Genomic DNA, 57,671 nt, shown 5'->3' with positions numbered 1-57,671 from the left:
TTGTTCGGCCGTGCACTCCGGTTCCGACTAGACCGGGCCGTTAGTGATTCCTTACGGGCGGTAACGGGAAAACAAGTGCGCATCCGTGCAATGCAGCCGCAGGATTTATTCCGCCTTCAAAGGCTGATGGAGCAGCGGGAAGCCGGTTATGTTACCACGGCTTCGGAGCTTAACAAGCTGCTGGGAGCAAGCGCCTATTCCAACGTGATCCGCCTCGAGCAGCAGGTGCTTGTCGCCGAAGAAGACGGCGTGTTGACTGCATTTGCTATCATCGCCGTACCCGGTGCTGCGATGACTCCTTCGAGAGAATCTACCCTTGTAGAATGGGGAGGAAGCCCTGAAGCGGCTGCGCTGGTCATAGCCGAGGCGATCTCTTCCTTCAACCTCTCAGAGCTAACCGTTCCACTGCCTTGGCAGGATAAAGAGCTGGCAGCGTTAATCCAATCTGCCGGCAACAAGCCTGAATATATTCAGAATGAAGGGACCGTGTATTTGGTTAGCGGCCCGGAACTGCTCCGCCAGTTGGCTCCCGTGCTGCCTGAGGGGTTGATTCAGGCAGATGGCGAGCATGGTCCTTACCGTCTTGCCTTGAACAATGAAGTATTAGAACTGGATGATGAGGGTTTGCTCTCGATCCTGTTTGATCCGGAATCCTCTTATCGTGCTAACGGCAGCGTAACCTTTGAACCCATTCCTCTCCCGTACACAACCGGTCTTCAATATATTTGACGCAGTTACTGAAGGTGCATTTGATCCTTCCCTTAGCCGGGAGGTCATCTGCACCCTTTTTTATTTGCTTGGTTATCGATTTGAATCTATTACCCGACAGTACAGCGCTGCTATCATACCAACGATGGTCGTTCGCCTATTTTTCACTGGATATGTGCCCTCCATCTCCGCTTCCACATAGGATGAAATAACCTATCTGATAGAAAGAGGTGCATGACTTGAGCCATCATCCAAAAAGAGGCCTGCAATCCCAAACCAGTTTGGGTATTCCCGGGCTCTTCCCCGGATACCCGTTCTATCCTTATCCATACTATCCACCTTATTATCCGGTCTATCCTTTCCCTCCGTTTTATCCGGGATATCCCGGTCACGGATTTCCTGGACACGGGCATGGACATGGACATGGCCCATGGCATCCGGGCGGACCGGGACATGGTCCGGGTCCATGGCATCCAGGCGGGCCTGGTGGTCCCGGACACGGGCACGGTCCTGGCGGTCCCGGTTACGGACCGAGGGGAGCGCAGAGACATCGCGGCAAGCGCTAAACGCTCACTAACGCGCAATAACAAACCGCCCGGTTCATCCCGGGCGGTTTGTTATTGTTAATCCATATCTATAAATGCCCTTTACCGTCTCTTCGAGATCTCATCCCGATCCGGACTTATGGCACCGCCATTTCCATCACCATAACCTTGATACAGATTAGGATCCGGAACCGCATCCTCGGTGGCAGCCGCTGCTTCAGAGCGTGAATCTACCGGCGCACCGGAACCGCTATAGGTGCCTCCCTCACGGTAATGATGTTCATTAAGGGCGCTATTGCTGCGGAATATATCATACACCTGGCCACCGTTCGTTTCATCTGCATCCACCATGACTAGAATATGGCCTTCATCCACATAGCCCCCATATTCCTCGGCTTGCTCTTCCGGAATTCCGAGGCCAATCAAACCACCTACCAATCCGCCCGCGCCGGCGCCAACGGCTGCTCCCGTAAGGGTTGCCGCGATCGGACCAGCCGCGATGATCGGACCAATGCCTGGAATGGCCAATGCACCTAAGCCGGCCAGCAATCCGGTTACGCCGCCTAACACACCGCCTGTAGCCGCACCGGATGCCAAGCCCTCAGGCGCCTTGGTGCCGGTCTCCTCCTGAATATGAGAAGATTCTCCGCGATCTTTGGCAATGACAGAGATTTCATCGGCTCTGAAACCTTGCTGCTTTAGTTCCTCAATGGCCCGGGTTGCTTCCTGCTCCGTCCGAAAAGCTCCTACAATTTTCTGAGTCATATGAATTCCTCCTAATGGTCATTTTCGGTTATCGCTGTACATTCCTAACTTAAACGCCAGCCGCCATAATCAAACAAAAAAACTGATGTACGTCTTAAATAAGCCTCCCTGCAGCATCAAAAACCCCATAATTATCCAGTTAATATAACTGGTAATATTTAACTTTACGAATATTCATGTTAATATAGCAAGTAAGCACTGGTACCTTAAAAATAGAATAGGTTGGTGATTCCATGAACTGGTTCAAGCCATTCGAGGACGATCTTGCTGCCGCATTCGCAGACTGCGAAGCAAGATTATCCGTGCTCCCTGCTCCCTTGAGTGAAATCGGTCTTACCTACTTGAGAAAGTTTGACGTTTTCGAGCAGGACAGTTCCAAAAATTACATTTCTTATCTGCTTCCCTTCTGGATGAAAGAACTGACCGAACTCCCCGCCGATGTATACCGTCACCTCTCAGCGGCCAACATTATCGGCATGTTATACTACTTCATTCAAGACGACATAATGGACTCGCCCCGTGACAGTCAGTCTTCCACCGACTCGAAACATCATCTCGCGCTTGCTAACCTGCTGTATTACGAATTTCTCACATCCTATCAACCCTATTTTCCAGCAAACTCCGACTTCTGGTCTTATTTCAAAAACTACACGTTTGAATGGTCGGAAGGCGTTATCCATGAAACCCAGGATGATTACTTCAAGCACAACCCTGCCATGGTGGCAAAAAAGGCAGCTCCCGTAAAGCTGGGAAGCACTGCAGCATTGCTTTTATCTGATCAAGCAGGCCTCATTCCACAAACGAATGATGTGATGAACCATGTTTTGCTTACCTTGCAGATGATGGACGATTGGACCGACTGGAAGCAGGATCTTGCGGATGGCAGCTACAATTGCCTGCTGTCTCTCATTAAATCGGAATTGGGGCGACCTCGCGACACAAATCTGACGCTGACCGAGGTTCAAGAAGCCATCTATATCAACAACGCGTTGAAGTCCTATGCAGATATTGCGACAGCGACCCATGCCCATCTCTTATCGGTAGATATAGATGCCCCCCATCTCATTTCCTTTCATCAAACGATGGTAGACGAGCTTCAAGCCGAAGCGAATCATATCGAAAACAGTAAAGAAACCCTTTCTTTTGGCGGATTAAACTATTACTTGTCTATACTAAGCAAAAAATAATAGATTTTATATTTATTCCATGGTATTCTTTAGGAGTAAAAAATAACCAATTTATTTGAAAGGGTGATTCTTATGACGACAGAAGCCATCTTTCAAACACAATTGATTCAAAAAGCTTGGGAGGATCCTAGCTTTAAGGCAAAATTGCTTAGCGATCCGAAATCCGCCATCAAGGAAGTTCTTGGGGTACGGATTCCCGACCACATCGAGATTCGAACGCTTGAAGAGAACCCTAACGAGCTGTATCTGGTCATTCCTCCGAATCCATCAGGCGTGATCAAGTCAGAAGCCAAAGCAAAAGCCATCTGGTAAAGACTACATAACAGCTTGGACATTTCATAAATAGATGTTATCGGCACAAAAGAGTGGGGACAATCGCCGTCAAAGCGCTGCCGCAGCTCAGCGAATTATTCGCCAGCTGCGGGAAGCGTAATGACAGCATCCGTCCCCACTCCTTTTTTACTCGTAAAATAAATGTCTCCATTCATGGCCTCGATAATTCGGAAGGTCACCATCAGGCCAAGCCCCGTGCCCTTGGTTTTGTTGGAGAAATAAGGCTCCCCCAGCCGTGCCAACACATCCGGCTCCATCCCTTCGCCATTATCTACAACGTGAATAAATACCTGGTCCTGCTGGCGATAGCATCGGATATGAACCAATCCCTCTTCGCCCAGCGCCTCGATGCTATTCTTAACAATGTTGATAAAAGCCTGCTTAAATTTCGAGGAATTCCCCCGAATCGTAATATCCTCTGAAATATCGACGGTAATCTTGCCTCCTTGGAGATGGGCAAGCGGACCAAGTATGCCTTCGATATGCTTGAATTCCTCTGCAACCCGAAGCACGGTGTCTTTGCCGAATTCCGGTTTGGCAAAGGTCAAGAAGTCCGTAATAATGCCGGAAGCACGGTCCAATTCCACCAGAGCCAAATCCAAATATTCGCGTTCCGCGGCTTGGGCTTTTCCCGTGAGAAGCTGCAGGAATCCCCGCGTAACTTGCAGCGGGTTACGTACCTCATGCGCAACCGATGCTGCAAGCTCACTGATAATCTCCATTTTCTCCGATCGCTGCAGTTCATTGTTGAACATCTCAAGCTCCTTGGAGTATTGAAGAATCCGTTCGTGATTTTTGGCAAAATGCCGTCCGAGAATGACAATCAAGGCAATAATGAAGCTGACAATCCCCCATTTCCAGAGGAAGAGATTGTAGCTGCCACGGGTGAGGAAGAATTGCAGCAGCTCGCTTAAGCCCACAACTGCGAAGACCGCAAAGCCTGCATTAAAAATAACAGCGTCCTTATTACCCTTCACGGCATAATACATGGAGCTTCCGACCAGCAATACAAATTGAACGATCATCACAACACCCATTACATGAACGGAGAAGAAATAATAGAGATCGAACCATTGATTTGAATCCCATTGATTAACAATCAGAAACAACCCGCAAAACAGCGAGTAAAATATCTGGAACTTGCGGAGTTTGCGCAGCAAGCCCTTCCAGCCGGGCCCAAAGATGGTTTCAAAAAAGAGACTGAACGAAGGAAGTAAGATAAATAATGAGATGTCATATAAGTGAGTGTAAATATTGCCATATTGATTAAAAATCGTATAAAGAAACGGGGAGTAAGTAAACACCAGTATGCCTACAGATAAAATAATGCAAGAAAGGGAAAATACTGCGACCAAATATTTTTTATTCAGAAAAATAGAGCAGATCAACATCACCAATGCGATAAATATAAAGGCGCTCCCCAGAATGATGTCCATTAAATTCGACTTGATAAACCGATTAAACATGTCCTGATAATCGCCGACCAGGATTTTTCCTTCAATCGTCACATGATCTCTAGCGGTCTCCAGCCAGATGTGAAGGTCCTTGCCGAGCATGTTCTGATTCAGAGGAAGCAAGATGTAATTCAGCTCATAATTGTACGTTCGGGATGATTCGTAAATCTTCTCATGGTTCGCATAAACCGCAACCTGCTGTCCGTGGAGCTTATCAATCAAAATGCCAGGGGATGCGGATGCGATCTCGGGAATCTTCATATGAATCCACGCGGACGCCTTGGTATGCGGCTTAAAAGGCTTCGAATCCCCGGCCGAAGTTTCCATCCAGTCATTGATATGGACGGGCACGCTCTCCGGTATCCCCCGGGACTCCGACCAGAGGATTCTCCACTCCTTAATCGCTGCGTGAACTGCCGTTTCTTCGGTGGCAAAGACAAGCCTGGGGAGCCCCTGGCTTAAAGTAAAAACGATGATCAGGAACACAGCGATTCTCCATCCAGACTTCATTGACGCACCTCAAACATTATAATGAGTGAAACTCTTACTGTGTTATTCGATGCAACAAAACCTTCCACCTTCTAATATTCGGAAAAATGATAAAATTTTCTATTGTAGATATAACAAAGAGAGATGCCGTTATGACATCTCCCTTCCATTTACACTTCACCTTCCTGCGCAGCAGGTACGGCCGGAAAGCGGATAATGGCCTCTGTCCCGCTGCCCTTTTCACTAACAAAATGAATGGTGCCATGCATGGCTTCGATGATTCGAAAGGTAACCATCAAGCCGAGCCCCGTCCCTTTGGACTTATTGGAGAAATAAGCCTCGCCAAGTCTCTCAAGATCCGCAGCATCCATTCCGATGCCGTCATCTTTGATGTGAATGACCACTTCTTCTCCCTTGGCATAGGCCCAGATGCGAATAACCCCTTCTCCATCCAGTGCTTCTATACTGTTCTTAACGATATTTATCATCGCTTGTTTGAGTTTGGAAGAATTACCCGTCATGAATAATTCCTTCGCGTTATCCAGCTCGATCGAGCCCCCGCTGAGATTGGCAAGCGGCAGCAGGATGCCTTTTACATGCTTCAACTCTTCATACACATTCAGCTTGGCCTCGTTCTCCAATTGAGGCTTAGCAAACGTGAGGAAATCCGTGATGATTCCCGAGGCCCGGTCCAGCTCCTTCAGCGCGAGGCCGAAATACTCCTTCTCCGCCTGTTTGGTGTTCTGTGCCAGGAGCTGCATGAAGCCGCGTGTCACTTGCAGTGGATTACGAACCTCGTGTGCTACGGAGGCGGCCAGCTCGCTGATGATCTCCATCTTCTCCGATCGCTGAAGCTCATTATTAAACATCTCCAGTTTCCTGGAATATTGCAGCACTTGCTCATGGCTGCGGACGAATTTACGGCCCAGCATGACAATCAAGGAGACAATCAGTCCGATAATGCCCCATTTCCATAACACGAAATGATATTGCCCGCCATGGTAATAAAAAGCCAGCAGATCTCCGAGCGTTGCTAACGCCATCATCCCGAAGCCTACAGAAAAGATATAAGCGTCCTTGTTCCGCTTGGAAGCATACAGAATCGTAGTACCGACCAGCAGCAGCATCTGCAGGATAATCAGAATGCCCAGGATCTTCACCGAAACCAGATAGTAGATCTCGTAAAATGAATGACGGCTGACCACGTGGGCAGCTAGAAATATCAGGCATATGACGGAATAGGTTATTTGAAACCTTCGGCAGTAGCGAATGACTCGATAGGGCCCGGGGCCATATATTTTCTCAAAATAATAATACAGCGCCGGCAGCACGGCGAAGAGTGAAATATCAAACACCGAGACCCACACGCTGCCTAGGTCTCCATAGAAAGTGTATAGGAACGGTGAATACGTAATAAGCATAGCCCCGCTTGCCAGAATAACCACGCTAAGCGACAGCCAGCTGGATACTGTATGCTTTGGAAGGAACAAGCAGCAAAAGAACATGACCACCGCAATAAACAGAAACGAGCTGCCCAATATGAAATCTACCAGGTCATTCTTGATGAAGCTTCCACGCAAATGCTCATATTCGCCAAGTATAATATCGCCTTCGATGCCTAACGTCATATCCCTGACGCCGTTCGTCCATATATAAACGATCTTGCCGGCATCGTCCGGCTGGACCGGAAGCAGAAGAGAATGATTCGTGTACATATAGTCTCGCTTGGCTTCATACACCTGTTCATTCTCCAAGAAAGCCACAACATCCTGTCCCTTGATACGGTCAATCATGATGGCCGAATGTTTCCAAGGGAGAGCCGGTATAGTAAAACGATTCCATGCTGAATACACCCCATCTGACTCGGGGGGTCCCTTCTCGTCTGGTATTCCCGCCAACCAACTTCTTCCCTGCAGATTGACCGGCGAAACAACTTCCTGTTGTTCGTTATCCCACATAAACTGCCAATCGGATATCACGATCTGAGAACTCTTTGCGTCCGATTTTTCCGGTGATATGGTCGATATAATCAGCAGCAGCGGTACCATCAGCAGAAGCAGGAATATGGATTTGGGCATATCCTTCATCTAGTCAGCACCTCTAACCGTCTATAGTCAAATAAAATTCCGCATCTTCTCCGTCTTGCCGATTCGACAAACTTCGTGTTCATTTACAATCAATATAACATGAAACGTCTGTTCCGTTTGTAAATTTTTTATTACATACAGGCAAATGAAAAGGGATCGCCCTTAGCCCGAAGGTTAAAAGCAATCCCTTACACCTCTAGTGTGTGGAGCTTGAAGCAAGGCCAACTTTATCAACCATCCGCTGACTTTCGTCGTTCAATCCCACGAGGCTGATCTCTTTACCCGCTTCCTTGTACTTATTCAATACCTTGGAAATGGCATTCGTGGCTGACTGATCCCATACATGGGATTTGGAAAAATCAATCACGACCTGCTCAGGGTCCTCAAACACATCAAACAGGTTTACAAAATACATCATCGTTCCGAAAAATAACTGTCCCCGGATTTCGTATATCTTCGTACCGTTTGGCTGCATATGGGGTACGGCATGAATTTTTGCCATTTTCCAGCCGAAATTCAGCGCGCTTAAAATAATTCCGATCATGACCCCGATGGCCAGATTATGCGTGGCCACCACGATGATTACCGTTGCCAGCATGACAATGGCATCACCTAGTGGTACACGATGAAGTGTGCGAAGCGATCCCCATTCAAATGTACCGATGGAAACCATAAACATGACCCCGACAAGCGCTGCCATCGGAATTTGTTTCACGACATCACCGAGCACAAGGATGAGAAACAGCAGGAACACACCGGACACCAGCGTTGATAACCGGGTGCGACCGCCTGATTTGACATTAATCACTGTCTGTCCGATCATGGCGCAACCGGCCATGCCGCCGAAGAATCCAGTGATCACGTTGGAAATACCCTGGCCGCGGATTTCGCGGTTCTTGTCGCTGCCGGTTTCCGTCATCTCATCCACGAGTGACGCCGTCAGCAGCGATTCCGTCATCCCGACGACAGCAAGAGCCAGAGATATAGGCAATATCGTCATGATCATATCCAAACTGATGGTTACATTCGGAATGTGGAAGAACGGAAGAGCCTGCGTAATGTTGCCCATATCGCCCACCGTTTGCACAGGAGTTTTGAACCATACCGCGATGATGGTCATCACGATGATGGCGACAAGCGCCGAAGGAACCGCTTTGGTAACCAGCGGCAGCAAGTAGATGATAAGCAGCGTTCCGATGACCATCAAGTACATGGGCCACGACTCGCCCTTGAAATTCGGTAGCTGGGCCAGAAATATGATGATGGCCAGGGAGTTCACGAATCCGGTGATGACCGGCTGGGGAACAAACGTAATAAACCGCCCGAATTTGAGCGCCCCCATCACCAATTGCAAAATACCTGTAAGAATGGTTGCCGCATACAAATACTCGATCCCGTGCATCGCCACGAGCGGTCCCATTAATGACGCCATGGCCCCTGTTGCTGCGGAGATCATGCCGGGACGGCCGCCAAAGAATGAAATACTGACTGCTATCACAAAAGAGGCATAGAGTCCAACCATAGGATCGACGCCAGCCATGATGGAGAATGCGATCGCTTCCGGTATGAGAGCGAACGCTACCGTCAATCCTGACAAAATATCCCTGCGCGAATTGCCAAAGAAGCCTTGTTTAATCCATTGAAACAAAGTCCTGATCACTTCCTGTTCTATTGTAGTCGTTTGACAATCCACTCTCAGGATTGTCCTGGTCCGATAGTCACTTTTTCGATTATAACGGGATCATTTCAAAATTTCATTATTCAATTTAAAGAACCTATCCCGCGAAATCATTCATTTTCTCCCTTTTTTCTTGAATTTCGTCCATTTTTCCTAAAATGAAAATTTTCATAATACAGCAAGTGACAGGGAAAGATAATTCATGTTTGGTTTATCATAACCTGCAGAGATCCACGATTCATTCTTGATTCAGCGGGTAAAGTCGAGGTATAGATACCTATTGTATTTGAACTCATGGAAGGAGATGGACCCTATGCGAGACGAAAATAATCGCAATACGCTGGCAGATTTGACATATTTGGAATTTGAGGCCAAACGAAGAGTCGAGGATACGGACATGATCCCACAAGATGATCTGAGAGACGTTAGCACCTACACGGAGCAAAGCTTAAGCAGCGAAGACGCGGACCACATGGCCTACGATCAGAATGAAGCTGCGCCTGCGGATGCGAAACCTGAAGAACGTCTGAACCCGGATCACAGCGCCATCGATGCGTGGGAAGCTACCGGAGCGGATCCCGATCAGCGAACCATTGCGGACGAGAGAAGCTTTTCCTCCTCGGGGCTGGCCGAAGCAGATCGGATCGAACGGGATCGACCGGTCGATGAAACTTACATTCGAGATGTCGCAGATCATGTAACGGATCGGGAATGGCAAGCCGTCGAAGGTGAGCCCCCTTCTCGCCCCGGAGACGAAATTATCGGCCAATACTCCGGCGCTACAGAGCGGCGGCTTGCAGCTGACGCTTCATTAACCGGCAGCGGAACTGCGTTTTTAAATCAGGACATTTTTACGAATTACCCGTCCGGAGAAGATGAGTACCAGCCGCTGGAGGATGTGCCGGATGCGGATTCAATATCGGCTAACAGCCCGGTGGACCCAGCCGCTCCGCCAACGGAACAGATGCACGGTACCGATCTATTAAACGGCAGCCATGGTGAGGACGACTAAACCTGCAAAACCCGCCTCTCCTAATAGGAAGGCGGGTTTTATATTTGTATGGGTTCGATCCTCTATTTTCCGAATATGATATCCAGCCAGCCGAGAAATGACATCCACAGCAGGACGCCGATCAAGGTACCCCATATGAGTGCTGTTAATATGTTTCCCTTTCTTTCCATGCCTATGCCTCCCATACAACATCTTTTATAGTAAAACAGTATGGGTCGAGCTATCCGTTCTTATACTAGCCAACCATTTCAAAGACTAGATTTAATAGGAGGAATTGCCGATGAAGAAGCATCCTGACAAGACACCACGTTTAGTGACCGAACGCGACATTGATGAGGATTTTGGCCTGTTTGTCGAGGATTCATATCCGGACAGTATCCCGTTACCCGACAGCATCAAACACGAGAAGCCGGATGGCAGTGAAACTAGCAACCGCGGAAACTCTTCATCTTCCTGATCCTTCACACCGGAAATGTAACCTCTGCGTTCACCCATGTCATACCTTCCAACATACACTACACCATACGACCCTGGAAGGATGATGCTGATATGAAAGGATTGCCGATCCATCCCTGCGGACATAAAATCACGCTGCAGCAGCGGCTGGCCTCTTTAACCGGTCATCTGGTAGAAGTCAATGCACCGAACACCGGTTTAGAACCCGGACGTCTGCAGCGGGTATTCCCGAAAAATTTCATCAAGGTGCAAGGCGAGCTCTTTGTGCCGTCCAGTCTCAACTCGGTTCGGGTATTTGATGTCAAGCCGCCGGGCAAAACGGTGCTGGTAGGCGTGCGGACCACCTTCTCTACCCGTGGTGCTTTTAACCGGATCCGTCTGGTCAGAATCGGAGCCGACTTTATTGAATTGCTCGCCAAGGATAAGAACCGTTCCCGGATTCTGCTCCCTTTAAACAAAGTGGAGGGCATATTCCCGGTGAAGTAGGGACAGTAAAACGATTTCCTTTTTCTCAAGCTTCCAGACCTGCGATAAGTCCGGAGGCTTATTTTTTGATTATGGGGAAGCAATGCAGAACCGACTCTGGCTTCTTGACATTACGTCGGTAACGTTTTCCTATAGATTATGTATACTCACCTTTTCGATTTTCAGTACTTGTCCAACCTGTGATAGAATATGATACAGATTAAATACTTAAGGCTTGATAAGGAATAACAGGAGGAATCAATGATGTTGAAACGCAGAACACCCTGGATGCCCGCCTTATTCGTCATCCTTGCGCTGCTGCTCGTGATGACGGCATGCGGTCAGAATGACAAAGGAGCCGAAAGCGGCACAGGCGGCGGAACGGGCTCAACGACCGGGGCAACAGCACCCGAGGCGGAACCGCCGAAGGAAACCGAGGTTAAGCAGAACGTGCCGGACCCGAATGCCAGCCACCCTATCGTTACCATTGAGATGGAGAACGGCAAAACGATAAAGCTTGAGCTTTATCCGGAGGTGGCGCCGAACACGGTGAACAATTTCATCTCCCTGGTGGAGCAAGGATTCTACGATGGGACAGGCTTTCACCGCGTCATCCCCGGCTTCATGATTCAGGGAGGCGACCCTGACGGTAACGGAACGGGGGGACCCGGCTATGCTATTCCCGGCGAATTTACGTCCAACGGCTTTCAGAATGACCTGAAGCATACGACAGGCGTATTATCGATGGCCCGGGCACCGGATCCAAACTCCGCCGGATCGCAATTCTTCATTATGGTTGCGGATGCACCTTCGCTGGATGCTCAGTACGCATCCTTCGGAAAGGTGATCGAAGGAATGGAAACCGCAGAGGAGATCGTGGGCTTGGAGCGGGATCAAATGGACAAACCGCTTGAGGTTCCCGTCATGAAGAAAGTGACGGTTGATACGCTCGGCAAGGATTATCCGGAGCCCGAGAAGCAAGAATAGCATCTTCTCGGATAAGACTGCCGCGCAAGTTTATGCATGGGCACACACCGAACCACTTGTGAATTCAAGCATACCGGCGGTTTAAACGACCCAACAAAACAAGACCCGTACGCTGAATCGAGCGTGCGGGTCTCTTTTTAAGTTACAGCCTGTTTTTGTCTCTTCTAGGAATGGGCCGGCTTCTCGATGACGTACAAGCAAGTGCTGTCAGGCAGCTTCACCGGCTTCCCATCTTCATCCATGAATTCGATTCGATCAGCCAATGCCTCGGCATAACCTTCCTGCAGATAATGCTGCTGCACGCGGATGATCGCCTCAGGACCTAGCGTCCTGCGGATACATTCCGCATACTGCGCAGGGGTAAAGTAACCAAACTGCTCTTGCACTTCATGAACGTAAGCTTCAGCGCCCCATGTATAGGTGTACAGGAACTCCATTGCATCGTTCACGGGCATGCGCACTTCCGCCTCGGCCAACTGCTCGTATGATATGACCCGGCCTTTGAAATCCGAGGCATATCGGATCAGCCATTCCATACCGTCCGCCTCAAGGAAGCGGATTCTTCTCCAGGTATCCGGGGGCTCGGTCATAATCCCGTCACGGATGATGATACGCCCCCCTGGTGCAAGGACATCATAGGCACTGAGCAAGGCAGCCTCCACGGTCGCCGTATTGAAGCGTGAACCGTCCGTCTCAATGTACGAATACAACTCATGTAAGATCGAAGAGAAAATGACCGTATCCACACTCCCCGGCTCCACGTAATCCCTGAGATTTAGCGCATCCCCCTTCATCACTTCCCATGCTTTGTGCTCCAAACGTTTACGTTTCTCCAGCGCTTCAATCACGTTCAAGGAGATGTCGATCCCGACGGGACGCACGTGCGGCAGCCGTTCCTCGATCAGGTCAAGCAGCACGCCGCCTCCGGGCCCGATATCCAGCACCGCCGTTCCCGTAATATAATCCAGAATCACTTTTTTGTAATCTCCCGTGCTGTTCATATCGCTCAAATAACTCTCTTCGTTATGAAATCTGTCGTAGGCGTCGCGGCGCAGGCCGAACAGGTCGAACAGGAGCAGGACCGCTTTCTCATAAAGCGGCGACTTCTCCGCTTCGATGCAAAATTCAATTAATTTCTCCGCCGCTTGCGAGAATTCGAAGGTAAAAAACACCGTATCCGGCAGCTCCGGCTTCCGTTCAATCCGGTGGCTCAGATGCGGGTTGGCCATCACCGACCCATGAAGGCAAGACGCCCAATCCGTTTGGCGCAAATATTGCTCAATCATTCTCTTCTTATATACGTTCAGCTTCTTGACGCCTTTGTAATCGTAATACATATCGTTCATCAGCGGCTCAAAGCTTAAGTGGTTCACCGAATCCGGTAGCAGCCGATCCCCCTGTCCCTCCGCAAGCGGCTGATCCGGGTCCCGCTTCTCGGGATGGAGAGCAAGCAGAAGAACCTTCACGAATTCTTCCAACGAGAAATCCTGCAGGGCGGCTTCCACGTACCAGAGGGTCATATCCTGAAATCCATGCAGAACAGCTGACAGATCACACTGCTCGCGAATCCCATGAAGCTGCTTATCGAAGTCTTCTCCGCGGGCAATCGAAACGGATCGAAGGCGGCGCAGCCGTTCCTCGTAAGTCCACCGATCCGGTACGGTCCCTTCGGCAAGATTACGAATAAGCTGAGTTATTTCTTCCTGGACGGAATGCCAGAGCTCCTCCGATACGCCGCCAATGATGCAGTGATTCAAGGGGATTAGCAGCCGGATCAACTCATCCGCGGTCAGCCGTCCTTCCTCCGTAAGCTTATGCAGCGGCAGATTCTCCTCAAAAGCGACTTCCCCGCGAATGTGTTGTCCGAGCAGTCCATGGGTAAGTATGAGTGTGTGGACCATCTCCTCATGCGGAGACATCGTTGTGTTGCCGTCCCGGATATGTCTCTCGTATAGCTGGGCAGACCCGATATTATGAAGGAACAAGTTAATGCCCGACTGCTGCCAGCGAAGGCGATCCCGCATCGTTCCGCCCTTGACCGTTTCCGCCCACACCAGTACTTCTTCCAGCAGTTCTTTGATCCAATAGGAAACTGTCAGCGAATCCAGTATTTTCAATGTACGTTCTACATAATCGAGCACGGGGTTGGCATGGGCCAATTGGCCAATGGACGTAATTCGTTCCAGATTCACGATTCGTTCTTCGGCTGATACCAGTTTCATTAACCATGGATGCCTCTTGGCAGCCGCCTCATCCCCCTGCCGAAAAGCGGTTATGATATCCAGCGCGTGCAGCATAGATTGTTCCTCCACTTCCTGAAATAATAATGAACCGTTACGTTTTTTCGCTGCTACGATTATAACAAATTCCTGTCGATGGAACGCAAGCATTTGGTAGTAGCCGATGCTACAGGGTATACTGGTCAACGAAACCATATTTTTTATTGATGTGAAGGAGTGAGTGTATATGAGCCTGAAAAATAAAACGGCCCTCATCACGGGTGCAGGTAAAGGGATTGGACGTGCTCTGGCGATTGCTCTTGCCAAGGAAGGCGTGCACGTTGGGCTTGTCGCCCGTACGGCAGCCGACCTGGAGCCGCTGAGCGCCCTGGTTGCAGAACAATATGGTGTCAGAGCCGTGGCTGCAGTTGCCGACGTTTCCGTGCAGAGCGAGGCAGAGGCTGCTTTTGCAGCGGTAAACATGGAGCTCGGCTCGGTAGACATTCTGATTAACAATGCGGGCATTGCCCAGTTCGGCAATCTGCTGGAAATGGAACCTGAGGCCTGGAAACGTATCGTTGACGTAAATCTGATGGGGACTTACTACATGACGCGCGCAGCGCTGCCCGGCATGATCGAGCATAACAAGGGCGATATCATCAACATCTCTTCTACGGCCGGAGAGCGCGGATTCGCCACAGGCTCTGCCTATAACGCTTCTAAATTTGCCGTTATGGGCTTGACCGAAGCTGTGCTCCAGGAGGTCCGCAAACACAACATTCGGGTGACCGCACTGACCCCAAGCACCGTAAACACGGATCTTGCCGTCAATGCCGGCCTGAAGATCGGGGACGAGGACCGGATGATGCAGCCGGAAGACGTAGCTGAGCTTGTGCTCGCTGCACTGAAGCTGCCGCAGCGCGTTTTTGTCAAATCCGCCGGGATTTGGACAACCAACCCGCAATAATGGCGCGTCGACAGACGCACCTATAGCTATAGCCACTCAAGGGTGTTCCCTGGTCATCCGGACAAGGGAGCACCCTTTTTGCGTACGCCTGGATATAAGGCGACCGAAACGAGGCCAGCAACAATTGTTCTTTTTTCCATACGGAATCAAGTGTCAACAATCCGTTGTCATGATATAATGACATGGCGTCATACGACAGCCAGATATTTACCTTAAGCTACACTCATGGAAAGAAGATGACAACAGCATGATCGCTGACATATTACTCGAGGTGGTACTTCCCATCTTTGTCCTGATAGGCTTTGGCATTATTATGCAATATGCCTTTAAACTCGATTTGTACACACTCGCCAAAATCAACTTTTACTACATTACGCCTGCAGCGGTATTTATGAGTATGTACGAATCCAAAATGTCACCGCAGCTCCTGGGTATGGTGGCTTTATTCTATGCGCTCTATATCGGCGTGCTTTACCTGATCAGCATGCTGGTTGCCAAGCAGCGCAAATTCAATCGGGGGATGAGAGCTGCTTTTACCAACAGCCTTCTTCTCGATAATTCGGGAAACTACGGCCTTCCGATCAATGACCTGGCCTTCAAGGGAGATCCGATGGCCGGCTCGGTACAAGCGCTCATCATGTCTTTTCAGAGCCTCCTTACGTTCACGTACGGAGTTATTTCCATTCAGGGGGCCAAGACGGAAGGCTTATACAAACAGGCCTTCATCGGATTTCTGAAAATGCCCGTTCCTTATGCCCTCGTCATCGGCATTGTGCTGCATGCCCTGGCGCTGCCGCTCCCGGTCTTTATCTCCCAGCCGCTGATGTATGCGGACCAATCCATGGTCGCGATCGCCCTGCTGACGCTTGGCGCGCAGATCATTAAATATCCGCTCCGCCTGCGTCGACTCGATGTTTACCTCAGCGTTCTGCTGCGTCTGCTGGTCGCGCCAGCCATCGGCATTCTGATCGTGCTGCTGCTCGGCTTAAAGGGCATCCCGGCTCAAGCGCTCATCATTGCTTCAGGCATGCCGGTTGGCGTAAATTCATCCATCTTGGCGGAAGAATATCAGAATGAGCCTGATTTTGCTGCACAAACTGTCCTTATATCGACCATACTAAACGTAATTACGGTTACCGGCTTAATTACATTAGCCAAATTTGTAGCTTAACGCTAACTCATCTCAGCTAGGAGGAATTTACATATGAATTTTGATCTCGCAATAGACCGAACCTGTACCGACTGCCAGAAGTGGGACAATGTTCCCACCATCTTCGGCGTGCCGGATGCGCTTCCGATGTGGGTGGCTGACATGGATTTTGCCGCGCCACCCGCCGTTGTAAAGGCGCTCCATCAACGGGTGGAGCATGGCGTATTCGGATATACGTTCCCTTCCGACTCTTACCGTGAAGCGATATGCGACTGGATGGAGAAACGCCACAGCTGGAGTATTCAGCAGGAGTGGATTCAATTCTGTCCGGGCGTCGTTCCGGCACTCAGCCTGATCGTGGATGCGTTCACCGAGCCGGGCGATCAAGTCGTCATCCAGACGCCGGTCTACCCGCCGTTCTATAGCGTCGTTCAGGACCATGGCCGTGAGCTGGTGCATAATCCGCTGCTTCGAAGTGAGGACGGCGATTACTCGATGGATTTCGAGGACTTGGAGGAGAGCTTTTCTACCGGCAAAGTCAAAATGCTTATTCTGTGCAGTCCGCACAACCCGGTGGGCCGGGTGTGGAGCAGAACAGAATTAGAGCGACTGGCTTCTCTCTGTCAGCAATACGATGTGCTTGTCGTATCCGATGAAATCCATGCGGATCTGGTGTTTGAAGCCGGCGCGCATACGCCATTCGCTGCTCTGTCCGAGGATGCCGCCGAGCGTTCCATCATCTGCACCGCGCCAAGCAAGACATTTAATATCGCCGGTCTGAACACGGCGAACATCATCATCTCGAACGCGCAGCTGCGCAGCAAGTTCCGCAAAATACTGAACCGTTACGCCATCGGCTCCATTACGCCGATGGGCGCCGCCGCCACCGAGGCCGCTTACCGTGAGGGCGGACCATGGCTGGATGAACTCCTGGTTTATATCCGCGGGAACATGGAGCTGGTTGCGAATTACGCACAAGAGCATCTTGCCGAGTTGAAGGTGGTTATACCGGAGGCTACTTACCTGCTGTGGATTGATTTCCGTGGAATGGGGATGTCCCACGAGGACTTAAATCGCTTCTTGGTTCAAGAGGCGAAGCTTGGATTAAACAGCGGGGCGGCCTTCGGCAAGGAAGGCGAAGGTTTCATGCGCATGAACCTGGCCTGCACGCGCGCCACCGTTCAGGAGGCGTTGTCTCGCCTGCATAAAGCTGTCGAGGAATGGCGGAAAGCCTAAGGAAATCAACTCCATTACAAAAGGAGCCGCGCTATATGCGCAGCTCCTTTTTATTGCTTGCAAACTACTCGGCTGATACATTTTGCCATCCGCATCAAATCTCTTATCGAGATACCACTTCCAGTCGTTCACCGCGGGCCGCCTCTAAAGTCACGTCCATCCGGCGATACATCCTGTTCCGTCCATCCGATCGAGCAGTCTTAACTCATGCTTCCGTTGTTGTCTGTACCAGAAGTCAGCCCCTCAATCGTTACGGCTCCATTCAGACTGTCGCCGGCCACCTGTCCCCGCTCCATCTGATAACCTGCGTCCAGCATCGAGCCGTCCAGCTGATGAAGCTGCTGGCTGACTTGGTCCATCTGCTGGAACAGCTGACGATGCTGATAAGCTTCGGCGTACTCGCTCTGCTGCGCAGTCTCATCCATTTGCTCGAACACCGTTTTGTTCTCGCCCAGCACCTGACGGTACTGCTCCGCTATAGCTGTTCGGATCTCTTGCACTGCGTTCATCATCCCATGCAAGACCATTCGGCAATTCACCAGCTCCTGCCGGACGGCGGAAGAAGTTTCAGGCGTAACCCCTGCCTGGGCGCTTTGAAGCTCGGCTTGGATCTGGCTTAGCTCACTTACGATCATCCCGACTTCGCTCATTCCCCCGCTTTGCGCTGCAGCGGTCAATTGGCCCGATAGCTGGTTGAGTCTCATCGACATATTTTGAATACTGCTCATTGCAATTCCCCCTTTTCCGGATAGCGCCCATTGATATTGAATAGGATGCCATCATCCATGGATTGCTATTCATGTTGATATCTGGACAGAGGGCCGCTCTGTTGGAATACGAGGCGGGATGCCGATATAATAGAGTAAGCCATCATATGAAAGTAGGTAGATTAAAGAGTCCGCATGATCAAACGCAAAAAAACGACGTTACTCCTAATTGCTGCCTTATTACTCGCCATATTTTATATGCAGCTGCAAACCTCCATACCGGGATTCATCAACGATCTCGATTTGGATTTTAACAGTAAAGAAACACCTGAAGTCACCCAGCTCCACCCTTATGTATTACAGCAAAAGAATGAGCTTGTCCGTCTCACGAAGAAAAAAGGAATCACGATTATCATAACGGACGGTTACCGCAGCCATGAAGAGCAGACCCGAATCTACAATCAGGGCCGCAGCACCGAGGGCGACATCGTGACAAATGCCAAGGCTGGAGAATCCCTTCACAACTATGGACTGGCGATTGATTTTGCGTTAAGACTAAAGGACGGGAGCGTTATCTGGGATATGGAATATGACGGGAACGGAAACGGTAAGGCCGATTGGATGGAAGTTGTGGAGATTGCCAAAGATTTAGGCTTCCAGTGGGGCGGCGATTGGGCCAACTTCCAGGATTATCCGCATTTACAGATCGATTTTGGACTAACGATCCGTGATTTGAAACGGGGAAAGCTCCCTCCCATGAACGCTTCCGAGATTTTAGAAGCAAAGTGAACGGATAAGCAGCGCATGTCCGCCAAACCTTACGCATCACCGTTTAGATTAATGCCGACCAGATATTCTGGTCGGCATTTTTGACGTTGTTCTCTACCAAAACTCTTGATGATTCGTGATATCCAACCAAATGCTTGACATTCGATTCACCATTTGGTTATATAGTCATATATATGAGTATATAACCTTAACAGGACATGAAAGCAAGGTGGTGATTCTTATTGAGCGGTACCGTACATCCGGATAATAAGCCCCTGTTCATCCAGATCAAGGAGAAGATCGAGGACCAGATCGTGAATGATCTACTGCTTGAAGGTGAACAGGTACCTTCCACGACGCAGCTCTCCCAATTTTACAAAATCAATCACATCACGGTATTAAAGGGCATCAACCTGCTGGTTGATTCCGGACTTATCTATAAAAAGCGAGGTGTCGGCATGTTTGTTGCAGAGGGGGCCAAGGAAATGCTGCTCCAGACCCGAAAGAGTGCATTTGCGGAACATTATGTGGTGCCTATGGTACAGGAAGCGGACAAACTCGGCTTATCCACGGATGAGCTTTTTCAAATCATAACCCAGTTAAAAGGAAGTGACGTCCATGAATCTTGATATTCAGTTTGACCGCCTATCGGTGGTATATGGTGACCTCGAAGCCGTCCGCAATGTTTCGCTGCATCTCCCGGCCGGCAAAATTTATGGTCTCTTAGGGCGGAACGGAGCAGGCAAAACCTCGCTTCTGTCTGTTCTTGCTTCATTTCGCGAACCCTCATCGGGATCGGTTATGGTCGGCGGTGAGCAGCCGTTCGAAAATGCAAAAGTCATGAAGGAGGTCTCCTTTATCTACGATATCGATTATAAAGACGAGACCGACAAGGTCATGGCAGCGATTGAATCGGTAGCCAGGCACCGGCCCCATTTCGATACCGGATATGCCCTTGAGCTTGCACGCAAATTCAATTTGCCATTAGATAAACAGCTGAAGCACCTTTCCAAAGGGATGCAATCCGCTTTTAACGTATGCATCGGGCTTGCCAGCCGCTCGCCGGTGACCATATTGGATGAGGTTTATCTCGGCATGGATGCGCCGTCACGCGAAATTTTTTACCGGGAGCTGCTGGAAGACCAGGAGCGCCACCCCCGTACATTCATTCTCTCCACCCATCTGGTTTCGGAGATGGATTATCTGTTCGAAGAAGTCATTATCATTCACAAAGGCCAGTTCGTGCTGCAAGACGATTATGAAAGCCTCACATCCCGAGGCGTTTCCATTACGGGGCCGGCCGCAAAGGTAGATGAATTCATCCAGGGTATGAAGGTGCTCAACGTGCAGCAGCTCGGTTCTACCAAAGCCGTCATGGTCTATGGAGAATTAAGCGAGGAAGCTCAGCTGGCCGCACACCGGGCGGGACTTGAGATCGGTCCGATCTCGCTCCAGGACTTGTTTATCCATCTGACGGGGGAGGAATATTCCGCATGAAAAAAACGTCATCTGCCGTAACCAGAGTATCGACGGACTTGTTTATTCATCAAGGCAGCTGGGCCTTGGGATTTCTATTTGTTGTGCTGCTGATCTATATTGGAGCCGACATCGGTACCAGCATGGGTGTCAATGTTCGCCCAGAAATCGCAGAGGAGGACTTCTTCTCTATCACTTACCGCTCAACCAAGGGATTTATGCTCGTCATCGGCATCATTTCGGCCTACGGCTTTCTGAGCTATTATGTAAGACACGGGATTACGCGCAGGGATTTCTTTCGAGGAGCCGCATTGGCGGCCGTCTATCTATCATTGGCCTTTCCCATCGTGGTGGGTCTTGTCCATTGGATCATCGGGATGGTTACCTCCCATGATGCCAGCAGCACCTTACTGCTGCAGAAGTTCGATAACAACTGGCTGCCGATACTTATCTCCTATGGCGTCCAAATCTTTATCTACTATCTGATGGGATGGATGATTGGATCCGGATTTTACCGGTTCGGCTGGATTGGCGGCTTGGGGTGGATCGCCTTAGCCCTCGTATTGATCGGCTTCATGGATGCATTGTGGCAATTCGAGCTGGCTTCCATATGGGAACAGTGGCTGCCGGTCACGAAAGACTTTTCCGTTACGCTGCCGGTCTCTCTTGCAGGCTCCGTGATCGTCATCCTGATTGCGCTTTTTCTGATTCGGCTGATCACCCGAAGAGTTACGATCAAAATGTAATATGTACGCCAAAATGGCTGATTCACGGGTAGCAGCATGTCTACTCCGGAATCAGCCATTTCACATTTACATCGCATTGAATTAAGCAGCGCTGCTCTTCTTTTTATTATAAATATCGAAGGCTACCGCCGCGAGAAGAACCAGACCCTTGATGCCTTGCTGCCAGTCGATGCCAAGACCCACCAGCGACATCCCGTTATTGAGCACGCCCATGACAAGACCGCCGATGATGGCGCCAAAGACCGTACCGATCCCGCCGGTGGCCGATGCGCCGCCGATGAAACTCGCCGCGATGGCATCCAGCTCAAAGTTCGTGCCGGCTCTTGGCGTCGCCGCGTTCAAGCGGGCGGCGAAGATCAACCCGGAGATCGCTGCCATTACGCCCATGTTAACGAATACCCAGAACGTGACCTTCTTGGTTTTCACGCCGGACAGCGCCGCCGCCTTCTCGTTCCCGCCGAGCGCATAAATATGACGACCCATCACGGTTTTGTTCATCACGAAGGAATAGATGATGATCAGCACCAACAGCAGAATCAGAATGTTCGGGAGGCCGGCATAACTGGCCAGCATGAACGTAAAGGCATTGATCACCGCTGCGATCAGGATAAGCTTCAAGAGGAACAAGCCGTTTGGCAGAACTTCGAAATTGTACTTTTTATGCGATTTTCGCTCGCGAAGCTCATTGATCAGGAAAATAACCGTAAAGACGATCCCCGCCAGAATGGCGATCAGATTGGTGCCGGTATTGCCGAAATCCGGAATAAAGCCGGAGCTCAGCTTCTGGAAGCCTCCCGGAAACGGCGCAATGGATTGGCCCTCCAGCACGATCATGGTTAGACCGCGGAACAAGAGCATGCCCGCCAGGGTTACGATAAAGGCCGGTATTTTCACATAAGCCACCCAGAATCCCTGCCAGGCTCCGATCAGACCGCCGACGATCAAGGATACGATGACGGCAATAACGGGATGCAGCTGCATATCGACCATCATGATCGCTGCAACCGCACCGACGAACGCGGCTACCGAACCGACCGACAAATCAATATGACCCGTAATAATGACAAGCACCATGCCGATGGCTAATACGAGGATGTAGCTGTTCTGAAGAATCAGGTTCGTAATGTTGATCGGCTCCAGCAGCAGTCCGCCCGTAATGATCTGGAAAAATATCATAATGACAACAAGGGCGATAATCATCCCGTATTGGCGGATGTTGTTTTTGAACATTTTTTTGAGTGTCTCCATCTTAAGCCCCTCCATTCTTGGTCATGTATCTCATCAAGGTTTCCTGCGAAGCCTGCTCTCTGCTAACTTCTCCGGTCAGCCGTCCTGCGCTCATGACATAAATCCGGTCGCAGATCCCTATAATCTCCGGCAGCTCCGAGGATATGACAAGCACGCCCTTGCCCTCATCCGCCAGCTGGTTAATGATCGCGTAAATCTCGTATTTGGCCCCGACGTCAATTCCCCGAGTCGGCTCATCCAGAATCAGAATGTCCGGCTCGGCATAAATCCATTTACTCAAGACAACCTTCTGCTGGTTCCCCCCGCTGAGGTTTCCCGTCTTCTGGAGAATGTTCGGTGTTTTGATTTTCAGCTTCTTCCGCATATCCTCCGCCACGAGGATTTCTTCCCGTTCATCAATGACCATGTTCTTTGCCAGCTTGGACAGTCCGGTCAGCGAGATGTTACGTTTGATATCGTCCATGAGGATCAGCCCGTATTCCTTGCGGTCCTCGGTCACGTAAGCAAAGCCGTTTTCAATCGCCTCGGTAATAGATTGATTCCGGATTTCCTTCCCGTCTTTGCGCAATGTTCCTGTAATATTCCTGCCGTATGCCTTACCGAAAACACTCATCGCAAGCTCGGTCCGGCCGGAACCCATCAGCCCGGCAATACCCACGATTTCCCCCCGGCGGATATTCATATTAACTTTATCAATTACTTTGCGGCTTGCTTGCTGCTCGTGATACACCGTCCAATCCTTAATCTCCAGGATGACTTCCCCGATCTTGGGTGTCCGCTCCGGATAACGGTTCGTCAAATCCCGGCCGACCATGCCGCGGATAATCCGGTCCTCGTTCACCTCGCCGCCTCTCATATCGAGCGTTTCGATCGTCTGACCATCGCGCAGAATCGTAATGGAATCCGATACCTTCGACACCTCGTTCAATTTATGGGAGATCAGGATGCAGGAGATTCCCTGCTTCTTGAATTCCAGCATCAGCTCCAGCAGGTTCTCGCTGTCGTCCTCGTTGAGCGCCGCCGTCGGTTCGTCCAGAATAAGCAGCTTCACCTTCTTCGATAAGGCCTTCGCGATTTCAACGAGCTGCTGCTTGCCGACGCCAATGCTGCCGACCTGCGTGTTCGGGTTTTCGCTGAGTCCCACCTTATCCAGCAGCTCTTTAGCACCGATCATCGTCTCGTTCCAGTTCATGATACCCTTCTCGGCACGCTCGTTCCCCAAGAAAACGTTCTCGGCAATCGACAGATACGGGATCAACGCAAGCTCCTGATGGATGATGACGATGCCCAGGTCTTCACTTTGCTTAATATTTTTAAATTGGCAGACGCTGCCTTTGAACAAAATATCTCCCTCATACGAGCCGTGTGGGTACACGCCGCTCAGCACTTTCATGAGCGTGGATTTGCCCGCTCCGTTCTCCCCGCACAGGGAGTGGATTTCGCCTTCGCGAACTTTCAGATTCACGTTATCCAGCGCCTTCACCCCGGGAAACGCTTTCGTGATATTCCGCATTTCAAGAATATACTCTGACATCTGGCCTCACCTTCCTATCGTTTCGTGTGCTATTAAGACTATTTCAATCCGATTTCTTCCTTGGAATAATAGCCCGTCTCCACAACCTCTTTCTCCACGTTGGAAGCATCAACGGAAACGGGAGGGAGCAGATAGGCTGGCACGACCTTGATGCCGTTATCGTACGATTCGGTATCGTTGACCTCGGCCTCTTCTCCCTTCAGCACGCTCTCCGCCATCTTGACCGCTTGTTCGGCGAGCTGGCGCGTGTCCTTGAACACCGTCTGCGTTTGCTCACCGGCCACGATCGATTTAATGGAAGCTAGCTCCGCATCCTGACCTGTGATGATCGGCAGCGGCTTGGCCGGCGTCCCGTAGCCTACGCCCTTAAGCGAAGAGATAATACCGATGCTGATCCCATCGTAGGGCGACAGCACCGCATCCAAATTTTCGCTCGAATAGTTGGCACTGATCAGGTTATCCATCCGCGACTGGGCCAAAGCCCCATCCCAGCGCAGGGTCGCAATCTGGGCCATCGTGGTCTGCTTGCTCCGAACCACAAGCTTGCCTGAATCCATGTAAGGCTTCAGCACGGACATCGCGCCGTCATAGAAGAAGTAAGCATTGTTATCGTCCGGCGATCCGCCGAACAGCTCGATATTGAACGGCCCCTTCCCTTCCTTCAGACCAAGCTTCTCTTCAATATAAGATGCTTGCTGAACGCCGACCTGGAAGTTGTCGAAGGTGGCATAATAACTTAAATGCTCGGTGTTTCGAATCAACCGGTCGTAAGCGATAACCTTAATTCCCTGATCATGAGCCTTCTTGATCACGTCTGTCAGCGTGTTGCCGTCGATGGAAGCAATGACGATGACGTCAACCCCCTTCGTAATCATGTTCTCGATTTGGGAAATCTGGTTTTCAATCACGTCCTCGGCGAATTGAAGATCGGTTTTATATCCTTTTTCCTGAAACAGCCGCTCCATATTCTTTCCGTCAGCCACCCAGCGTTCGGATGATTTCGTTGGCATCGCAAGGCCGACGTATCCCTTCTCAGCATCGCCGGTTTGGCTTTCGGCGAGGTTGCAGGCCGTCAGGGCCAAGAGCAGCACCGCGATCAGCAATCCTGGCAATCCTCTCTTCATCGGTAGTTCCCCTTTCCGAAAAATGGAATCGAGAGCGCTTACAACCGAAGGTTCGAAAAGCCTCTCTGTACTAAAAGGATACATCCCATCAGGTGGAGGGGTCTTTCCACGAAAACAACCTTTTTTATAATTTTCATACTTTTGTTGTTCGGAACTCGCGCGAGTGTGCATGGCTGCTTAATGCTCCGGCTCCGAACACACCATGCCACAAGCGATTGCCTGCATAAAAAAAGCCTCTGTTTAGTTGGTTATCCCAACAAAACAGAGGCTCTCGCCTTCACTTAAGCCATGATCCACACGGAAACCGTGTAATCTCCCCATATCATTAGAAAAGTCTGCGGGCACCAAACTCGCCAGCAGACGATAATTACGATCCATATACAGCCTGCCAGTATGGTATAGGTCCCGGATGCCAACCTCATGCCCCTCACTCCACGGCTTACTCTTCCTGAACCGTCGTCCCTTTGCGGTACCGGTTCGGCGATACCCCCATTACCTTTTTAAAAGCCGTGCTGAAATAATGCTGGCTGTCATACCCTACCCGCTCCGCAATGTCCAGGATGCTCAGCTCGGTGGAGTTGAGCAGCTGGATCGCTTTCTGAATCCTCGTCTGGGTCATGAGCGTGATAAAAGACGTGCCCAGTTCTTTCTTCAGCGTCCGGCTCAGATAGACGGGCGAAACCTGCAGGGCCTGAGCAAAAGATTCCAGCGTCAGCTCCCGAACGGCATACTGTTCCTGGATGAGCTGACGAGCCCGCCGTACCAGCGGAGAGAGCTGCGCCTCCTTGAACACCCCTTCCCGGCAAGCCTCATAGGCGGCTGCAACCGCACCGTCAGCTTTTTCCGAAACAGGTTCCAGATGTACGCTCACCGCCAGCTTTAAGTACTTCTGGATCAGCTGCTCGGCATCGGCCGCAATGTTCGAATCCGCGACTCCCCAGCAGCAGATCCCGATCCATCCGGTGTGATCCCGGAACAAAACGCAGGGCGCGGGATGAAACAGCTCGGCGATTATATTTTCCATCGCGAACAGATACAGCTGCCGGTCGCTTTCCTTCATCAAAGGCTGCGGAGCCGTCATTTCCGTCCATCGGGCGATGCCGATCCGGGATGGACGGCAGGGCGGCAGTCCCAGAAATTCCAGCTGCTCGAGCGCCTCCTCCTCATCCAGCAGGCCATGCATCCATTCGAGGCAGAACCGTTCCCGCAGCAGCGGAATATTCTTCTCGATCTGCTCGGACGCCTTCTTAAGGTAGTTCTCCTGCATTTGATGGTCGTTCAGCTCATCCCGAACGCTGCCCAGCACCTGGATCAGGTGATCCGCATTCACCGGCTTCAATATATAATCCTTAACCCCAAGCCGGATCGCTTCCTGCGCATAAGCAAATTCGTCATGGCCGGTAATAATGACGAACCGGCATTCGGGACGTTCCTCCTTCATCCGCTTCATGAGCCCGATGCCGTCCAGGAACGGCATATTCATATCGACCAGCATAATGTCAATCGGTTGGCTGAGCGCAAGCTCCAGCGCCTCTTCGCCATCCTCCGCTTCGGCAGCCACTTCCATGCCGAGTGCCTCCCAGTCGACCGCATCGCGAATGCCCTCGCGGATAATCGGCTCATCGTCGGCTATCAAGACTTGATACGCTTTCTTCATAACCTGTCTCTCCCATCATGATCGGAGAACGAAGGAACGGCATGCACCAGCGGGTGCGTAATCACTACCGTGGTTCCCTCGTTCTCTGTACTGTCAATCGTGGCACCGTACTCATCGCCGAACGTTAGCTTGATACGTGCCTGTACGTTCAGCATGCCGTAGCTTCGGTTTCCGCCCAGCCCTTCTCCCGGGGTCGCCTCCATGGCCGTTACCGGGTCGGCAAGCTGTTTGCGAAGCGCCTCCAGCCGTTCAGAAGACATGCCGGCCCCGTTATCCTGGACGCTAAGGAGAAGAACATCTCCGTTCACTAGAGCTTTGATGACAATTCGCCCAGGCCCTCTACGGGCCTTAATGCCGTGGTATATTGCGTTTTCCACGATCGGCTGCAGTAAAAGCTTCAGCACATGCAATTTCTCAGCCTCAGGCGAAAGCTCCATCTCAACCTGCAGCCTGTCGCGGTAACGCGTTTTCTGTATTTGCAGGTAACTGCTGATATGCGTCCATTCGTCGGACATGGGAATGATATCATCCCCTTTGCTGAGCCCGATCCGAAACAGCCGCGACAAGGATTCCACCAGATCCGATACATCGTCCGCCCCTTTCTTGCGGGCCATCCAATGGATCGTATCCAGCGTGTTGTACAGAAAATGCGGCTTAATGTGAGCCTGCAGGCTGCGCAGCTCCGCTTCGCGCTTCTGCTTTTCCCGCAGCTCGCTCAGCTTCATCAGCTTGCGAATCTGCAGAAGCATGCGGTTAAAGCTGCGGCCGAGCATACCCACCTCATCCTGCCGGTTTCCCCAGTAACGAGTTGTTAAATCCCCGGATTCGGCTTTTTGCATGAAGGACATGAGCTGCCAGATCGGTCTGGATATCGACTGTGAAAGCGTATAGGATGCCGCAACCCCAAACAAACACACCACAAACAAGAAACAAATCATATAAAAACGAATCTCCTTAACCTCATACACCGATTCGCTGGTTGGAAATACGCCGATCGTCCGCCAGCCGGTAAAGGAGGAGGTGCCGTATATCAATTGCAGACGCTCCCCGTTCACCTCGCGGATCAAGGCGCCGCTGTCCTCTTCCGGAAACCACGAGGGGGGAATGGACGGAATGATGGAATCCTCCGGAGCATAGATGCTGGAGCCGCCGGCCTCTGCCACCATCAAATATCCGCTTTTTCCAAGCGTGACATCCCGGACCGCTCTCGCGACTGCCCGCAGCTTCAAATCGATCAATACCGCACCGGTTACTTCCCTCGTATCCGGATCCACAATCGAGCGTACGACCGATACCAGCTCCTCGTTGCCGTAATGAACATGGGTGGTGACATTACGCTCTGCCGGGTGGCCAAGCACGGTAAAAATCCCTTCATTTAAAACAGCCTCGCGGTACCATTCTTCCTCCGTCAAACTTGCCGGACTGCGTGCGTACATTTCGTTACTGATATACTCTCCCTCGCGATTGACCAGAAGAATAGAGGCGATTTCCGGGTACAGCGTCGTGAAGCCTTGAAGGTACCGCTTAATCTCGTAATTCTCCGCATTGTCCTGCTTGACCGAGGACGTTCGTAGGCCGGAATTACCCGTATCTTCGGTTCCAACGGCTGGCTTGTCCCCTTGAATTTCCCCATTCAGAAATCGTTCCGTGCGCGGGTCAAATCCGATCAAATACGTAATGTTCTGGAGATTCTCCATATCATTGTCCAGGGTCTGATTGACCTTTCCGATCAATTGAATCGTGTTCGAGGTTACCTGCTGATCCACAATGCGGTTAACCGTCCAATTAACGAGGACGCCCAGCGCGATTGAGGGCAGGATGCCAACCATGAGGAACAAAATGACCAGCTTGTATCTCAGCGGCAAATCCCCGAACCGCAGCCACCGCGAGATGCCATCGCGCCAGGATTCCGCTCTGTTTCTATTTTGCATAATAATCATTCACATTCTCTCGGGTCACAATGGAAATCCCGGTGTCCACCCTTGTCGGGAGCGGAGACACGTCATTGCCGAGCGTCGGGGCCGGTACGGTAAGACCATGATGCAGATGAAATAAATACTGCAAGGACCAATAGCCCATATTCCACGTCCCTTGGGCGATCGTTGCCGCGATCGTTCCATCGGAAATCCGGTCCAGCGTCCCTTTATTCGTATCGAATCCGATGATGGTAATCCGGTTTGCTTTATCCGCGCCGATCACGGCATCCGCCACGCCCATTCCGCCGCTGGCCTCCGTTACGAAGATCCCTTTGAGATCCGGGTGCTTGTCCAGCATGTCGGCAGCAGCCTCTTTGGCAACGAGGGTATCCCCTTTGCCTTCCCTGATCTCCACCACGGACATGCCCGGATATCGCTGCTCTAAAGTGTCCCTGAAGCCTTCGGAACGGTCATCATGATTCTGCTGTCCGGGCTGGGTAACAATCCCGATCTCCCCTTCCCGGCCGAGAAGCTGCGCCATTTTGTCCGCAGCCGCAACGCCAGCGTTGTAATTGTTGGTTGCCAGGAAAGAATAGGCCTTACTGTCAGGCGCATCCGCATCGAACAGCACGACGGGGATGCCGGCTTCCACGGCTTTATTAATCGTCGACGTCAGCGCTTTGGAATCGATGGCCGACAGGGCGATACCGGCAGGCTTTTTGGCAATCACTTGTTCCAGAACAGTGATCTGTTCCTCCACGTCGTATTGTGTAGAGCCGCGATAATCGACAGTTACGCCCAGCGCATCCCCTCCATCCTCGAAGCCCTTCAGAATATTTTTCCAGTATTCCATGCCGGATTGAAAAGTCACCATGACATAATTCTCGCCCATGCTGCCGTGAAGGCCGCCCTCCTCCCAAGCGGAAGAACGCTTGTCCTCCAGCCTGTACATGAAGACATAGGTGAGAAAAGCCAGTAGAAGCGCACCGTACACCAGCATCATCTTCTTCATGAATAAGTCCCCCGATCCTTGATCCTTCGTTCGCCATCTTCAGTTGCAATCGGTTACATAACGTATAATGAATATACTGCAATTCTTTGAAAAAGATCAAACCCTTGCTAAACTTTGGCTATGGCCGGCAGCAAAAAACAGACCGTCCACAGTTAAACCTAACCATGTTGCAGCCTGTTTCTGATATGTTAATTATCTTATTTTTATACATCAAGCATAGCCTTATGTAGCCCACTTAGCCGGATAAACGCTGATACCGTGCATAAATAAACTCACCACATGACCCGCAAGATCCTCAGGAGTCCGCTTGCCTGTCAGAAGCTGCTGGGAGGTCAGTCTTTCAATGACACCGACCAAGCACTCCGCAACGATATGCATATCGGAATCACCGTCAAAGTACCCGTCCCGCTGCTCAGATTTCAAATTCAGCTCAATCATGGCTGCCATTTCAGACTTTACGATCACCGCGTCATCCCCAATAAAAAAACCGATTTGCGTCAGATCCGGGTCTTTGCCAAGAAATGCGAACAACCCCGTCAGCACGCTCTGCAAACGGCCGGTCACATGATCCTCATCGATTCCGCTTTCCAATCTGCTGCCCTCGAGCAGGATCTTGAGCTCAGCTCGAAATTTTCCCACCAGCTCCTTGAACACGGCTTCTTTGCTCTCAAAATACAAATAGAATGACGGCTGCGTCAATCCAGCCCGAGAAACGATGGTGCTGATCTTCGTCTGATGATATCCTGACCTTGCAAATTCATTAGCAGCGACAATCAGTAGTCTAGCCCGGCTTTCTTGTCCGTTCGCACCCTTCTTCCGCAAAGCTATCCAACCTCCGAATCTACTCATGATGTAGGTAAGTTACCGTCCATTATACTCTATATCGGAAAGTTGCTGCTACAGATAAAGTCCATTCTTAACATGCACGAGACTTTACATCGCCCCAAGAACGTTATAACGTAAAAGGATAACGATGTTTGTCGTTACAGCCAATAAGGAGATAAATAACATGCAGAAACATACCCCATCCAACTCGGTGGATATAACCGAGTCACATAACCCGCAAGACCCGTCTCCCACACGCGTGCTTATTGTCACGGCGGTCGATGCCGAAAAAGAAGCCGTGCAACGCGGGCTTAACCATGCTCCCGGCTTTGATGTCATCGCGGGTGGAGTCGGTCCAGCGGCAACAGCTGCGGCGACTGCCCGCCAGTTGGTTCAAGGCACCTATGATTGGGTTATCAGCGCAGGTATCGCCGGAGGATTTGCCGGTCAGGCTGAGGTTGGTTCCATCGTCATTGCGGACACCATCATTGCCGCTGATCTCGGTTCCGAAACCGAAGACGGCTTCAGCAGCGTCCGGGAGCTCGGCTTCGGAACGGATCGGGTACAGGCCCATCCGGATTCTGCCCGCAAACTCGCGGAGGCCCTAACAGATGCTGGCGTTCCCGTAACCCTCGGGCCTGTGCTGACGGTCTCCACCACGACGGGAACAACTGCAACGGCCGCATGCCTTCTTAATCGGGTACCGGACGCCGCAGCCGAGGCGATGGAGGGCTTCGGTGTGGCCACCGCTGCCGCTGCGGCCGGTGTGCCCGTGCTCGAAATCCGGTCCATTTCCAATCAGGTCGGTCCGCGGGACCGCAGTGCCTGGAAGATCAAGGAGGCGCTGCAGGCGCTTGAGTCCGCAAGTTCATTACTACTGGAGGTGTTACGATGAAAATCGCTTTTTCCCCTTGCCCCAACGACACGTTTGTATTTCATGCCTGGGTTCACGGACGGATTCCAGGCGCCCCCAAGCTGGATGTATCCTATGCGGATATCGATATCACCAATCACTGGGCGGCCGAAGATCGAGAACATGATATCTTAAAAATATCCTATGCCGCACTGCCTTGGGTGCTGGATGAATATGCCCTTCTGCCCTGCGGAGGAGCACTTGGCCGCGGATGCGGGCCGCTCGTTCTGACAGCGGACAAGCTGACGGATGGTAAAACTCCTGACAGCCCTGCGGATTTGTCCGGCCGGCGGGTAGCCGTTCCAAGCGAGCGCTCCACGGCTTATCTGTTGTTCAGTCTGTGGGCCGCACAGAACGTACCCGGAGGGCTTGGCGAAATCGTGGTGATGCCGTTCGATCAGATCATGCCGGCTGTCCGGGATGGAGCGATTGATGCCGGGCTTGTCATTCACGAAGCACGGTTCACCTATTCGTCCTATGGATTGAAGCTGATGACGGATCTGGGCAGCTGGTGGGAATCCGACACCAATCTGCCTATTCCTCTGGGAGCGATTGTGGCCCGCAGGTCGCTGGATCTGGCAAGCATCTCGAACTGGATCCGCTCCTCTGTCGAATATGCCTGGAAACATCCCCTGGACTCTCGGGCCTATGTCCTCCATCACGCTCAGGAAATGGATCCGGATGTCGCCGATGCTCACATCGACCTGTACGTCAATCCATTTACCGCAGAGCTTGGCGAAGATGGCTATGCCGCGATTTCAGCCCTGCTGAACCGCGCAGCCGATGAAGGGCTTGTGCCGAGGATCGATCCTGCGCTGCTGAAGCGTCCGTAATACGTCAGCCTAAACGGCTTCACTGATAGCTTGTATTTTCTATATTCATAAGAGGAGCAGCAAGAACCCGGCAACCGGGTCTCCTGGACGTTCCTCTTTTTCATTATCCCCATGAATGGTTCTTGTCGCACACTCCTGTTCAGTACTCATTCCTCGATATAAAATCATGCAATCGCCGATAAATTCCGATAATCTCATCCATGGGCATTCTCACCAGTCCGCTGGAAGAAGGAGCTACAAACTCACGCACGCCGTCAATGACGGAGTCCGGCTGAATTCCCCAATCCGCCTTGGCTTTGCCGCTGAATTCGGTATACACGCCCTTGCCGACAAAGCAGGCAACCTCCGGCCTGTACTCGGCCAGCTTCTCCCGCAGCGTCTCTCTACCGAGCCTGTACTCTTCGCGGGTTATGTCTTCGGCCCCCCTAGTGGGCCTGGCTACAATATTCGTAAATCCGTACCCCAGTTTAAGCAATTCCCCATCCTCAGCAGCTTCGTATAAGCGCGGGGTCAACCCGGATTTATGCAGAATCCTCCAAAAATTGTTGCGAGGGTTCGCATAATGATGGCCAACCTCCCCGGATCGCAAACTCGGATTAAAACCGATAAAAACAAGAGTCAATCCATAATCCAGATGATCGCTGACTTCGTGCATTCTGCTTCCTCCTCTCATCATCTAATCTTGGGTTCCCTTGAGCTTAATGAGAGCTCGATGCGGCAGCGCTGTTGTTGCGTTTGCGTATCTGGTGAATGCCCATCACGACGGCAACGAGCTCCCAGTCACCAAGAACCTCGCTCTCATTCTGCAGCTGATAGGCTCCGGCCTGAAGCCAGCCGCTAATGCGGGAAAAAGAGGCGATGATCCTCCCGGTATCATCCGTTATTTCATACTCATTGGAAAAAGCAGGCGAAGTGATCTCGTATACGCCACGCGATCCCGCATCGTACTCGAATTTTTTCGTAAAGAAGCTCATCCGCATGCGCAGCAGGCCCAGTTCTTCCCCATTGCCGCCAGTAATATTCCATTTGTTCGAGAAGAATCGAAACGATCCGCTGCATACCGGATCTCCCGAAGCGTTATATACGTCCAGCGAGGAGCCGAAAGCGCTCTTCAAATCCAGACTTCCTATGACACTGCCTCCCCTATCCATAATATCTGTTATACCCGAGCTAAAAAAGTTATCCTTAAAATATAAATGCATAGGACTTCTCCCCTTCCTCGATTCCTGCATACCTGTTATTCATACAACGATTTGCAGATTAAATTGTTTCAATTTTTTGCGGGAAATTCGGGAACCGATCCGTTATTCGATTGTCTAATATTCGAGGTGATGTTATTGGAGTACCTTAAATCTATGGTGGCCGTGAATGATGCGAGCGCCGTGCTGAGTGATTGGATGGAGTCCTTCGGCCAGGACGTATGGAACTATGCATTCTTCCTAACGAAACGCAAAGATGCGGCCGACGATATCAGTCAGGACGTGTTCTTGAGAGCATTTAAGCACTGGAATGAGTTTCAGGGCCGAAGCTCTGTCAAAACCTGGCTGTTAACCATCACCCGCAACCTTTCCCTGAACTATCTCAAGTCTTCCTATATGACAAGGGTTTCATTGACCGGCTGGATCACTTCCAAACAGACGGAACCCTCCGCTGAAAAAGAGTTTATGGACGCTGCTGCCGTCTCGCAGATATGGAAGTACGTGTTGGAGCTGCCGCCCAAATACCGGGAAGTGTTGATCCTTGAATCCCATTACCAGCTGCCGCGAAAAGAAATAGCGGAACTGCTCGGCATATCCGAAGGAACAATCAAATCCAGACTGCACCGGGCTCGAGCCCGAATGGAAATGATGTTGAAAGGAGAGGATGTCCAGTGAAGACCGAACAAGAACTTCAGCCCGTCTGGATTCAAGAACTGGCTTCTTCTCCATTTAACGAGCCGATGTTCACCGAAGAAATGAAATCCAGTGTATTAAACAACGCTGCTAACGGCTCTTTAAGGACGGGCAGAAAAAAACGGAGGTCTCCAACACGTCTGCGTATTATGGCCGCAAGTGTGTTCATGCTTCTTCTAATCGTGGCGGCATGGGGATGGCGTGAATCACCCGTGATTCAACAGCTGATCCCGATCAAGGGTTGGGGAAATACTGCCGATTGGGCTCCCCGCAGCGTATACACGGAGGATGGCGTAGATAAACTTCAGGCATTTCCGGGCGGGGATTATGCCGCGGGCTCTCCAGCCGGTGTCTGGTGGAATCTTCTAACCCCCATTCAAGACCTTGAAGGAAAAAGCATCCGCATATCCGCCGTACACCGGGATACGGGAAATACCCTTGAAGAGCTCGCTGAGACGAAGATTACCTCCGATATGGCATACAATGACTTTACGCAAGTATCTTCCCGCTTTGCCCTCCCGCTCTCCGGTTTATGGCGTTTCGACGTGATGGTGGATCAGGAGAAGTACGGCGATATCGTAGTCGATGTGCCGGACAGCAGCTGGGAGCCGAGCCCGAGTTTCGTTTCGGCTGCTTCTGAAGACCCGGTGGATCCTCCCACTGAAATGACGGGCATCGAAGGGCGTCTCGGCTTTATTGATCCGGGCTTTATCGCTGGCCAACCCAACAAATACATGTGGCACTTCTGGGGGCGGGACGAGGAATTAACGGGTGACTTGCACATTACGGCGGTAAAAAGAAACACGTCCGAGGTCATCGATGTATTTAAAGCTCGTATCAGTCCTTATCCTCATAACGGTGCCGATGCAGCGATACCAACCTCCATGTCGCTCCCTTCGCCAGGACTATGGCGTATTATGGTCTCCATTAACGGTCAGCTGTTCGACAGCGTCATTGTGGAAGTCGATAAGCCTCAGGACTAAGTTTTAACCACTTTAACCTATCAGAACTTCTATTCCGAGCCTAAAGTCCAGGCTGCCCCGGTCTGTAGGCATCTACAGACCGGGGCAGCCTCTTTCATGAGGAATATCGCCGTTTCCTATTCCTCTTATATCATCCTTGTATCATCTGCCAAACAGCATTATTTCGCGTTCAATGCTTCCTTCGGCACTTCGATCTTGCTGATTTCGTTATGCTTCGAGTAGGTGCTCTTCATTTTCATATCCAAGGATACCTTCTGACCTTCGGCTTCCATTGCCATCACCATGTCCAAATCGGTTGTTGCAGGCAGGTAAGATTCCTTCTGTACGCCATAAATGATATGGATGCTCTTGATATCCATTTGATCCATCATGGCTTCCATCTGCGGATCGTTGCCCGCTTGGCTCATCATGGACTTGGCAAGCTCCTTCAGATTGTCGCCGGAGACATCCGCCGTCAGGACGTATGTGTCTCCGTCCTCCGTAACTTTGAAGTCCTTAGAGAGGGTCTTGAACTGCTCTACCTGCTGCTCCGGACTCGCACTGCTCATATCCAGGCCGTCGCGGATCTCCTGCTCCGATTCCTTCGGAACCTGCATCCATTGACCATCCATGAGCATGTAAATACCGTCTTCCGTTATATACTGCTTCATCTCGACCTTGCCCTCCGGAGAATCCATCACGACGTTCTGCATCATCTCCACCGGCTCGAGCGTAAGTTCTGAATCAAGCGACATATTAACATCCTGTTCCTGCTTCTCTTCGCCTTCAACCACGATATGCTGTTTAACATCGGCTTTCATCGCAAAGCTCTTCAAATTCTGGGAAGCTTCAGCCGATTTCTGGAGAAGCTCGTCGGCAGTCGGAAGAGCATCCTCCTTCGGTTCTTCTTTAGCTGGCGTCTCTGTCGAAGGAGTCGTCCCTTGTTCTGTTGCTGGCGGCGTTGCGGCGTCGTCTGCTGCTTTGTTGTCCTTGCCGCATGCCGTCATGCTCATAACCAAAATTGCCCCTAGTAATGCTGCTGTCCACTTCTTCAATCGAATGTCCTCCTAAAATATGTATTCCGAGTTCCTTCCCCATTCTATACGATTTGTAACATCGATTGATCAAAATTTCCGAAAAAGGTACACTAGACCTATTCTTTGTCAGGGAGCGTGCTCGATTGGAAAACATTCTGATTACCGGATATCGAGCCCACGAGCTCGGTATTTACAACAACAAACACCAAGGCATACCTTATATACGTAAAGCGATTGCCAACCGCCTGGTTCCACTGCTTGAGGAAGGCCTCCAGTGGGTCATCACGCCAGGACAATATGGCGTGGACCTATGGGCCATCGAAGCGGCTATCGAACTAAAGTCCCAATACCCCAATCTGAAATGCTCCATTCTGACGGCCTACCAGAATCCCGAGGAGCAATGGAACGACGATAAAAAAGCTTATTTTCAGGAAGTGATGAAGGGAGTAGACTTCTATGCACCCGTCAGCAAGGGCCCTTATCAGGGGCCATGGCAGTTTACGGCCCGGGATGATCTGCTTCTCCGCAAAACCGATGGTATTCTGCTCGTGTATGACGAAGATAACGGCGAAGCCAGCCCCAAGTTCATCAAAGAGCGTGCCCTGAAGAAGCAGGCAGCCGACGGCTACCGCTTTATCTGCATCGGATCGGAGGAGATACAGGCTGTTGCAGACGAAGAGAACATGTCGCAGGATTTTTACTAGGCTCGATGTTCCCCGGTTACCACTTCGATCCGCCAGAGGAGCTGTTATGTTCCCAACTGGATCGCTCGAGGAATTCCGGCTGGCGATCCCCCCAGCTAGATCAAGGCTAACTAAAATGAACCTGTGGCAATATGACACTTGAGAAGCGGTGGAGCATGCGAATAAACAAATTCATAAGCGAAACGGGATATTGCTCGCGCAGAGAAACCAACCGATTGATTGCAGCCGGACGCATTACAATCAATGGCAAGGTGTGTGAAAAAGGAGCGGACGTTGAGCCGCACGATATCGTGTTGATAGACGGAAAGGAAATTCCTTATAACGATAGCGAAGCGGTTTACCTGGCTCTCAATAAACCCATCGGTATTGTCTGTACGGCAGCAGAACATGTGGCAGGAAACATTATCCAGTTTATTGACTATCCATCGCGCATTTTTGCCATCGGGAGGTTGGACAAAGCCTCTGAGGGTTTGATTTTACTCACGAACGACGGAGATATTGTGAACAAAATGATGCGTTCGGAGCATAACCATGAGAAAGAATATGTAGTGACCGTGGACAAACCCGTTACGGACGAATTTATGCAAGCGATGTCCCAAGGCGTTGAAATCCTGGACGTCATAACCCAACCATGCAAGGTTTACAGGCAAAGCGAAGATGTATTTCGTATTATTTTGACACAGGGCCTTAATCTGCAAATCCGCAGAATGTGTAAAGCCTTGGGGTACAGAGTCCTGAAGCTGGAGCGTGTTCGGATTATGAATATTACACTGGGTCAGCTGGAACGGGGGGAGTGGAGGCATTTGAAGGAAACGGAACTGCATCAGCTCCTGTTCATGTTGAACTAGGCGAAGGCGTCTAACCAACATAAAAAGCCATTTTTCAGCTTTGCTCACGGCGGCCAAGCGAAAGCACCGCTAAGGTTTACGTCAAACCTTGGTATCGTGTCAAATTTATGAAAAATGGCTCTGCATGCTCTAAAACTTGTTATCGCTATGCCAGCAAATAATCGTCAATGCTGGTATACGCATAACCATGAGCCGCCGCAACCGCTTCATAGGTTACCTTGCCGTCGATGACATTAATGCCCTTGGCAAGCGCTTTATCATGACGAGCGGCAGGGCGGAGCCCTTTACTTGCTATTTTCAACCCATAAGGTGCCGTTACATTGGTCAGTGCCATGGTGGAGGTTCTGGCTACGGCGCCCGGCATGTTGGCTACGGCATAATGAATAACACCATGCTTTTCGTAGGTCGGGTTATCATGCGTGGTGATCCGGTCGATCGTCTCGATCGAGCCTCCTTGGTCAATTGCCACATCCACGATGACCGATCCTGGGCTCATCTCTTTTACCATCTCTTCCGTTACGAGGCGAGGAGCCCTTGCACCGGGAATCAATACCGCACCCACGACAAGGTCGGCGGCCTTCACCGTTTCCGCAATATGATACGGATCAGACATAATCGTTTTGACCCGCCCTTGAAAAAGATCATCCAGTTGACGAAGTCGGCCGGGATTAATATCGAGGATGCTGACGTCCGCACCGAGACCCAGCGCGATTCTTGCCGCATTAGTGCCAACGATGCCGCCGCCGATAACGGCAACCTTACCCGGTGCGACCCCAGGTACGCCGCTTAGAAGGACACCCTTGCCGCCATGTGCTTTTTCCAGGAAGTGCGCCCCGATTTGGATGGACATTCTTCCTGCCACTTCACTCATCGGTGTCAGAAGCGGCAAGCTGCCATCCGTTAATTGTATCGTTTCATAAGCAACGGCACTCACCTTACGGTCGACTAGTGCTTTGGTTAGCTCCGGCTCGGGGGCCAAGTGCAGATACGTGTATAGGATCATATCCTCTTGAAAGTATTCATACTCCTCTTGCAGGGGTTCCTTCACCTTCACAACCATCTCGGCTTTCCACGCTTCGGCTGCCGAAGCAACCACCTTGGCTCCAGCCGCTCTGTATGCTTCATCCGTAAAACCGATCCCAAGGCCCGCCCCGGATTGAACAAGCACTTCGTGCCCGGCATTCTTGAAACTGACGACCGTACCCGGCGTCATGCCTACACGGCTTTCGTTATTTTTGATTTCTTTGGGAACCCCAATGATCATCCCCATGCCTCCTTAATGGTGAGCTTTGCCTATCTAATTGAATTGTAACCATTTTCACCCAAACTGTGTACCTGTCTAAGGTATGGGATTGTCCATCCGAATTTATATCTATGTATTCGTAGTATATGCAGGTGAAAGATGAACTGCATGCAAAAAAAACACTTCTGGCAGAGGGATTATAACGGATTTTTGTCCGTTATATCATCCTCGCCCAAGTGTTTGTATAATACGCATTCATGAAACCATAAGTATTTCTGATGTTTGAAACCTTCGTTAATGCGCAATCAGCTTAACGTTTTTTCGCGATCCTTCCCTTTGTCGGATTCACCTGCGTTTTTGTTCGCCTTCTCCCGGTCGAGCTGCATCTCCTCCACCGTCTTCACCTTGAGTCTCGCTGCTCCTTCATACGGACTGGTGGGTATCAGATTGTCAGATGTTAGCCGTGCCTTCGCTTCGGCGATCGAAGCCGCGTACTGAGGAAGCCATGCTTCACCGGCTACCAGCATTTCATCGACCAGCTGCCAAATTTCCTTCGGATTACATACCGCACCGACCAGCGGATCCATCATAAATGCCTGACGCAGCAGCTTATCATCTCCGTGAACCGCCGCTTCAACCGCTAGCCGTTGCACGGATATGCTTGCGTTGCACACCGCAGCCGGCCCTAACGGTAAATTCCCTACATGCGGCATGGAAATGCCGTTGCGGTCCACGTAGCCCGGCGCCTCAATGATTGCATCATCCGGCAAATTGGAGATAATGCCCTCATTCACCACATTAAAATGTCCCCGGTATACCCGGCCGGTTTCCAAGCCTTCAATAATGTAGGAGCCATGCTCCTCTCCCCGTTGCTCCAGTGTATACTCCATAGCCGGATCTTTCATCCAGTTCGGGAAATCGGTCTCGAACCAGTTGCGCCCCTCGGTACAGACTCGCAAATATCCGCCCGTCTCTCCGTTAATCCAGCTGCTGAGGTCAATCCACTCCGTAATTTCCTCCGGACGTTTACGGTACCAAGGAACATATTCGCTTAGATGGCCGTTGGACTCGGTGCTGTAATACCCAAAACGTCGCAGCATATCGATGCGAACCTTCTCAGTCCTGCTGTACTCCGGATGCCGTTCGAACGCTTCCAGCAATCCAGCCGTCAAATCCTTGCCTTGATGCGAGGCTTGAATATACCAAGTCTGATGGTTGATTCCGGCACAGACAATATCGACCTCCTGTTTCTTTAAACCGTACACCTCGGCGATTTGGTGATGCCCATGCTGCACGCCATGACATAAACCGATCGTCCGCACGCCGCCATACTGATTGCATGCCCATGTCAGCATACCCATCGGGTTCGAATAGTTCAACAGCAGTGCATCAGGCGCGCTCACCTCGCGAATATCCCGGCAAATGTTCAGCATCTCGGGGATTCCCCGCTGGCCGTACATAATCCCGCCTGCACAGAGCGTGTCGCCTACGCACTGATCGATGCCGTATTTCAGCGGAATGTCCACGTCCGTGCGAAACGCCTCCAATCCGCCCACACGAATGGTGCAGATGACATATTTGGCATCCTGCAGGGCTTGTCGTCGATCCGTGGTGGACTGAATCGCAATCGTCAGCCCGTTCTCGATAATGTCCCGCTGACACAATTCCGTGACCATATCCAGGTTATGCTGGCTGATGTCGGTGAAAGCGACCTCGATATCCCTAAACTCCGGTACAGTCAACAAGTCACGCAAAATTCCGCGGGTAAAGCCGATGCTTCCCGCTCCGATAAAAGCAACCTTAAACGACATTCTATCCACTCCCTAGCTGCAAATTAGATTGTAGTTATTGTAGCAATCAAGTGGTGGAAAGCGTTATCAAAATTATGACCTCTTGAACTCTTCCGAGTCAAAAATCCTCACTTCTATCTGCTCCGGCATCCTGTTCACCGTATTTCCAGGCATTGCGGTCCTTCCGCAGCCGATATTCCACCGGCGTGGTTTCCGTATACTTCTTGAACAACATATGAAAATACTGTCTGCTGCCAACACCCACATAATCCGATATTTCATGGATGGGGATATCCGTCTGCTCCAGCAGCATTTTGGCCTTTTCCATTCGAATCATGGTCAGATACTCGGTTATTGTTCTGCCCGTCCCTCTGCGGAATACTCGATGCAAGTAGCCGGGATGCAGATTCACCTCAGCGGCAACGTCTTTCACCTGAATATTACGGTCATAGTTCTGATGCAAGAAATCGACGCTTCGTTTAATGTAGAACTCGCTCTGCTGCACTTCACTGCGTTCCCTTTCATCATACAGCCGGGCGATGCATACAAGCAGCTGAATAAACAGCATATGCGTCATCATTCTGCCCTCAGTCCCTCTTTGATCAAGTTCAAGGACGAGGCTCCTTAACACCGGATATACCTCCTCTTGATCCACTAACACCAAGTAGGGAAACGGCCGATTCAGCAGAAAAGACACCTCTTGCTCCTCCCGGGCAATCTGCCTAAGAGAAAGTGCCCTTCCTTCAGTTTTTTCCATAAACCCGAATTCCACATTCAGCATTCGGCAGGAGGCCGTCTGCTCAACGATTAACCGATGCGGGACATCGGCATCCAGTACCATAAACTCCCCTTTTTTCAGCGTGAGGCTCTTTTCCATATCGCCTACCTTCACGTCAATCCGGCATACCCCAGAGATCATATACATGATTTCGGTTGAATCATGCTGATGGTAAGGCATTTCATAATTTATCCACTGCTTATAGTAATAGGCGTAAAAGCGCGGGACGTAATCCCCCTCTTCTAGCGTCTGCTGAAACAAGCTGCCATTCACGACACGTATTCCTCCCTTCGTCCGAGCAGTACAGCATTCCATTTATAACAAAAACGTCAACGTCCTTACAAAAAACAGACCGCGATTAGGAAGTCGTTTTTCTTGCGATAGCAGACCGTCGATTCCTTGCATGAAAAAAAGCCTGGCCCTTAGGCCAAGCTTATCATCAATATGCCAGTGGTGCTACGAGATTTTGAAGGCCGATACGGTATGGTTCAGCTCTTCGGCAAGCTCGGCAAGTGATTGCGCCGTTGCAGCCGATTCCTCGCTTGTAGCCGCCGTTTCCTCCGTCGACGAAGATATCGTTTCAATGGCGGTTGCCACCTCGGCAGCCTGGGCTGCCTGCTCCTCGCTGGCAGCTGCAATATCCATCACTTTGCCCGCCGATTCATTCACCATGCTTGTAATATAGGCAAAGGCTTCCCCGGCTTTTTCCGTGTGGATGACGCCTTGATTCACCGCTTCCACGCTATCGGCCGTATTCTTCTGCATGCCCTTGATGATATCGGCGATCTGCTTCGTGGCCCCTCCACTGCGTTCGGCTAGCTTACGCACTTCATCCGCCACCACGGCGAAGCCTCTTCCTTGATCGCCGGCACGAGCAGCCTCGATCGTGGCATTGAGGGCCAGCAGGTTGGTCTGCTTGGCGATATCGTCGATGACCTCGATGATCTCACCAATCCGCTGGGAGTCCGCTTCGAGTTTGGCAACCTGCTCCCGTACCCGGTTCATGCCTTCCACCGACTGCTGGACGATGCCGCTTCCTTCCGTTGCAATGCCGGAGGTCTGATTTACAAGCTCGGATGCTGCCGAGGCGTCGCTTGCAACCGAATTGATGGCATTCGACCATTCATGGAACAATTCACTGACGGTCTGCACGGATTCAGCCTGACTGCTGCTCCCAACGGCCAGTTCCTCGGCACCAGCTGACAGCTGCTGTGAAGCAGCGGCTACCGATGATGCGTTCATGTTCACTCTGCCGATCATCTCCCGCATGCTCTCCAGCAGCTGCGCGAATACTCGGGACAATGTGCCGATTTCGTCGGCTCTGCGAAGATAAGCCGCAGGAACCTCCTGCGTGAAGTCTCCCTTCGACATGAATTCGCCGATGGAAACGGAAACGCCCAGTGGCTTCACGATGGACCTCGTTAACAGGACAACGACAGCTGCCATAGCTACCAAGGTGGCTGCACCAGCAACGATAATGGAGATGATCAGGGCATCCGACTTCGCCGTAATCTCATCCATCGGAATAATGATAGCGGCAGACCATGGCGTTTCGGTCAATCCGGTCTTAATGGGCGTATACAGCTTGTACAGCTCGGCATCTTCCTCGGTATAAACATCCCCTTCCCGAATCGCATCCAGTATAAGAGGAACCGTCTTTCCAGGATATGCCTTCTTAAGCGTCTGCCCCATCAATCCGTCCTCCGGGGACGTTACGATCACGCCCGTATTCGAATAAATATGAGCATAACCTGTATCGAACAATCGGAATTGCTCCATTATGCTTTGCAAATGTGCCAGGGAAATATCGACGCCAACCACGCCGACGGTCTTTCCGTTATCGATAATCGGAACAACGAGCGATGTCATCATGACATCTTCGTTGCCTACTTTGAAGACGTACGGATCCATAATGATTTCCTTGCCGCTGTTCATCGCCAGGAGATAGAAGTCACCTTCCCCTTCGTGCTCGTAATCCTCGATGACGGAGCGTTCCAGGCCGGATTCCGTTCTTGCCCAGTAAGACATCATTCGCCCCGTATGGTCACTGCCCTGTTTGTTTCTGTATTCGTTATCCTGACCATCAAAGGCATCCGGCTCCCATAAGGTCCAGATCCCTTTCCAGGAGGGATTGTCTTCCAGATTTCTTCTTAATATTTCATTTACGGCTGCGCGATTCGTGGTATCGCTCTCCTTCATTCCAACAAAGCTCACAGCCAATGTACGTGCGGAGTTCATGACATCGTCAAGCTCTGCTTGTACCAGCGCACCAATCTTCTCACTTGTTGTCACCGCGAGCGTCTTGGCCGAATCCAGAGCCTCCTCCGTTGTGGTCATGCTGATATAAGTCATCATGACAGCTAGAAAAATCGTGATCGACCCCAAAATGATAAGCAGCATACGACTCTGGAGTTTCATTGCAAACAGAGATTTCAAAGACTTCAATCGTTTCATTATGTGTCACCCTCGCTTCTTCCGGCTGTTAAATTCATTCCATTCTTCTTCAAGCTGCGCCAAAACTTCCTCAAGCTCTTCCGGTGACAAGAGGTCATCGACACCATATTCAAATAGGTCCTTTGTCATGCCAAAAGTAACCACCCTTCCTACTAAAAGACTATATCCATCCAGTAACATAAGCATATACACTTACATAACTTTCGTAACCGAAATTCTCTTGCGTGAGCACGCAAGAATTTTGCGGGCTTCACTGCAATTGTTGTCGAATATCAGCGAATTCACCTGAAATCATATCGAGGGATGTATTGCTTCATGATCTGAATCGAAAAAAAGAGTAAGCCTATCAGCTTATCTGGACAAAATCCGAATCCGAGAGGATTCCCATTTGCTTTGCCTTCAGTGCAGCTTCTATACGCGACTTCACATTCAACTTTTGAAAGAGATTCGTTAAGCAGTACTCGAGTGAACGCTGGCTCATGATCACCGTCCCCGCAATCTCTTTGTTGCTCTTTCCGCGAGCGATTTCCTTGAGAATACTATATTCTTTATCGGTTATAGACTGGGCTGCCGGCGCGCCTGCTGTCCGTTCCGGACCATTTGCGGTAACGCGGCGGAGCTGCTTCACGAGTGTCAACGGCAGAACGACCTCTCCTCGAAGCGCACATCGAACCGCCGTTACCAACTGCTCTTTGCCCGACGTTTTCGAGACAAAACCTGCCAGTCCGGCCTCCATAATCAAATTAAAATGATTGCTGACTTCAAAGCCCGTATAAATCAGCATTACCGCGCCCGGAGCGATCCGGAGAATCTGCTTGGCCAAATCAATTCCGTTCATGCCCGGCATATGCATATCAATCAGCATCACGTCAAAATGCAGCGTTCTCACCAGCTCCAGTGCCCGCTCCGGCGTATTGGCAATCTTCACGAACATATCCTTTTCCTGCTCAAGCAGCACTTTGGTTCCCTCCATCACCGAGGGATGGTCATCCACCAATAAAATTTCGATCATCGTCACTCATGACTCCTTCAGTCTGGTATCTTGCTTGCTTCACTGACGGCGAATTTACCTCGCCGTAATGGATATATAGACAGCCAACCCGCCGCTATCCGACGAGTCGAACTGGATTTTGCCGTTCATGCTTCTGACTCGCTCTTTCATGCCGCCGATCCCCATGCTGTTGAATTGGTCCGATTGCTGGCTGGGGTCCATCCCAATCCCGTTGTCTTCATAACTCAGGTTGACTTCGTTCGACTGGGTAGACAAACGGAGCCTTACCTCCGTCGCGTTGGAATGCTTCGTTGCATTGGCCAGCAGCTCCTGGACAATCCTGTACAATCCGATCAAATGGTCGTCACTGATATCATCATCGAAGTTTGAGCAGTCGAATTGTATGGAATAATTGGTGCGGAGCTGGGTAAATTCAAACAATGCCTCAAGAGAACGTTCCAGCCCCTCCTCCTTCAGGAGCGGGGGACGAAGCTCGTTGCACGTAATTCGAATCTGATAAATGACATCCAGAAGCCCCTGCTCAATCTCCTCCAGCTGCGGACGCAGATCCTCCGGCAGATCATGATCCGAAGTAATCTGATTCAATTTCCTGTACCATATAATCTGTTCCTGAAGCGCGGCATCGTGAAGGTCCTGGGACAATCGCTTCCGCTCATTTTCGGATAAATGAAGCATGAGTCGCAGCAGCCATAGGGGCATGATCTGCTGGGATGAACCCAGCTTCTCCAGTTCCCTCGTCAAATCCTCAATGACGCGGAAGTTATCGTACAGAACACTTGCATAACGCGTAATGGTCTCCAGCCATATTTTTTGGGCCTGAATCAGGAGCAAGGGAACCTCGCCGCCAATACAGACAATGCTGCTATCCCCGTTCATTTCTCCAATCTTGACAAAATATCCGTCACACATCTCAAACAGTTTACAGAACGGAATATGCCCAGGACCGCATGTATGGATCGCACGAATCACTCCTTGTGGCGGTTCTTTATGGCCCCCTTGGATTTTGATCTGCAGACTGTGGTGGTTTATCTGGATGAGACTCACCCGATCCGTCCCCAGCACCTTCTTGATTTCCTGTACGATCCGGGCATTCAATTCACTGATCTTCACCATCCCGAAAAGATCGGAGGAGAATTGATCTAGGCTCATCTGCAGCCTGAAATACCGGTCCTCGCTCTCCCGGACAAGCCGTTCTGCCGCAATCCGCTCCCGTTCGGCCTGCTTCTGCTGCGTAACATCCCGAATAATGGTAAGCGCCGTATGATGTCCTATATATGGGATAGGTGTTGTTATGGCCTCAATATCAATAATCGTCCCATCCAGCCGGATTAGTTTGTTGCCGGCGAGCTCCGAGGTATTTCCGTTTGCGTACACATGTTCAACCTCAGACGTCACGAACTCGAGCTGGTCGGAAGGAATCACGTCCTGGAAGGAGGTGCCGTCCAATTGCGCGATGTCCGTAATTCCCAATAAGGATAAGCCCGCAGGATTCGCATAAATATAAGAAAAATCGGAATGAAGGAACATCGCAACCGGAGCGATATCCAGGATATGGCGGTTGATCCGGTCACTCTCCATAAGGGCCCGTTCCGCTGATTTACGGGCGGTTATGTCCTCGAAAAACACTTCAATCGTGTCCGACTCCGGATCATAAAGAGCCGTCGCCACGACATCGACCCGTTCTCCGTCAACCCGCCTTATGGATAGCTCTTCGGCAACAACTTCCCCAGTCCGAATCAGCTGCGTGAACCGTTTGCGGGCCCACTCCTCATAGGGATCAAGCGCCCAGTCCCAAGGATCGGTACCCAGGATGTTCTCAGGACCCGCCGCCCCAAGGATCCGAAGTCCGGCGGGATTCACATACATGAGCTTGCGGTCCTTGCAGACCGCAATGGCAATTGGAGATAACTCCACCAGCCTGCGATACCGATTCATGCTTTCTTTGAGCGCCTGTTCCATCTTCTTGCATTCCGTAATATCATACAGCGCCTCTTCCATGCGGAAGCGAGTGGTAATGTCAATGACAATGCCATCGGTCCGGACGATTTGACCGGTTTCATTCATCGTCGGAATCATTTTCACCTGAACCCAGCGTACATCGCCCTCCGGGTGGATGATGCGGTATTCGGTATGAACGGTGTCGCCTTGTCGAAGTTTGTCAACCAAGGATCGGAACAGCGTCATATCCTCCGGATGGATCAGCGTTTCCCAGGAAAGGCCGACTGCGAAATCACGATGTGAATAACCTGTGATTTTATGAAAAGCCAAAGAAGTATTTTGGATACTCCTTGTGGCGAAATCGTATGACCAAATGCCAACATCAAGCGTAAGCAGCATATCATCAAGCAAGCGGAATCTGCCTTCGGCCATGTCCAAGGCCTGGTGGCTTAACTTCCGCTGATATGCGACTTTGAACAAAAAAATCCAGAATGTCATGGTGAGGGCGACTAATACCAAGATGGTTTCCCCCAAGAAGTAGTTACACATGATGTTTGATGGTCTCCTTATGAAGCATACACGCAGTCATGTCAGATGCCTTGCGGTATACCGAATGCGAGCTGCGGATGAATCAAATGGCAGCCATATCATTTATCGGCATATCCTTCACAAATGCGAAGATCAAGAATAGAGAAATTTTATGCAGCGATTCGAAGTGTCATATCCCGCGAAAATAATCGGAAACAAAATAAAGCCCGAAGCGGTTACGCTTCGAGCTTTTCTCTTGAGATTTTCATCGTTCACACCGCTCATGCCAAATCCCACTCGGCATGGATCTTGGGCACATCGGAAATCAACTGCTGGGTATAAGGATGCTGCGGATTCAAGATAACTTCTTCCGCCGGTCCACGCTCCACGACTTTCCCTTGTTCCATAATATACAGCGTATCGCTTACATAGTAGGCAAGCCCTACGTCATGGGTAATGAAAATAATCGTCATGTTGTTCTCGTCGCGCAGCTTTAAGAGCATATCCAGTATCGTAGACCTTGAGCATGCGTCGACCATGGAGGTCGGTTCATCCGCAATCAGCAGCTTCGGATGAAGCATGAAAATCCGGGCGATCATCAGGCGCTGCATTTGTCCGCCGGACAGTTCGAACGGGTATTTATTGTGCAGCTCCTCGAATTTCAGATTGACGAAGGAGCACGCTTCCTTCATTTTGCGGAATTGCTCCTGCTTCGTCAGTTTATCCCCCTGCAGCTTGATGCAATCGAGCAGCAGCTTCTCGACTTTGTAGAAGAGATTGAACGAAGAGAACGGGTCCTGGAAGATCGCTTGAATGTTTTTCCAATAGCGCTTGCGGTCTCTATGCCGCTTCAGCTGCCTTGGCTTGCCCATATACTCTATCTTACCGCTGCTCTCCTTCAGCAGGCCCATGATCATTTTCGCCAGTGTCGTTTTGCCGCTTCCGCTCTCACCGACAATCGATATAATCTCGCCTTCATGAAAGGTAAAACTGACATCCTCCACGGCGGTTGTCTTCTGCTTCCCGTAACCGAATACCTTGGTGAGATGCTCTCCCCGAATCAGGACATCATTCCTCTTCATTTGCATACCACTCCTTAAGCACACCCGGTTCCACGATGCAGCGATACATTCGATCTTCCACGGTCCGGCTCGTTATCTTTCCCTTCCGGCAGGCGTCTTGCACGTAGGAACAACGATCTGCAAACCGGCAGCCCTCCGGCACGTTCTTCAGATTAGGCGGTGTCCCCGGGATAGCGGCCAGCTTGTGGCCTTTCATGCCTTCCTCCGGCACAATGATGGATCCCATCAGCTTTTTCGTATAAGGATGGATCGGGTCAAAAATCATTTGCTCTGCGGTTCCGCGCTCCACGATCTCCCCTGCATACATGACGATGATGTCATCCGTTACGTGATAAAGCAGCGGCAGTTCGTGCGTGATGAATACCAGGGACTGAATATAACCCCGATCCAGCAGACTTTTCAGCAGCTTGATCACCGCTTTCTGCGAGGTTACGTCCAGCGCGGAGGTCGGTTCGTCCGCAATCAGCACTTTGGGATTCAGAATGGTGGAGATTGCGATCACCGTCCGCTGCTTCATGCCGCCTGACAGCTCGTTCGGATAGGAGTTCAGCACCTTGGTTGACAAATTCAAGGTTTCGAACCGTTCCGCCGCCATATCCCACACCTGCTTCTTGTTCAGCTCAGGGCGATGCTCCTTCATAATGTCCTCGACGAAATGAATGATTTTGAGCGTAGGATTCAAGGCATTCATAGCTGCTTGCGGGATATACGATATCTCTCTTCCCGACACCTGGGAACGGAGCTGCTCCTTGCCAAGCTTCATAATATCCGTGCCGCTTACGACAATGGAGCCGCTGCCATAATGCAGCGGCAGAAAATAGAAACCCATCAGGCTAAGCGCAAGGGTCGATTTGCCGCAGCCGGATTCACCGGCAATGCCAAGCGTCTTCCCCTTTTCGAGCGAGAAGCTCACGCCGTCAACGGCATAGACATGCTCCTTCAACCGGGTACGGTAATAGGTCTTCAATTCGTTCACTTCCAGTATATTTGTACTCACAACATCCATCAGCTCCTAATCTTCGGATTGAATATCTCATCCATGCCGGTGTTCATCATGTACAAGGAGAAGGTGATGATGGCAATGGAGATCGCCGCCGGGATAAAGGCCCACCACGCGCCGGCAACCGGTGCTTCAAATACGAGCGCCCAGTTCATGATGATGCCAAGGGAAATCGTGTTGTACGGTCCGAGCCCCAGCATCGAGATGGAAGCCTCGGACAGAATACCTGATGCCGTCTGCAGCACAAACGCCATGACAACATAGGAAGCGATATACGGCAATATCTCCGAGATAATGATGCGCGGCGTGCTGTACCCGGATATTTTCGCGATATTTACGTGATCCCGGTTTCGCAGCGAGGATGTCTGAGCACGTACGGCCCTGGCCGTCCAGGGCCAGCTGGTAATGCCAATGATAACCGCCGTAACAAACGAGCTGCGCGAATCGATGCTGACCGAGATCAGAATGAGGATGACAAAGGAAGGTATCACGATGAAAATGTTGGTGATGGCGGTCAGCAGATTATCAATCATGCCTCCGATATAACCTGAGGTTAGACCGATCACAAGGCCAATCACAGTAGCAAATACGCCGGCAATCAGCCCAACCTGCAAGGAGGTCCGAATGCCATAGATCAATTCAAGGAATAAATCCCTGCCGAAGTTATCCGACCCCAGCAGCAGCTTCGAATCCGGCGGCTGGTACGCCAGGGCGATCATCTCCAGCGGATCGTTGCGGTTAAAGAACGGGTAGATCAGCACCATCCCGATCATAGCCAGCAGCATGCAGGCTCCGAACATAAACTTCGGCGATTTGATCAATATGCGAAAGGAACTGTTCATATTATTGATCCTCCATCTGAGCAGCCTTGATTCGTGGATCGATCCAGCCGTAGATTAGGTCAATCGTAAAGTTAGCCAGCAGCACAGCCAGGGCGATCAAGAGGGTGCAGCCCGAAATTAACGGATAATCCAGCTGACGGATCGCCGTGAACATCCAGGTTCCGATTCCCGGATAACTGAATACGATTTCACAGATCAGCGAACCGCCCACCATCGTGCCGATGGATAACGCCAATCCCGTGATCTGGGGCAGCATCGCATTTCGGAATACATACCTGGCGATCTTCGAGTCCCGTATCCCGAGAAGTTTGCTGTACAGTACATAATCCGAATTCAGCTCATAAATGGACATCTCCCGCATGCCAATGGCTTGGCCGCCAATCGTAACCAGCACGATCGATAGAAATGGAAGCGTGTGATGCCGTAGTACGGAAGCGAAGAATTCAAAGCTAAGTGACGGCACCATCTGGTAATCGTAGCCCCCGTGCAGCGGAAACCAGTTTAGGGACAGGGCGAATACATACAGCATAATAATGGCTAGGGTAAAGAAAGGAATGGAATTCACAAACAAGGCCACAGGGAATATCACTTTATCGAATACGCCTTTGCGGTAAGCCGCAACGGCGCCCAGCACGTTCCCGATCAGCCAGCCAACCAGAATGGCCGGAAGCTGAAGCCCGATCGTCCAAGGAACCGCCGAGGCCAGAATCTCCGTTACCGGTTTCGGATAAAGGCCGAATGAAGTGCCCAGGTTGCCTGTCGCCAAATTTTTCAGATAGATGAAGAACTGCTCCCATAAAGGCTTGTCGATTCCAAACTCGACGAGAAACGTCTCATAGACCCGTTTGATCGTATCGCTGTCGGTCATCCCCTGCGTCATCTCAGACACAATCATGCTCACCGGATTCCCTTCAATCATCCGGGGCAGAAGGAAATTCAGCGTGACTGCAATCACCAGCGTCAGAAAGTACCAGAAGAACTTCTTGACGATATATTTTCCGTAAACGCTCAATCAGCTCACCCCCATGGATCACACCCTGAAATTGGTGGAAAAGAGACCTATATCAGGGGTGCAAATCCGCCAATATAGGTCTTAGTTCATTGAGTTATATCCATCAGTTATGAATTTGATACAGCGACTTGATACCGGCTCCATCCATCGAAATTTGAGGCGGTATGTTGCTGCCGTCCCCTTCGGTCGGGAACCCCTTCCATACGGATTCATTGACCGTATCGAATACCCAAGGACGATACATGAGCGGAATCGATGGGATATCCTTTAACCAGATTTGGGTCAATTCAGTGTAGAGCGCTTTCAATTCTGCTTCGTCCGTAATGGTTGGAATCTTCTCGATGATGGCATCGGCTTGATCGTTCTTATACCGGCCCCAGTTGTAGAATGCCATCTCGCCCATTGGCGCAACGCCCTTGGAGTACATGATGGTCATAGCGCGGTTCCACGGCTGGCTTGGGCTGACCCCGCCAGCAGGCGTATTCATGATAATATCGAACTTGCCCGTCTGTAGATCATTGGTCCATACCGGCGCTTCCGGGAATTTGGTTCGAATCTCGATACCGATTGCCTTCGCATTCTGGGCAACAATCTCAAGCGCCGCATTCCAATCCGACCAGCCGTATGGACATTCGATTTCAAACGGGCCGAGGCGGGTTCCGTTCAAGACGCGGATGCCGTCTTTCCCCTTGGCGGCACCGATGGAATCGAGCAGCGCATTGGCAGCATCCACATCTGTCGTCCATTGGAGCGGTTTGATAGCCGCCTGATCCACATATTTCGCTTCGGCCTCCGTATTCAGGGTCAACGACGGCTCCATTGGTGCCGAGTAGCCGCTGATGGCCAGCTCCGAAATTTTGCCGTAATCAATCGCCATAGCGATCGCTTTTCTGACATCCGCATTGTTGAGTCCTTCCTTCGTCATGTTGAAGAAGATCGATGGCATGGAGCCAGGCACATAATAGGGAGCGTCTTTGATATAGGTTTTAACCGGAGCCCCGCCCTCCCACATTTTCCATACCTGTGGAATAAACTGCTGCGATACGTCTACCTGACCGCTCTTGAATGCCAGGTCGCCCGCTGCATTGTCTTTATAGATGACATGGGTGATATATTTGGGAGCTGGCAGCTTGCCAAAGAGTGCCTGCCCCCAGTAGTTATCGTCCCGTACGATCGTGATCTTCTGATCATTATAAAAATACATTTTGTAAGGTCCCGTTCCGATCGGGTCCTCGTTGACTTCTTTACGAATGGTGGCAAGGTCGTTATTGGCTTTCTTCTCAACCTCTTCCCATACATGTTTAGGCAGCATCGGCATGATCTCGATGCTGTCGAGCACCGTCAATTTGTTCGGGTTGTCTTTATTCAGCTTGATGTTCACCGTATGCGGCCCGTCTGCCGTTACGTCCTCGATGTAGGTCCAGAAGCTGCTCCAGTTTATGTCATATTTTTTGCCGAGCTGGTAAGTATAGACGACATCATCGGAGGTGAACGGCTTGCCGTCGCTCCATTTGGCATCCTTGTTCAATTCGATCTTCAGGGTCAGATCGTCGGTCCATTCATATTTGGTACCCAGCAGCGGCTCCAGCTCGCCTGTCAGCTGATTGACCATGAACAAGGTTTCATAGACGAGTTCCCTGGAGTTTCCGTAGTTAATCGGAAACGCCGGGTTTCCGCTGAGCAGGTTAAAATTCGTAGGCGCCCCCCATTGCAAACCATTCACGTATAGCGTTTCGTTTCTCGGCGTCGCTTTCGCATCGCCCTGCGGTGCCGGCTCATCATTGCCTCCGGGTGTGTTTACCTCTTCCTTGGGCGGCGGCGGATCTGATGCGGTCGGCGGCGTTACACTCTGGCATCCGGCAGCAAAAAAAGACGCGGCCAACAAAAGAATGAACATGGGTCTCAGAACGGTCTTCAGCTTCACTTGTGAACCCTCCATTCATGGAAATGTGTTCTCACTTAAGTGCTGAGTTTCCGGGACAAACATATGTTATATGCAAGCGCTTTCTCGATGGATTTATATGCTCCTTCACTCCATCTGAGTACGAATAAATTTTGTTATTTTTATTCAAGCCTCAAGGATTTTTCCATTTGACGTCGAACTTGAATGGACAAGGTAATCTAGCGGACGATTCGATACTCTTCAAAGGGGTGGGCCTACTGCCTGTGATTAAAGATGTTTTGCTGCAGTTGTTGTTTGCATTGATGCCTTTTGTCGCATACAACATCTATTACAGAAAACTGACAGTCAACTATTCCCGTAATTTCATCATTGTCATTTGTTCGCTGTGCATGCTGCTGTCCATGACCTTTGCTTCGTCCGTTCAAAGCGGGCTGATCTTTGACGTGCGGTATGTCATTATGTTCTTCGGCATGCTGTTCGGAGGGTTCCTAACTGGGGCAATCCTGCTCGTGGAATTTCTAATTTACAGGTTGTACATTGGCGGATCCGGCATGACCGACGCAATTATTATCTTGATCTTTACGTTCCCGCTGTCCGTTCTGCTGTCATTCCTGTACCATCGAACCAAACACAAATTTTGGATCGTTTTTATAGCCGGCATCAGCTTCTCTATTCTCCCGCTCCTGCTACTCTACATAACCAAACCTGACTACATCATGAATAACTTCGCATTCAATATACTAGCTATGCCGGTTCATAACTCGCTCGGAATATGGCTTCTCGTGACCCTGTTTAACAAATCCGTATCCGACAAAGAGCTTTATCTGCGGTATATCCAGAATGAGAAAGCCGAAGCCGTCAATCATGTCGCCGCTTCCCTTGCCCATGAGGTCCGCAATCCGCTGACCACCGTGCTTGGGTTTCTGCAATTGATTAAGAGCGGTACGTTCCCTCAGGAAAAAACCGAACGTTTTCTGGAAATCAGCATGGAGGAAATTCGCCGGACCGAGCAAATCTTGTCCGAATATCTCTCGATCAGCAAACCGTACTTGCCGTTTCAGCAAAGAATCGAGCTGTCGGCCCAGATCAAATCTGTCGTCGAGCTCATGCTTTCATATGCTAATATGAGCAACGTGACCCTCAGCGCTGATTACCCTCAGCTCCCCATTTACATTTTAGGCAGTCCGGCGGAGCTCAAGCAGTTGTTGGTCAACTTTATTAAGAATGCGATTGAGGCCAGCAAAGACGTCGACAGAGGCACGGTCCACATCACCATCTATGAAGAAGCAGAACAGGTGTCCATCGAAATCAAGGACAACGGGATCGGCATGACGCCCGAGCAATTGAGCCGTCTCGGTTCAATCTACTATTCCACTAAAATGAGCGGCACCGGACTTGGGCTCACCTTCTCCTATCAAGCCATTCGCGCCATGAATGGAAGTGTCTCGGTTCGGAGCTCGCCACGATCAGGAACGGTGTTTCTCATCACGCTCCCGCACGCCAATATAAATCCATAGATAAGTGAATTCCGCACGCAATCCGTTAACGATAAAGAGAGACGCCCCTGTAGTGACCAGAGCGTCTCTCTTTTATGAATCCAGTAATAGTATTTCTTTTGCTGCAAAACCTCTGAGTTTTTGCTTAAGTTGTATCAGCCTTATTGGTATTTAGGGAGCCAGTCTCCATGCGCCTCAATCAGGTCGTCGCATAGGCTCTTGATGTCATCGATGGACAGCTCGGCAGCCGTATGCGGGTCGAGCATCGCCGCATGATAGATATGCTCCTTCTTGCCGGTTGCCGCCGCTTCCAGCGTCAGCAGCTGGGTATTGATATTGGTGCGGTTCAGCGCGGCACATTGCGGAGGCAGATCGCCGACATAGGTCGGGGTTACGCCGCTGGCATCGACCAGACACGGAACCTCAACGCAAGCTTCCTTCGGAAGGTTCGTGATCAGCCCTGTATTCATCACATTGCCGCCGATTTTGAACGGAACATTGGTCTCGATCGCTTCCAAAATGTAGGAAGCATATTCATGGGAGCGGTTGTGCTTCAGATCCTGGTTGTTGACCAGATCCTCGCGCATCGCCTTCCATCCCTCGATTTGGTTCACACAGCGACGTGGATATTCATCCAGCGGGATATTAAAGCGCTCAATAAGCTCCGGATAGTTGCGCTTGATGAAATATGGATGGTACTCGGCGTTATGCTCGGACGACTCCGTAATGTAGTAACCGAAGTTCAGCATCATCTCGAGACGAACCATATCATGATGCTTCTCCTTCTGCTTCTCGGCCGCGCGCTTCTTAATTTCCGGATACAGGTCCACGCCATCCTTCGTTACCTCAAGAAGCCATGCCATATGGTTAATGCCGGCGATTTTGGCCTGCACGCCTTCCTTGTCCATCCCCAGATTATCGAACAGATGCGGAATGCAGGCCTGTACGCTGTGGCACAGACCTACCGTTTGCACGCCGCCCAGCGTGTTCATGGCATTGGTCAGCACCGCCATCGGGTTCGTATAGTTCAAGAACAGCGCCTGTGGACAAACTTCCCGCATATCGGCCGCAAAATCCAGCATGACCGGAATGGTGCGGAGATTACGGAAAATCCCGCCGATTCCCACAGTATCCGCAATCGTCTGTCTGAGTCCATACTTCTTCGGAATTTCAAAATCCGTGATCGTACACGGATCGTATCCTCCGACCTGGATGGCATTGATGACATATTTTGCTCCGCGAAGGGCTTCCTTGCGGTCACTGTATGATTTGACGACACAGGTGCTGCCGCTGGTTTTCTTTATGTTATTCAGCATGTTCTCCGAATCTTTCAAACGGATCGGGTCAATATCATACAAAGCAAGTTCAAATCCCTGCAAGGCCGGGGTCTGCATGCAATCCCCCAGGACATTCTTGGCAAATACGGTACTTCCTGCTCCGATAAATGTAATCTTAGACATCAATTAATTCCCTCCCTAAACTCCATGAATTAATACGTTTTCACAAGACTAACTATATGATAATCGGTCTTTTTTGAATATGGAGCAAAACAAGTGCGATATGGACATTTGTTGTTTCATTAGGTAAGCTAACCCTAACTCAACATCCGCAATATCGATTGATCTCACACACGTTTAAGGGGGATAGCGCATGTCCATTTTGCCAGACCATACGCTCTACGCGATTGGTATGAATCCTTCACCGGGCGGTCACGACCTGAACATCCTGTTCAGCGGTGAGGGAACTCCCATTCCACGCCACAAAATTGGTCCGATCATTCATGATTACTGCCTCATTCACACCGTTTTGACAGGCCAAGGCATCTTCGAGTGTGCCGGCATCGTACATCATTGCCAGGCAGGCGACACCTTCGTGATCCTTCCCGGCGTTCTGTTCAGTTATGAAGCCGATGATCGGAACCCCTGGCACTATAACTGGGTTGCATTACAAGAAAAGGGCACCAAGATGCTGCTGGCCGACATGGGTGTTACGCCGACTAAGCCGATTATCCACTGCAAGGATGAAGCTGAGCTAAGGTCGCTGATCGATATGTACCGTCATCTCCGTCTGGGCTTTAACCAATCGGATCATCCCTGGCTTGAGGATCTTCAGGCTTCCGGGTGGCTCCGTTTGCTGCTCCATAAGCTGGCGATGTTAAACCGTGAGCATCTTCCGTCAAATTCCAATGACGTGCCGGATATCGAGCGAGGCGTAAGGCAGACCGAGAGATGGATCTCGACCCAGTATCATCAACAGCTCTCCATTGATCAAATGGCCAAAACGCTTGGCTATCACCGGGCACATCTGTCCAAAATGTTCAAACAGCATACAGGCATGTCCCCCATGCAATATCTCATGAAGGTACGTATTGAGAAAGCCAAGTCGCTCATGAAATCGTCTTTCTCCATTCATGAGATTGCTTCCTCTGTCGGTTTCAATGACGCACTCTATTTCTCCAAGCAGTTTCGCAAATGGACAGGCATGACCCCAAGCGAGTATAAATACAGCCTGGAGAAAGGCTCTAATAAAGCATGATCTATAGACAGGCAGGATATCTGGTTGTGGGCCCAAAAAAGAGCATACGAAAAAGCCGCCGGTGGTCATAGCCCCGTCAAGTAGACATTAAAAAAAGAGATTTTATTAAGCGGCGACT

At 50.7% G+C, this 57,671-nt stretch carries 52 protein-coding genes (1 of these 52 running past the window's edge); 23 read left to right on the top strand and 29 right to left on the bottom strand.

The window, feature by feature from the left end:
- Both DP091_RS00305 and DP091_RS31175 read left to right on the top strand, forming a co-directional pair.
- Positions 1-729: the 3' portion of a GNAT family N-acetyltransferase gene (locus DP091_RS00305; RefSeq protein ID WP_113056540.1), read on the top strand. 381 nt of this gene lie to the left of the window's left edge; 729 of the gene's 1,110 nt are visible here — the last part of the coding sequence; its start codon lies off the left edge, out of view; its stop codon occupies positions 727-729.
- Between the two features lie 396 nt (positions 730-1,125).
- A complete protein-coding gene (locus DP091_RS31175) occupies positions 1,126-1,335 on the top strand; it encodes a hypothetical protein (RefSeq protein ID WP_181469695.1) in 210 nt (69 codons plus the stop codon).
- A gap of 20 nt (positions 1,336-1,355) precedes the next feature.
- Here the strand turns inward: DP091_RS31175 and DP091_RS00295 are convergent, their stop codons facing one another.
- Positions 1,356-2,018 (bottom strand): general stress protein, encoded by a 663-nt coding sequence (locus DP091_RS00295; protein WP_113056539.1) that lies wholly within the window; start codon positions 2,016-2,018, stop codon positions 1,356-1,358.
- Between the two features lie 233 nt (positions 2,019-2,251).
- Here DP091_RS00295 and DP091_RS00290 point away from each other — a divergent pair, with 233 nt between their 5' ends.
- Together DP091_RS00290 and DP091_RS00285 are read left to right on the top strand one after the other, a co-directional pair.
- Positions 2,252-3,205 (top strand): hypothetical protein, encoded by a 954-nt coding sequence (locus DP091_RS00290; RefSeq protein WP_113056538.1) that lies wholly within the window; start codon positions 2,252-2,254, stop codon positions 3,203-3,205.
- Positions 3,206-3,277: 72 nt separating this feature from the next.
- Complete coding sequence (locus DP091_RS00285) at positions 3,278-3,517, top strand: NHLP leader peptide family RiPP precursor (RefSeq protein WP_071223505.1); 240 nt, start codon at positions 3,278-3,280, stop codon at positions 3,515-3,517.
- 95 nt (positions 3,518-3,612) lie between these two features.
- Here DP091_RS00285 and DP091_RS00280 read toward each other — a convergent pair whose 3' ends face one another.
- From DP091_RS00280 to DP091_RS00270, 3 genes are all read right to left on the bottom strand, one after another.
- The gene (locus DP091_RS00280) at positions 3,613-5,502 is read right to left on the bottom strand and encodes a sensor histidine kinase (protein WP_181469694.1); all 1,890 of its coding nucleotides are present in this window, start codon (positions 5,500-5,502) and stop codon (positions 3,613-3,615) included.
- 149 nt (positions 5,503-5,651) lie between these two features.
- Positions 5,652-7,568, bottom strand: coding sequence for a sensor histidine kinase (locus DP091_RS00275; RefSeq protein WP_113056536.1), 1,917 nt, complete (start codon positions 7,566-7,568; stop codon positions 5,652-5,654).
- A 196-nt stretch (positions 7,569-7,764) separates the two neighbouring features.
- Positions 7,765-9,216 (bottom strand): SulP family inorganic anion transporter, encoded by a 1,452-nt coding sequence (locus DP091_RS00270; RefSeq protein ID WP_113056535.1) that lies wholly within the window; start codon positions 9,214-9,216, stop codon positions 7,765-7,767.
- Between the two features lie 343 nt (positions 9,217-9,559).
- Here DP091_RS00270 and DP091_RS00265 point away from each other — a divergent pair, with 343 nt between their 5' ends.
- From DP091_RS00265 to DP091_RS00255, 4 genes are all read left to right on the top strand, one after another.
- The gene (locus DP091_RS00265) at positions 9,560-10,258 is read left to right on the top strand and encodes a hypothetical protein (protein WP_113056534.1); all 699 of its coding nucleotides are present in this window, start codon (positions 9,560-9,562) and stop codon (positions 10,256-10,258) included.
- A 280-nt stretch (positions 10,259-10,538) separates the two neighbouring features.
- Complete coding sequence (locus DP091_RS31170; protein ID WP_181469693.1) at positions 10,539-10,715, top strand: hypothetical protein; 177 nt, start codon at positions 10,539-10,541, stop codon at positions 10,713-10,715.
- Positions 10,716-10,807: 92 nt separating this feature from the next.
- A complete protein-coding gene (locus DP091_RS00260; RefSeq protein ID WP_071223510.1) occupies positions 10,808-11,200 on the top strand; it encodes a hypothetical protein in 393 nt (130 codons plus the stop codon).
- Positions 11,201-11,443: 243 nt separating this feature from the next.
- Positions 11,444-12,166, top strand: a complete 723-nt coding sequence (locus DP091_RS00255; protein ID WP_113056533.1) for a peptidylprolyl isomerase — start codon at positions 11,444-11,446, stop codon at positions 12,164-12,166.
- Positions 12,167-12,330: 164 nt separating this feature from the next.
- Here DP091_RS00255 and DP091_RS00250 read toward each other — a convergent pair whose 3' ends face one another.
- Positions 12,331-14,463 (bottom strand): class I SAM-dependent methyltransferase, encoded by a 2,133-nt coding sequence (locus tag DP091_RS00250; protein ID WP_113056532.1) that lies wholly within the window; start codon positions 14,461-14,463, stop codon positions 12,331-12,333.
- Between the two features lie 169 nt (positions 14,464-14,632).
- On the opposite strand from DP091_RS00250, the gene DP091_RS00245 reads away from it, so the two are divergent.
- The 3 genes from DP091_RS00245 to DP091_RS00235 all read left to right on the top strand — a co-directional run bounded on the left by DP091_RS00245 (position 14,633) and on the right by DP091_RS00235 (position 17,738).
- On the top strand, positions 14,633-15,352 hold the full coding sequence (locus DP091_RS00245; protein ID WP_113056531.1) for a 3-ketoacyl-ACP reductase: 720 nt from the start codon (positions 14,633-14,635) through the stop codon (positions 15,350-15,352).
- Between the two features lie 247 nt (positions 15,353-15,599).
- Positions 15,600-16,523, top strand: coding sequence for an AEC family transporter (locus tag DP091_RS00240; protein WP_113056530.1), 924 nt, complete (start codon positions 15,600-15,602; stop codon positions 16,521-16,523).
- Between the two features lie 33 nt (positions 16,524-16,556).
- The gene (locus tag DP091_RS00235; RefSeq protein ID WP_113056529.1) at positions 16,557-17,738 is read left to right on the top strand and encodes a MalY/PatB family protein; all 1,182 of its coding nucleotides are present in this window, start codon (positions 16,557-16,559) and stop codon (positions 17,736-17,738) included.
- Between the two features lie 200 nt (positions 17,739-17,938).
- Here DP091_RS00235 and DP091_RS00230 read toward each other — a convergent pair whose 3' ends face one another.
- Positions 17,939-18,466 carry a hypothetical protein gene (locus tag DP091_RS00230; RefSeq protein WP_113056528.1) on the bottom strand — a complete coding sequence of 176 codons (528 nt, stop codon included), beginning with the start codon at positions 18,464-18,466 and terminating at the stop codon, positions 17,939-17,941.
- Between the two features lie 174 nt (positions 18,467-18,640).
- Here DP091_RS00230 and DP091_RS00225 point away from each other — a divergent pair, with 174 nt between their 5' ends.
- The 4 genes from DP091_RS00225 (at position 18,641) to DP091_RS00210 (ending at position 21,435) form a co-directional block, all read left to right on the top strand.
- Positions 18,641-19,234, top strand: coding sequence for a M15 family metallopeptidase (locus tag DP091_RS00225; protein ID WP_113056527.1), 594 nt, complete (start codon positions 18,641-18,643; stop codon positions 19,232-19,234).
- Positions 19,235-19,455: 221 nt separating this feature from the next.
- On the top strand, positions 19,456-19,842 hold the full coding sequence (locus DP091_RS00220) for a GntR family transcriptional regulator (RefSeq protein ID WP_071223518.1): 387 nt from the start codon (positions 19,456-19,458) through the stop codon (positions 19,840-19,842).
- Positions 19,832-20,710: an ATP-binding cassette domain-containing protein gene (locus DP091_RS00215; RefSeq protein WP_113056526.1), complete on the top strand. Its 879-nt coding sequence runs from the start codon at positions 19,832-19,834 to the stop codon at positions 20,708-20,710. Before DP091_RS00220 ends, DP091_RS00215 begins: the two co-directional genes overlap by 11 nt.
- Entirely contained in the window at positions 20,707-21,435 is a 729-nt protein-coding gene (locus tag DP091_RS00210) for a Tat pathway signal protein (RefSeq protein WP_113056525.1), read from the top strand. The genes DP091_RS00215 and DP091_RS00210 overlap by 4 nt, the downstream gene beginning before the upstream one ends.
- Positions 21,436-21,516: 81 nt before the next feature.
- Here the strand turns inward: DP091_RS00210 and mmsB are convergent, their stop codons facing one another.
- The 7 genes from mmsB to DP091_RS00175 form a co-directional block, all read right to left on the bottom strand.
- Positions 21,517-22,683 (bottom strand): multiple monosaccharide ABC transporter permease, encoded by a 1,167-nt coding sequence (gene mmsB / locus DP091_RS00205; protein ID WP_071223521.1) that lies wholly within the window; start codon positions 22,681-22,683, stop codon positions 21,517-21,519.
- A gap of 1 nt (position 22,684) precedes the next feature.
- On the bottom strand, positions 22,685-24,217 hold the full coding sequence (gene mmsA / locus DP091_RS00200; protein ID WP_113056524.1) for a multiple monosaccharide ABC transporter ATP-binding protein: 1,533 nt from the start codon (positions 24,215-24,217) through the stop codon (positions 22,685-22,687).
- A 38-nt stretch (positions 24,218-24,255) separates the two neighbouring features.
- Positions 24,256-25,341 carry a multiple monosaccharide ABC transporter substrate-binding protein gene (chvE, locus tag DP091_RS00195; protein ID WP_113056523.1) on the bottom strand — a complete coding sequence of 362 codons (1,086 nt, stop codon included), beginning with the start codon at positions 25,339-25,341 and terminating at the stop codon, positions 24,256-24,258.
- Positions 25,342-25,780: 439 nt separating this feature from the next.
- Positions 25,781-26,998 carry a response regulator transcription factor gene (locus DP091_RS00190; protein WP_113056522.1) on the bottom strand — a complete coding sequence of 406 codons (1,218 nt, stop codon included), beginning with the start codon at positions 26,996-26,998 and terminating at the stop codon, positions 25,781-25,783.
- Positions 26,995-28,938 carry a cache domain-containing sensor histidine kinase gene (locus DP091_RS00185; RefSeq protein ID WP_373456876.1) on the bottom strand — a complete coding sequence of 648 codons (1,944 nt, stop codon included), beginning with the start codon at positions 28,936-28,938 and terminating at the stop codon, positions 26,995-26,997. The genes DP091_RS00190 and DP091_RS00185 overlap by 4 nt, the downstream gene beginning before the upstream one ends.
- The gene (locus DP091_RS00180; protein ID WP_113056521.1) at positions 28,919-29,926 is read right to left on the bottom strand and encodes a substrate-binding domain-containing protein; all 1,008 of its coding nucleotides are present in this window, start codon (positions 29,924-29,926) and stop codon (positions 28,919-28,921) included. The genes DP091_RS00185 and DP091_RS00180 overlap by 20 nt, the downstream gene beginning before the upstream one ends.
- Before the next feature lie 222 nt (positions 29,927-30,148).
- Positions 30,149-30,748: a TetR/AcrR family transcriptional regulator gene (locus DP091_RS00175; RefSeq protein WP_113056520.1), complete on the bottom strand. Its 600-nt coding sequence runs from the start codon at positions 30,746-30,748 to the stop codon at positions 30,149-30,151.
- Positions 30,749-30,935: 187 nt separating this feature from the next.
- Between DP091_RS00175 and DP091_RS00170 the strand changes: the two genes are divergently transcribed.
- Entirely contained in the window at positions 30,936-31,646 is a 711-nt protein-coding gene (locus tag DP091_RS00170; RefSeq protein WP_113056519.1) for a futalosine hydrolase, read from the top strand.
- Positions 31,643-32,497 carry a 1,4-dihydroxy-6-naphtoate synthase gene (locus DP091_RS00165; protein WP_113056518.1) on the top strand — a complete coding sequence of 285 codons (855 nt, stop codon included), beginning with the start codon at positions 31,643-31,645 and terminating at the stop codon, positions 32,495-32,497. Before DP091_RS00170 ends, DP091_RS00165 begins: the two co-directional genes overlap by 4 nt.
- A gap of 139 nt (positions 32,498-32,636) precedes the next feature.
- Here the strand turns inward: DP091_RS00165 and DP091_RS00160 are convergent, their stop codons facing one another.
- Together DP091_RS00160 and DP091_RS00155 are read right to left on the bottom strand one after the other, a co-directional pair.
- Positions 32,637-33,152: a mismatch-specific DNA-glycosylase gene (locus tag DP091_RS00160; RefSeq protein WP_113056517.1), complete on the bottom strand. Its 516-nt coding sequence runs from the start codon at positions 33,150-33,152 to the stop codon at positions 32,637-32,639.
- 43 nt (positions 33,153-33,195) lie between these two features.
- The gene (locus DP091_RS00155) at positions 33,196-33,699 is read right to left on the bottom strand and encodes an LURP-one-related family protein (RefSeq protein WP_113056516.1); all 504 of its coding nucleotides are present in this window, start codon (positions 33,697-33,699) and stop codon (positions 33,196-33,198) included.
- 153 nt (positions 33,700-33,852) lie between these two features.
- Here DP091_RS00155 and DP091_RS00150 point away from each other — a divergent pair, with 153 nt between their 5' ends.
- Together DP091_RS00150 and DP091_RS00145 are read left to right on the top strand one after the other, a co-directional pair.
- Positions 33,853-34,371, top strand: coding sequence for an RNA polymerase sigma factor (locus tag DP091_RS00150; RefSeq protein ID WP_113056515.1), 519 nt, complete (start codon positions 33,853-33,855; stop codon positions 34,369-34,371).
- A complete protein-coding gene (locus DP091_RS00145; RefSeq protein WP_113056514.1) occupies positions 34,368-35,372 on the top strand; it encodes a DUF4871 domain-containing protein in 1,005 nt (334 codons plus the stop codon). The genes DP091_RS00150 and DP091_RS00145 overlap by 4 nt, the downstream gene beginning before the upstream one ends.
- Before the next feature lie 158 nt (positions 35,373-35,530).
- Here DP091_RS00145 and DP091_RS00140 read toward each other — a convergent pair whose 3' ends face one another.
- Entirely contained in the window at positions 35,531-36,406 is an 876-nt protein-coding gene (locus DP091_RS00140) for a DUF6612 family protein (protein ID WP_113056513.1), read from the bottom strand.
- 125 nt (positions 36,407-36,531) lie between these two features.
- Between DP091_RS00140 and DP091_RS00135 the strand changes: the two genes are divergently transcribed.
- A complete protein-coding gene (locus DP091_RS00135; RefSeq protein WP_113056512.1) occupies positions 36,532-37,092 on the top strand; it encodes an SLOG family protein in 561 nt (186 codons plus the stop codon).
- 155 nt (positions 37,093-37,247) lie between these two features.
- On the top strand, positions 37,248-37,940 hold the full coding sequence (locus DP091_RS00130; protein WP_113056511.1) for a pseudouridine synthase: 693 nt from the start codon (positions 37,248-37,250) through the stop codon (positions 37,938-37,940).
- Positions 37,941-38,085: 145 nt separating this feature from the next.
- Here the strand turns inward: DP091_RS00130 and ald are convergent, their stop codons facing one another.
- The 12 genes from ald to DP091_RS00075 form a co-directional block, all read right to left on the bottom strand.
- Complete coding sequence (ald, locus tag DP091_RS00125; protein WP_113056510.1) at positions 38,086-39,204, bottom strand: alanine dehydrogenase; 1,119 nt, start codon at positions 39,202-39,204, stop codon at positions 38,086-38,088.
- 284 nt (positions 39,205-39,488) lie between these two features.
- A complete protein-coding gene (gene melA, locus DP091_RS00120; RefSeq protein ID WP_113056509.1) occupies positions 39,489-40,994 on the bottom strand; it encodes an alpha-glucosidase/alpha-galactosidase in 1,506 nt (501 codons plus the stop codon).
- 97 nt (positions 40,995-41,091) lie between these two features.
- Positions 41,092-42,024, bottom strand: a complete 933-nt coding sequence (locus tag DP091_RS00115) for an AraC family transcriptional regulator (RefSeq protein ID WP_113056508.1) — start codon at positions 42,022-42,024, stop codon at positions 41,092-41,094.
- 183 nt (positions 42,025-42,207) lie between these two features.
- Positions 42,208-44,205 carry a methyl-accepting chemotaxis protein gene (locus DP091_RS00110; RefSeq protein WP_258394346.1) on the bottom strand — a complete coding sequence of 666 codons (1,998 nt, stop codon included), beginning with the start codon at positions 44,203-44,205 and terminating at the stop codon, positions 42,208-42,210.
- Positions 44,206-44,211: 6 nt separating this feature from the next.
- Positions 44,212-44,334 (bottom strand): hypothetical protein, encoded by a 123-nt coding sequence (locus DP091_RS31660; protein ID WP_258394345.1) that lies wholly within the window; start codon positions 44,332-44,334, stop codon positions 44,212-44,214.
- A 217-nt stretch (positions 44,335-44,551) separates the two neighbouring features.
- Positions 44,552-45,217: a response regulator transcription factor gene (locus DP091_RS00105; protein ID WP_113056507.1), complete on the bottom strand. Its 666-nt coding sequence runs from the start codon at positions 45,215-45,217 to the stop codon at positions 44,552-44,554.
- 54 nt (positions 45,218-45,271) lie between these two features.
- On the bottom strand, positions 45,272-47,704 hold the full coding sequence (locus DP091_RS00100; RefSeq protein ID WP_113056506.1) for a sensor histidine kinase: 2,433 nt from the start codon (positions 47,702-47,704) through the stop codon (positions 45,272-45,274).
- A 260-nt stretch (positions 47,705-47,964) separates the two neighbouring features.
- Complete coding sequence (locus DP091_RS00095; RefSeq protein ID WP_113056505.1) at positions 47,965-48,765, bottom strand: ABC transporter ATP-binding protein; 801 nt, start codon at positions 48,763-48,765, stop codon at positions 47,965-47,967.
- The gene (locus DP091_RS00090) at positions 48,752-49,762 is read right to left on the bottom strand and encodes an ABC transporter ATP-binding protein (protein WP_113056598.1); all 1,011 of its coding nucleotides are present in this window, start codon (positions 49,760-49,762) and stop codon (positions 48,752-48,754) included. The genes DP091_RS00095 and DP091_RS00090 overlap by 14 nt, the downstream gene beginning before the upstream one ends.
- A gap of 8 nt (positions 49,763-49,770) precedes the next feature.
- Positions 49,771-50,607, bottom strand: coding sequence for an ABC transporter permease (locus tag DP091_RS00085; RefSeq protein WP_113056504.1), 837 nt, complete (start codon positions 50,605-50,607; stop codon positions 49,771-49,773).
- 1 nt (position 50,608) lies between these two features.
- Positions 50,609-51,619: an ABC transporter permease gene (locus tag DP091_RS00080; protein WP_113056503.1), complete on the bottom strand. Its 1,011-nt coding sequence runs from the start codon at positions 51,617-51,619 to the stop codon at positions 50,609-50,611.
- A 103-nt stretch (positions 51,620-51,722) separates the two neighbouring features.
- Positions 51,723-53,543 carry an ABC transporter substrate-binding protein gene (locus DP091_RS00075; protein WP_113056502.1) on the bottom strand — a complete coding sequence of 607 codons (1,821 nt, stop codon included), beginning with the start codon at positions 53,541-53,543 and terminating at the stop codon, positions 51,723-51,725.
- Positions 53,544-53,785: 242 nt separating this feature from the next.
- Between DP091_RS00075 and DP091_RS00070 the strand changes: the two genes are divergently transcribed.
- Positions 53,786-55,039, top strand: coding sequence for a sensor histidine kinase (locus tag DP091_RS00070; protein WP_258394343.1), 1,254 nt, complete (start codon positions 53,786-53,788; stop codon positions 55,037-55,039).
- Positions 55,040-55,179: 140 nt separating this feature from the next.
- Here DP091_RS00070 and melA (DP091_RS00065) read toward each other — a convergent pair whose 3' ends face one another.
- On the bottom strand, positions 55,180-56,478 hold the full coding sequence (gene melA, locus DP091_RS00065) for an alpha-glucosidase/alpha-galactosidase (protein ID WP_113056501.1): 1,299 nt from the start codon (positions 56,476-56,478) through the stop codon (positions 55,180-55,182).
- Positions 56,479-56,668: 190 nt separating this feature from the next.
- Here melA (DP091_RS00065) and DP091_RS00060 point away from each other — a divergent pair, with 190 nt between their 5' ends.
- Positions 56,669-57,553, top strand: coding sequence for a helix-turn-helix transcriptional regulator (locus DP091_RS00060; protein ID WP_113056500.1), 885 nt, complete (start codon positions 56,669-56,671; stop codon positions 57,551-57,553).
- Positions 57,554-57,671 lie beyond the last annotated feature (118 nt).

This window comes from Paenibacillus sp. MDMC362, assembly GCF_003269305.1.
Lineage (GTDB): Bacteria > Bacillota > Bacilli > Paenibacillales > Paenibacillaceae > Paenibacillus_AQ.
Note: the sequence above shows the minus strand (reverse complement) of the source record. Positions and strands in the feature narration are given on the sequence as shown.

What these genes read in the sequence shown, in the direction of transcription:
- DP091_RS31175 (WP_181469695.1), top strand. Translation starts at nt 1,126, where the DNA reads ATGGACATGGCCCATGGCATCCGGGCGGACCGGGACATGGTCCGGGTC.
- DP091_RS00295 (WP_113056539.1), bottom strand. Translation starts at nt 2,018, where the DNA reads ATGACTCAGAAAATTGTAGGAGCTTTTCGGACGGAGCAGGAAGCAACC.
- DP091_RS00290 (WP_113056538.1), top strand. Translation starts at nt 2,252, where the DNA reads ATGAACTGGTTCAAGCCATTCGAGGACGATCTTGCTGCCGCATTCGCA.
- DP091_RS00285 (WP_071223505.1), top strand. Translation starts at nt 3,278, where the DNA reads ATGACGACAGAAGCCATCTTTCAAACACAATTGATTCAAAAAGCTTGG.
- DP091_RS00280 (WP_181469694.1), bottom strand. Translation starts at nt 5,502, where the DNA reads ATGAAGTCTGGATGGAGAATCGCTGTGTTCCTGATCATCGTTTTTACT.
- DP091_RS00275 (WP_113056536.1), bottom strand. Translation starts at nt 7,568, where the DNA reads ATGAAGGATATGCCCAAATCCATATTCCTGCTTCTGCTGATGGTACCG.
- DP091_RS00265 (WP_113056534.1), top strand. Translation starts at nt 9,560, where the DNA reads ATGCGAGACGAAAATAATCGCAATACGCTGGCAGATTTGACATATTTG.
- DP091_RS31170 (WP_181469693.1), top strand. Translation starts at nt 10,539, where the DNA reads ATGAAGAAGCATCCTGACAAGACACCACGTTTAGTGACCGAACGCGAC.
- DP091_RS00260 (WP_071223510.1), top strand. Translation starts at nt 10,808, where the DNA reads ATGAAAGGATTGCCGATCCATCCCTGCGGACATAAAATCACGCTGCAG.
- DP091_RS00255 (WP_113056533.1), top strand. Translation starts at nt 11,444, where the DNA reads ATGTTGAAACGCAGAACACCCTGGATGCCCGCCTTATTCGTCATCCTT.
- DP091_RS00250 (WP_113056532.1), bottom strand. Translation starts at nt 14,463, where the DNA reads ATGCTGCACGCGCTGGATATCATAACCGCTTTTCGGCAGGGGGATGAG.
- DP091_RS00245 (WP_113056531.1), top strand. Translation starts at nt 14,633, where the DNA reads ATGAGCCTGAAAAATAAAACGGCCCTCATCACGGGTGCAGGTAAAGGG.
- DP091_RS00240 (WP_113056530.1), top strand. Translation starts at nt 15,600, where the DNA reads ATGATCGCTGACATATTACTCGAGGTGGTACTTCCCATCTTTGTCCTG.
- DP091_RS00235 (WP_113056529.1), top strand. Translation starts at nt 16,557, where the DNA reads ATGAATTTTGATCTCGCAATAGACCGAACCTGTACCGACTGCCAGAAG.
- DP091_RS00230 (WP_113056528.1), bottom strand. Translation starts at nt 18,466, where the DNA reads ATGAGCAGTATTCAAAATATGTCGATGAGACTCAACCAGCTATCGGGC.
- DP091_RS00225 (WP_113056527.1), top strand. Translation starts at nt 18,641, where the DNA reads ATGATCAAACGCAAAAAAACGACGTTACTCCTAATTGCTGCCTTATTA.
- DP091_RS00215 (WP_113056526.1), top strand. Translation starts at nt 19,832, where the DNA reads ATGAATCTTGATATTCAGTTTGACCGCCTATCGGTGGTATATGGTGAC.
- DP091_RS00210 (WP_113056525.1), top strand. Translation starts at nt 20,707, where the DNA reads ATGAAAAAAACGTCATCTGCCGTAACCAGAGTATCGACGGACTTGTTT.
- mmsB (WP_071223521.1), bottom strand. Translation starts at nt 22,683, where the DNA reads ATGGAGACACTCAAAAAAATGTTCAAAAACAACATCCGCCAATACGGG.
- mmsA (WP_113056524.1), bottom strand. Translation starts at nt 24,217, where the DNA reads ATGTCAGAGTATATTCTTGAAATGCGGAATATCACGAAAGCGTTTCCC.
- chvE (WP_113056523.1), bottom strand. Translation starts at nt 25,341, where the DNA reads ATGAAGAGAGGATTGCCAGGATTGCTGATCGCGGTGCTGCTCTTGGCC.
- DP091_RS00190 (WP_113056522.1), bottom strand. Translation starts at nt 26,998, where the DNA reads ATGAAGAAAGCGTATCAAGTCTTGATAGCCGACGATGAGCCGATTATC.
- DP091_RS00185 (WP_373456876.1), bottom strand. Translation starts at nt 28,938, where the DNA reads ATGATTATTATGCAAAATAGAAACAGAGCGGAATCCTGGCGCGATGGC.
- DP091_RS00180 (WP_113056521.1), bottom strand. Translation starts at nt 29,926, where the DNA reads ATGAAGAAGATGATGCTGGTGTACGGTGCGCTTCTACTGGCTTTTCTC.
- DP091_RS00170 (WP_113056519.1), top strand. Translation starts at nt 30,936, where the DNA reads ATGCAGAAACATACCCCATCCAACTCGGTGGATATAACCGAGTCACAT.
- DP091_RS00165 (WP_113056518.1), top strand. Translation starts at nt 31,643, where the DNA reads ATGAAAATCGCTTTTTCCCCTTGCCCCAACGACACGTTTGTATTTCAT.
- DP091_RS00160 (WP_113056517.1), bottom strand. Translation starts at nt 33,152, where the DNA reads ATGCACGAAGTCAGCGATCATCTGGATTATGGATTGACTCTTGTTTTT.
- DP091_RS00155 (WP_113056516.1), bottom strand. Translation starts at nt 33,699, where the DNA reads ATGCATTTATATTTTAAGGATAACTTTTTTAGCTCGGGTATAACAGAT.
- DP091_RS00150 (WP_113056515.1), top strand. Translation starts at nt 33,853, where the DNA reads ATGGTGGCCGTGAATGATGCGAGCGCCGTGCTGAGTGATTGGATGGAG.
- DP091_RS00130 (WP_113056511.1), top strand. Translation starts at nt 37,248, where the DNA reads ATGCGAATAAACAAATTCATAAGCGAAACGGGATATTGCTCGCGCAGA.
- ald (WP_113056510.1), bottom strand. Translation starts at nt 39,204, where the DNA reads ATGATCATTGGGGTTCCCAAAGAAATCAAAAATAACGAAAGCCGTGTA.
- melA (WP_113056509.1), bottom strand. Translation starts at nt 40,994, where the DNA reads ATGTCGTTTAAGGTTGCTTTTATCGGAGCGGGAAGCATCGGCTTTACC.
- DP091_RS00110 (WP_258394346.1), bottom strand. Translation starts at nt 44,205, where the DNA reads ATGAAACGATTGAAGTCTTTGAAATCTCTGTTTGCAATGAAACTCCAG.
- DP091_RS31660 (WP_258394345.1), bottom strand. Translation starts at nt 44,334, where the DNA reads ATGACAAAGGACCTATTTGAATATGGTGTCGATGACCTCTTGTCACCG.
- DP091_RS00105 (WP_113056507.1), bottom strand. Translation starts at nt 45,217, where the DNA reads ATGATCGAAATTTTATTGGTGGATGACCATCCCTCGGTGATGGAGGGA.
- DP091_RS00100 (WP_113056506.1), bottom strand. Translation starts at nt 47,704, where the DNA reads ATGTGTAACTACTTCTTGGGGGAAACCATCTTGGTATTAGTCGCCCTC.
- DP091_RS00095 (WP_113056505.1), bottom strand. Translation starts at nt 48,765, where the DNA reads ATGAAGAGGAATGATGTCCTGATTCGGGGAGAGCATCTCACCAAGGTA.
- DP091_RS00085 (WP_113056504.1), bottom strand. Translation starts at nt 50,607, where the DNA reads ATGAACAGTTCCTTTCGCATATTGATCAAATCGCCGAAGTTTATGTTC.
- melA (WP_113056501.1), bottom strand. Translation starts at nt 56,478, where the DNA reads ATGTCTAAGATTACATTTATCGGAGCAGGAAGTACCGTATTTGCCAAG.
- DP091_RS00060 (WP_113056500.1), top strand. Translation starts at nt 56,669, where the DNA reads ATGTCCATTTTGCCAGACCATACGCTCTACGCGATTGGTATGAATCCT.